The sequence below is a fragment of the Dyadobacter sandarakinus genome (assembly GCF_016894445.1).
In the GTDB taxonomy this organism is placed as follows: domain Bacteria; phylum Bacteroidota; class Bacteroidia; order Cytophagales; family Spirosomataceae; genus Dyadobacter; species Dyadobacter sandarakinus.
The window spans coordinates 2,656,905-2,714,575 of the sequence record NZ_CP056775.1 but is presented as its reverse complement, the minus strand read 5'-3'; the positions used below and the strand labels follow the sequence as shown (position 1 = coordinate 2,714,575).

Sequence of the window (57,671 nt, the reverse complement as noted above, 5' to 3'; positions counted from 1 at the left end):
AAACCGCCGGGGAAGAGGCGATACAGACTACTGGATCATCAAAGTTGATGCCAACGGAGCCCGGCAGTGGGACAAGACGATGGGAGGTCAGTCCGCTGATATTCTGTTTCATATGGAAGCAACCGCAGACGGTGGTTTTATCCTTGGTGGGGTCTCTCAGTCCGTGGGGGGTGGAGAAAAGGCAGAGGTTGGCCGTGGGTTGGATGATTACTGGGTGGTGAAGCTGGGGCCGCAAGCTGCGGACACCCGTCTTGTTTTTGCGCCTTCGAACCTGGATTTTGCGGTTGTACAGGGCGGTTCCACGCCGTCACAATCTGCCTTTCTGAGGGCATTTTCAGGAAATCCGGCGGTAACACTGACCAAGTCGCCCAATAATTCCTGGCTCGTGCTGCCGGCACCTGCCGCGGGTAATCTGTCATTCGGGATCAATGCCGCAGGATTGCTGCCGGGCACCTACCGGTCTTCTGTTATTGCTGCTGCGCCCGGTTATACCCGCGATACATTGCAGGTGAGCCTCGTTGTAAGATCCGCAGGCAGTCCGGTCACCATCCGCATTGACGCGGGCGGGCCGGGATTTACTACCTCTGACGGACGCGTGTTTGGTCCTGATCAGTATTACGGCGGTGTTGACCGGGTATACCAGATCCCTGCCGGCAACGAAATCCTTTTTACGGCTGAGGATGTACTGTATCGTACCGAGCGCAGTGCAACATCTTTCCAGTATAACATTCCGGTTAACAATGCTGATTATGTAGTCGTGCTGCATTTTGCTGAGATCTGGTTCGGTACCAGCAGACCGGGATTGGGCGGCAAGCGGTTGTTTAATGTTGATCTTGAAGGAACCAGGAAACTGACCCAGTACGACCTTTATGCAAAAGGCAATGGTCCGCGTGTGGCGATTGAAGAAGTCTTCCCGGTCACGATCACAGATGGCGCTATCAACCTTAATTTTACCAGCGGAACTGCCGACCTGCCCACGGTTGCGGCAATCGAAATTCTTCCTGCGGCTACCTATATCAAAAATACAGTTGCACTGCCCGCCATCGCTGATGCCTACGTGTACACGGATTTTCCCGATGAAAATTTCGGTACCGCCCAGGAGCTGATCGTGAAGTCAGGTGAATCCAATGTCACGCGCAACAGCTTTCTGAAATTCGGGCTGAATGGTATACAGCAGATTACCTCCGCCCGGCTCAGGATTTATGGTGTAAATGTCGAGAGTACCATGGAGGTGAATACCTCTGTTTTCAGTGTCGATAATGATAGTTGGACAGAAACGGGCATTACCTACAACAATGCGCCCAAGAACAGCTTTACGGAATTGTCGCATGCCACCACGAACGACGATCCGGGATACCGGGAAATAGATGTCACCAACTTCGTCCAGTCGCAGCTGGCAGGTGACAAAGTAGTGAGCCTGGTGGTTAAGAATCCCACATTTGTCAACAAGAAACTGGTGTTTCACAGCCGGGAAAATGTTGCCGGCTCACCGCCTCAGCTCGTAATTACTACCAACAGACCAGTTGTGAATGGTGCAAGGGAGTCCGCCGAGGTCCGCAAGCCGGAAAGGGCATTGCGAGAAAAGGATCAGGGTTCCGTCGTGTTCCCGAATCCCGTGAGAAAGCAATTTGCATTCAGGATCTCCGGCCGGCACGAAGGGCCGGTTTCCATGCGCATCATTGATCAGTCCGGCAGGTCTTTTCCCATCACCAGGTCGCCTCAGCACGCAGGTAGTGAAATTATCGATCTGTCAGGCCATGCTTTGAAGCCGGGTATTTACCTTCTGAAAGTCGAGTCGGCGACGGCTACAGAGATTGTCAAGGTAGCGGTAGCGGAGTAGGGACGTGCTGGGAGGTAAATGCTGTCGTGCATTTGCTAAGCCACAAAGTTCGTCCGGAAAGCGGACGGTGACTCGCCTGTTTTGGCCATAAACAGCCTGCTGAAATAGGCGGGATCATCGTAACCCAAGTTGTATGCAATTTCCTTGGCCGTGAGCGAAGTGTGCGCCAGCAATCGTTTTGCTTCCAGAATAATACGGTTCTTAATCACTTCATTGGGCTGGGGAAGGCGCAGGCGGTTGAATTTGTGGGTAATCGTTTTCGGGGCTGTACAGAGCAGGTCTGCGTAATCCGCGACGGTGTGTTTGGACTTGTAATGCTCTTCCACAAGCCGGGTGAATTTGCGGAAAAATTCCAGGTCACTTTGCTGGTCGGTTACTTCATGGGTCAGGTGCTGCCTTTTCCAGGAGCGCGTGGCGCGGATCAGCAGTTGTTTGAGATAAGTCCGCATCATTTCTTCCAGCGAGCTGTCCTGCAACTGAAATTCGCCGATCATTTCCTGGAAAAGATAGCTGAGAAACGCGAATTCATCTTCCCGAAGCTCTACTTTGGGCATATTACGGATGTTGTTGAAAAGCAAACCATCACACGCAACTTCCTGATCGTGAATCTGAATGCAGTAGAAATCGCGGTTATAGAAAATGAAATGTCCGCTTTCTTCTCCCGCTTTTTCAAGTTCGATATATTGATTCGGGCTAATGAAAAAAAGCGTGGGCTGCTCGGTTTCATAACACGCAAAATCTACCCGGAGCCTGTAACCGGCGGGCAGGTAAAGGATCTTGATGTATTCTTTATAGCTGGGTCCGTTGATGACATCCGTTTGCGCCTGACCAACCTGCAGCAGCCCCAGTGTTTTAGAATTATTGTTGAAAACGTTCGTACTCATGACTATATACGCAGTTCGGGATTGATGTTGTTTTATTTTCAAATGAAGGTGAAAAAGCTGTGAAGAATGAAAACCTCACAGCTTTTGTCATGTATTTACATCCTTGCAAATTTTTCGAGCTCGGAGTTAAATTTATCCATTTCTTCCAGGAACAAGCCGTGTCCGCTTTTTTCAAATTTCACGATGTACGAACCTTTGATCGCTTTTTGCAGCTGCTCCGAGTTGGTGAAAGCACACAGCTTGTCATTCACACCGTGGAATAAGGCGACGGGTATTTTGATTTGGGCCAGCTCAGGGCGCAGGTCTAGGTCACGCAACGCGCTGATCGCCTGGGTTGTAGCGTAGGGTGATGCGTTCAGGTTGATGCTTTCCAGCCAGTGAAGCGATTCCTTCGAAAGGCTGCCTTCCTGTCCGGCAAAGCCTTGTCCGAAGCCGGCTACCAGTTGCTGGCGGTTGGTTTTGGTTTGCAGGATAAGGTCAGCCGCACCCTGGTCGGTGATGCCGTAGGGATAACCTTCACGCTGTTTCCACGACGGTCCGGTTGCACCGAATAAGGCCAGCTTGCTGATGTGGGCACCTTTGTATTTGGTAACAAAATGGAGCGTCACGGCGCTTCCCAATGAAAATCCGCCCAATGTTGCGTTCTCAATTTTCAGTTTTTCCAATACCACTTTAATGTCGTCGGAGAAGGTATCAAAGTCATATTTTCCATAAGGCCTGTCCGATTTTCCGAACCCACGGAGGGAAATACCGATCACCCTGAACCCTTTATCAACCAGATATTGATATTGGTATTCGTACATCTCATTGTTCAGTGGCCACCCGTGGATGAGTACCACAGGCTGACCTTCACCAAGGTCGATCACGTGCAGTTTTACATTTTTCTCTACTTCAATGTATTCTTCTCTTCCCAGTGATGCGGGCTTGCGTGTTTGTGCAAAAGTGATTTGGCTTTGGATCAATGTGAATACAAGGGCGATGGCCAGCGTAAGCGTTTTCATGTGAGCAGTAAGTTTGAGTTTTGGAGTTAATCTGCTAACCATTAGCAGATTGTCATTTCGTTTCGACATGACAAAGGTGGTGGGTTTTGCCCCCGGGAAGAATGGATAAAAGTCCATCCGCCTTGTACATTTTTCCCGGATGGAATCCCGGAAGGCGAAATTGTCACTTGTAAAATGTCGAAAGCTGACTCAAACGGCTCCTGACCAATGCATTTTTCATCGGCTCAAAGCGTGCGACTTCTACATTGTTTCTGGTAACCACAATATAATAAGGCTGCTTCAATCGGCTGGTCATGTGATAAATGGTCGCCAGCTCGGCAATGTCCTCAGACCATGCTGCCGTGGCATATAAAGAAGGAAAAGGCGTCTTTGAAAGTCTTGCATATACTTCCGGAGCCAGAGTATTGGAAACCGGCTTGCCGCTGCGGAAACGCGTTTGTTCCAGAAGAGAATCCACGAATGGCGGCTCAGGTACATTTGACAGTCGCCAAATCTCCTTTGTAAATGGGGTAGGTGCAATAATCGAATCATTTTCGCTGTAATGCGGCGTGATCTGTATCATCGCATCCAGCACATGCGTGGATTCGTGCAAAAGCACATACAAAAATGCATCCATCGTGCCCGCTTCCACGTGCACTTTATAATGCGTATCGTCCGGTTTGAAACACGAATTTTCTTTCCAAGTAGCCCATTCCGAAATCGTCTCATTTAATATACCTGCCCGGAATGTAATGTTGAACATTTTCTTGCCGCCAACCGAATCGACCGGCGAAGTCAATGCCGTGTTCGGCATATTGTCCATGAAGCTGATGCTGAATAAATGATCTCTCAAAATGCGCTGGTGCAGCGGCGGTAATAAGGCAAATGCCTTGCTTACTCTTTCATTTTCAGCTTTTGTCAGAATGTGGTTAACCGGCTGCATTCCGGCTTCGCGGAACATTTTGAAGACGCTTTCAGGGGCGGGTTTGGTGCGCTGGGAAAGCTCGTCAGTATTTAAATGAGTCTTGTTTTGCGCCTGGGTGTACGTTGAAATAAACAGGAGAATAATAGTGGCGATTCTTATTGTGAGTCTGGAAAGCATGAACATTTATAAACGCGAATTATAAGCTTGGACTTCGGCACACGTTTGTAGCTGTATCCTGGTCTGAAATCCTATGAAAGTAGGGATGTATTGAAGCTCTGAGCTTAGCCAGTAATGTGCAAAGACCAGATTAAATCACTGATTGCCACGCGGAAGTGGATTTTTCTTTAAAAAATCGGCCATATCTTTTGCTTGGTTAACAAACAAATCAGGCATTACGAAAGTCTTAGCGGGGGAGACAAACGATTTATTTCCAATCAAGAACTCAACCGCTTTTGTCTGTCTTACTTTTTGATTTTTTGTCGTTTGAGTTGCCATGTTGATCTCTCTTGTTGATTATCAATATATCATCTTTTCAAACTTAACGAAAATGCATCATAGTTGGTACCTTTCTCAAAGGGAAACCATTCACCCTTCCATGCCGGCCAATTTCCTTCAATATCACCTTTCTTATTTTTGACAGCTTTAAAACCTTCAATGTTGTAGCGCTGCACCAGATAGTCATAATGTTGGTTGATGCCCATTTGGTATAAGCGCGTTCTCAGTCGCATTTCGAACCCGTCCGAACCTTCCTTCTTCCTGACGGAACCAGTTGCTAAAAGCTTTATTCCCGGGTGTGTGTCAATGTATTCAAGTGCCTTTTTCGCCACGGTGGCCAGGATCATATCGCGGTCACCATTATTGACCAACATTTTATCATCAATCTTATTGGTCTGACGATCCCAAACGCCAAAGCCCAGATTGTATGCATTGTCATTCTCGGGAAGCTTCACGATAGCAATCAGCATGTTGTGGTTGCCTTTACTATAAAAACGAAAGGCGTTTTCGGCATAAGCGACTGTATTGTAACTTGGAAGGTTCATGTATTAGTGAATAGATAGCAAAGCCCCGCGAACTTTATAAATAGTAGCCGCTACTGATTCCTATTCAAAACACTCACAATCAACTTCTTCACAGTCTCCATTTCCTCCGGCTTGCTGGCTGCGGCGAATAGTGTAAGACTTGCGAGTGCTTCGTTGCTGATAATCGCGTTTGCTCCCGGATTTAACAAACCATTTACTTTCAGAAAAAGCAGAAAACAAGCCGCCGCAATCCGTTTATTCCCATCGACAAAAGAGTGGTTTTTGATGATTAAGTAGAGTAAGGTAGCCGCTTTTTCCTCGATGGACGGATAGAAATCAATTTCCCCAAATCCTTTGCTGATCTGCGCCACCGAACTCCGGAAACTATCGTCCTTTTCTTTTCCAAATACGGAGGAGTTGAAATCCTGCCGCATGGTTTCAATAATGCTTTGATAAGATGATAAATCGGGGTATGTCGCTGCTCGCTGGCTGATTCCTTTCTGGTCCAATGCTTCATGATCGTAATCGTCGAGCAATTCGAGCCCCTTTGCAAAATGTGCTAGCCAGCTTGTGTCTGCGTCGTCAACTTTGTATTCAATCGCGCGGCTCAGAATCCGTATTCCGTCTTTCAAAGTTTGCACCTGCTGGTTTTTCTGCGCAAGCCGCTGTTCATTAATAGAATAGCCCTGGACGAGATAGTCTTTGAGCCGCTGGGTCGCCCAGATTCGGAATTGGGTAGCCTTGCCGGAATTGACGCGGTAGCCGATTGACAGAATCATATCCAGGTTATACGCTTCCAGTTCCCTGGAAACATGCCTTTTTCCTTCCATCGCAACTATTTCCATTTTGGAAACAGTTGCCTCTCGCACCAATTCATTACTATTAAATATGTTCCGGATATGCTTGCTGATTGCAGGTACTTCCGTGCCAAACAATGCGGCAATCTGTTTTTGACTCAGCCAAATAGATCCATCTTTTACCGACACCTCCATCTGAACTCCGCCATCAGCACTTTCATAAATCTCAATCTGCTTCTCCATATTTCCAGTTTGTTTGAACCCAATATAGAAGTACGCTCGGTAAATACTTCGGTGGATTATCCTGCGGTGAGGAAGACAGATGGAACTGGCTGAGTATATGATGTTGCCTGGAAGTTTAAAGCTGCTGTCAATTATTTCAAGGTTGCTTTTATCTCTTTGTAGACTTTGTATTGACCCAATAGAAATACACAGATGCGCTATGCCTGTGAACTTGCAGCACTTTACCATCCAAAACTTTCTCCTATATTTACCCCGCAAACTTTAATACAATTCTTATGAAACTATTTTCAAATGTCAGACCAAAATGGTCCTGGAGAGGCATACGGGTGCAAGTCCCGAGACCTGACCGATGTAGTTTCATTCGTTAAAGTTTGCGGTGACCTCTCCTTATTTTTCACTCTTTTTCATGGTCATATGCAAACTTTAACGAATGAAGAAGGAATCGACTCGAATGCAAATTCAGTCAACCCAACGCACGATGCATGTCACGCATCAAATGTCGGCGATCCGCTGACGCAGTCACAAGCCGAGTTCTGGTACCTCATTGAATGTCAGGGCTACAAGGAGCTCGCGCATTCGCTGAAAGTGATCCATGATCTGGCGATCTATCATTCGGATGTTCCGTTTGGTACGGCTGAGAAGTCGGCGCTTTTTGATGTGAACTTACTTGTGGAGGGATTTCAGAAGTTGGGAGACAAGGTTTAAAAATGAAGGGACTGCGGTGTCAGTCCCTTTTTTGATCTACAATCTGCTGTTAACCCGTAATGCGCAGCGAACGGATCAGCTCGCCATCGAACTCCATATGATAATGCATCACGCCCGGGCTGCCGGGGAAGTCGCCGCTTGCTTCTACGATCAGCGTACCTTTTGAGCCGGTTTGTTTGAAATCAATGACTTTCGATTGCATCTTATATTTCTCGATTGCCTCTTCGATCCATTGTTTGATTTCAGATCTGCCGGTGTAAGAAGAGTCCTCGTCGGAAACGATAGCCTGTTCTGTAAAGTAATTGGCGAATGCAGTGCTGTCAGCCTCGTTTTGCGCCTGAATAAAGCCCGCGATATTTTCCGGAAGTTTCATGATTGTTTAAATATTAAGTAAATCAGAACTCGATTTTGTATTGATAAAATTTGAAAGATACTTGCCTTAAATCGTACGGACCGTGCCGCCGTCAACCACATATTCTGTGCCGGTGAGGTAAGCTGCTCTTGGTGAAACCAGGAAACCGACCAGCTCCGCAACTTCTTCCGGCCACGCCGCTCTGCCGAACGGAATGCCGCCCAGCGCGTCCATGACGCTTTTTTCCGCTTCTTCCATTGTGCCCCCTGTGCTTTCGGCAATGCGCTCCATCATCCGGACGGACGAGGTAGTCATGATCCAGCCCGGCGAAACGGTAAGCACACGCACGCCTTTCGGCGTAACTTCATTAGATAAGCTTTTGCTGTAATTAACCAATCCTGCTTTGGCTGCGGCGTAGGGCAATGTGGATTCGTACAAAGGCAGTTTTGCCTGAATGGACGCAATGTGAATGATCACCCCGGCGCGGCGCGCGATCATGTCGGGCAGGAATCCGCGATCCAGTCGCACGGGCGCCAGCAGATTGGTTTGAAGTGTCTCTTCCCATTGTTCGTCGGTCAGCACTGCAAAGCCGCCACCCGGCGTTTCCGACGCACCCAGGTTGTTAATCAGGATATCCAGCCGACCGAATTGCTTGTGAATTTCTTCAACCACTTTCTGGGTGCCTTCCGGTTTGCTCAAATCGGCGGCGATAAAATGGATATTGTGGGGTTGCTCTTCCGGCTGATTTCTGGCAGTAACAATGACCGTTGCGCCTGCTTTCAGAAGCCGCTCGGCAATGGCTTTTCCGGCGCCTTTGGTACCGCCGGTTACCAGCGCAATCTTGTCTTTCAGTTCATTTTCAAAGTTGAAATCCATGTCCTTTATTGTTTTGTGTAGGACAAAATTCGGGAGTACAACCAGCGCTGACAAGTACGAACTTACGATTCAGATAGGGATAAATTTATCCCTATTGAACTGCTGGGGGCATATATTTACCTTTGTAATATGTACGAAAGAAAGACAATGCCCAACCTAAACTGCGGACTCGACCTGATCGGGGAAGTGCTCTACGGCAAGTGGAAGATCCGGCTTTTGTGGTTTATCCACCAGGGCCATCAACGCCCCAGCGAGCTGCAACGGAAAATTCCCGATGCATCCCGCCGGGTGTTGAATGTGCAATTGAAAGAGCTCGAAAATCACGAGCTGGTGGGGAAAATCATTTATCCCGTCGTGCCTCCAAAAGTCGAATACTATCTCACCGATTTTGGGAAATCACTCATTCCCGTCATCGGCGCCATCGGACAGTGGGGCGATGAGAACGATGAGCGTTTGCGCATGCTTATCGAAAAGAACATGCAGTCTTCGTGACCACGTTTTCCTCACAAGCCTTTTCCAGAATCTGCTCTATTTCCAGCAGCAAGCCGGGAATGGGTGTATCGCTCGTATTGGTCAGGCAGAGCGAACCGTTGGTCGTCAATGCGCCGATTGTCTGTTCCATTCCTTTTCCCGAGCGCACCATCGGGCCATACAAGGCTTGCAATTTCAGTGGCCCGAAATCTGTCTTGTATCTTACCCTCACCAGATTAGTAACCATAATGTGATGATTAAATGCCTGCTTCAAGGCATCCAGCATTTGCTGTACATCATTATGACCAAATACCAGGTCGCGGAAGAACGACAGATAGCCGGTTGTATATTCAGCTGAACTAGTGCCGGCGAGCCCCGCCTTCGCGAGTCTTGCCAAATCCCAGAAGGACAAGTACCGCTGGTTTTCGAAAAATACAGATTGCGTGGTAATGTTCAGCCCAAAGTTATCGTCCAGGTTCAGCGCGCCTCTCGTGCAAACGGGCGAAACCAGCTCCATTCTCGTCTCGTCCCATTCCGGACGCAACTTCCGTGAAGCCATTAACACCGCCGCACATATAGCGCCGTGAACGCTTGTGTTTTCCTGTCGGGCACGTTCGAGCAAGTTGTGCGTTACGATTTCAGAAAAGCGGTGTGAGGAAACTAATGGGTTAACGATATCCGTCTTCATTTTCAGTTCCAAAACCTGATCGACCGTCTGTGCAGGCAGGTCTTCCGGCAAGTCGAGTGTTTCGTCATTGGATACTTGCGGTTCGAGTAATGCAAGCTCGTTTCCTGTAATCGCCAGCAAAATGTCGCGTGTCAAATAGCTCAATGAGGTGCCGTCAGAAATAGTGTGGTTAGCAGCCAGAATCAAAACAGTGCTATCTGTTTTTTGAACTAGTACAACCCTTAACAGTGGACCTTCTTGCGTGTTAAACCGAACAGAAAGCTCCTTTTCAACTTCCTGTTCCCAGCGGTAATTTTGCTCCGCATGCACAACCCGGAGTGGAATGTGAAGATTGTCGACGTGCTGCAACGCGGGTCTTCCCAACTTATCCAGCACCACTTTCACAGAAAGATTTGGATGACGCTGTTGTGCCAAATCAATGGCATTCCGCCATTTTTCAACGGGCTGGGTTCCTGAAATGTCTGCGGCCAGGCAGAAGTCTTTGGAATCAATCTGGTCGAGCAGCCAGAATGTTTTTTCAAATGCACCCAGGGTGCGGTTCTGTTGTTTTTTCATTTTGCATTGCGTTAAGATGAGGGAGCGGCACTGTACCGGCTCCTTTGAACTGAATGCAAAATTGGCGGGCGGGAAGGCGGGAGAGAATGGACAAAAGTTGAACTGTCATGTACATTTCACCACCTGCGGTTTAGGCTGCATGGCACGACAGGATATCTGAAAAAACAGCTACGACCGGTTACAACCTGATACCGGATGTAGGTTTCCGGTAGTTATGCAAAAATTCCAATCCTGATCCGTTGAAGTTGCCGTGTACAAATAGGAGCTTGCCTGGCAGCATTTGGCAAGCAGCAATGAGTGCAGGCAATGCTGCCGGTTTCATCTTAAATAAATCGGTTTTTTTCTGCCGTTTTTAACTTAGGTGAAAATCGGCGACACGGCCAATGCCGAATTTTGATGTAGCAAATAACAAAAATGTTACATCATGAAGTCACCCGACACATCCGCCATGGCTTTCAGCAGCGAGGCTGCTGAAACTGCCAAATCCCTGCGAACCCTTTATTTTGTCCGTGCAGCATTCTCGGTTTTATGGGCATTGCTCGTCACCGTAGCAGCCAAAACAAACCCATCTCTTGCGATGATCCTGTTCATCATTTACCCGGCATGGGATGTGCTCGCAACCATTTTCGACATCAGGTCCAATCCGCCGGCTGCCGGTAAAGTACCACAGTATGTAAACATCGTCATTGGCATTACCACGACCATTGCAGTCCTGGTTGCGCTGCAAAGAGGCATTGCAGGTGCATTGGTCGTATTTAGTGCCTGGGCAATCCTGACCGGCCTGATACAGCTGATCCTGGGTTTGCACAGGCGCAGGCAACTGGACGGTCAGTGGCCGATGATCATCAGTGGCGGCCAGTCAATGCTGGCGGGTGTTTCTATCTTTCTCAAAGCAAATAACTCCGACGCCGGGGTGGATATTCTGGCTGGTTACGCAGCTTTTGGTGCATTTTACTTTTTGCTGGCGGCTTTTCGTTTAGGAAAAACAATCAATAATGCACCGGTTGCTGCCTGAGCTTTACGGACGTCTTTCATGGCTCATTGCAAGCAGGCAAATGCCTCGTCGGCAATGGGCCATGTTTCTTAAATTTACCCAATACTGCGGATCGAAAGAGCGCATACTTTTTATGCCGCGGCCAGCTCGCGAAGATCGGGACGTTTGTAAATTTGTTTACGGGAAAGTTGCCTGCTTTTTTTTCAGCTGCGCCGTTTTCCTGTCAGTAAACCACGTATGATGAGCGACAAAAATGAAATCCTGGCCAGTCACCTGCGGAATTTTGCTTCGCTGACAGACAAGGACATTGCCGAAGGTCAGCCTTTCTGGAAGCCGAGGACCATTAAAAAAGGCGATTTTTTTAATATGCAGAGTATGGTCTGCAATGACCTTGGATTGATCGTCAAGGGGATCTTTCGTATCTACTATCACGACCCGAAGACGCAGACGGACAAAAACCTTTTCTTTTTTTCGGAAAACCAGTTTGTCGTCTCTTTCAGGAGTTTTATTTCGCAAAAAGCCTGCTGGTACTATATCGAAGCCCTGGAAGATTCCGAAATCGTTTTTATTTCTTACAAAGACCTCAACAGGCTGTATGAGGCCAGTCCCAACTGGGCAAAGTTCGGGCGGCTGCTGGCAGAGCTGTTCTTTTCTTATGCCCAGACGCGCACCGAGGAATTTGTGCTTTTTTCGCATGAAGAGCGCTACCTGCGGCTGCTGGAAGCGCATCCGAATCTGGTGGAGCGTATCCCGGCCTATCACATTTCCTCTTTTTTGGGTATAACAAACCCATCATTAAGCCGGATCAGAAAACGACTCCGGAAATAGCGAAAATTAGTGAACATTTAACATCCGCAGATGCAGGTCTGGCCTCCGCATACCTCAGCGTGCTTCGGGCCCGGTAATCTTCAAAATTCCCTGCATCACCCGCCAGTGACCTGGAAACGAGCAAATAAAGGGATAGTCACCCGGCTGGGCAGGAGCCCTGAATTCAAGCCGGAAGTTTTTCCCGGAGTTGACCAGCGGTGTTGCAAACAGTGCATCCGGTGAAACCGGTACAAAATTTCTTTCAAATCCGTCTTTCAAACTACCCATTCCGTCGGCTGCTTCGCCTACTTTTTCAGCCGTACCCGGCCGTACAATCACCACATTGTGCGGCATCAGGTCAGGGTTGTCAAACACCAGCGATACCATCTTGCCTGCGGGCGCCGTGAGCTCCTTTTTGTCAAAAGCCATTTTTGCCTGGATTGCCACTAGTTTCAGCTCGATGGTTCCCATACTTTCAAGCATGAGCAGCACATCTTTCCTGTCATTCTCCGGCACTGCGTTCACCATTGTTTTCATGACGGAAATGGCATTTGCAAATGCCTGCGACTGCTGTACGGCCTCCGGTACGTTTTTCAATGATGCCACCAGCGCTTTCGCCGACTGCGTTTTAGCTTCATTTTCGAGGGTCATTTTCATAAGTAAAGGATAGGCTGCCGCCGGCGTTTCCGGAGCCATTCTCTGTACATTTTTGTAAAACGAAGCTTTAAGATCCGTGTTTGTCAGCATAGAGATTCCAGTAAGGTAAGCTTCGCGCTTTTCCGGCACGTATTTCTGCAAATCCTGCTCACCTTGTCCCGCCGAAATAGCTGCCGCAAAGCCTACGGCCTGCATCACCCGACTGGTATCCGTCTCAATCCATTGTGTAAATTCGGCCTGATGCTGCCTTAAATCGGATTGCCCGGAAGCAAGCAAAAGCCTGACAAGCTCTTGCTGTGCACTGCTCGGCTGGCCGGATGTCGGGCTATTTTCTTCTTCGTGAATAACATCCAGCAACACCTTCACTTTTCCGGTGTTCCGGATTCGGGCCAGCTGGTCTGCGACTTCCATTTTTTTTGTAACGTCCGTTCCGGGCCTGCTGAGGATGGCTGTGAGTACTTCGGCGTTCGGGGGCAGCGATGCCAGTTCCTGAATGCTGGCAAGTTTCAGCAGGTACCGGTGCGACTGTTCCGGGTTTTTGCCAAAGCTTTTCCCATTTTTCATACCCGCCAGCCAGATGGGTTTCAGAAACCGGAACGTTTCGTGCATTGCATAGTCCATGTAATAGTCGCGCGGATAGTTGAAAATATCCGCTGCTGCGCTCACCGCCTGCTCGGAATTATGGTGACTTAACCCAACCATTGCTTCGATTCGGACACGTGCCGATTCGTCATTCAGCCTCTCTCGCATCAGGTCCAGCGATGCAGGAATGCGGTCGCGCCAGTAGCGCAGCAATTTGGTGGCAGCGGCACGTGCCTGAGGCTCTTTTGCATGGAGCAATGTTTTCAGGATATCGGGCTCAACCACATCGAAATCCTGAAAAATCCACAATCCTTCCAGCAGGTTGTGCTCATACTGCGGGTCCGTTTTGTCCAGTGCCGCAACCCACTTTTTCAGCTCCGGCAAAACTTCCGAAGCCTGCTTCTCGCGGATCTGGGCGCGGCAGCGGTACCTGAACCGGTCTTCATAGGCTTTGAGATGATCGAGCAGCTGCGGGATTGTTTGCTGGGATAGGTCAATCACCTTCATCGCAGGTTTTCCATTATAGGTAATCCGCCAGACGCGCCCGTGCGACTTGTCCCGGGCGGGATCGCGGGGCGGGTTTTCGCCGTGGGAGATGAGCGGATTGTACCAGTCTACAATATACAGGCCGCCATCCGGACCGAATTTGATGTCGATCGGACGGAAGTTGGGATCTTCTGATTGCAGGATTGCCTCCACTTCCTTGCTGCCGATGCCCGAGCCCCGCGGAATGATCCGGTGCTGCTTTGTGCCCTGAAAGCCGATGTTGTTGTTGACCAGAAAGTTGCCCTGCACTTCGTCGGGAAATTGCCTGCTCGAAATAATCTCAATGCCGGCAGTGGGACGCACGCGTGTTTCCGTGAACATTTCTATGCGTGGATGCTTGTCGGGGTAGGTGATATTGCCGGTCATGGGCGGCGCAAAATAGTTGGAACCATCGGACGCATCGCCGATCAGGTGCGTACCCCATTTATCAAAAACGCTTCCCCAGGGATTGTAGTAGGGATAAGAAATGTAATGCGTCAGCCTGGCGGTGCGTGGCTCGTAGCGGTAGGTGGCACCCGCATAGGAACGTATCGGCCCATAAGGCGTTTCCACCTGTGTGTTCAGGAATGTTCCTTCATTAAAATACAATGCACCATCCTGCCCGAATGTGAATGCATGTGTTGCATGGTGGCTGTCCTCGGAGCCAAACCCTGTCAAGATCACTTCGCGCAGGTCGGCCTTGCCATCTCCATCGGTATCTTTCAAAAACAGGATATCCGGCTCTTGCGAAACATACACACCGCCATTCCCGAATTCAAAGCCCAGCGGCAGGTAGAGATCGTCTGCAAAAACGGTGTGCTTGTCGGCCTTTCCGTCCGCGTCGGTGTCTTCCAGGATTACAATTTTGTCGTGGACCGGGATGCCCGGGAAATATTGCGGGTAAGTCGGCATGGTCGCTACCCACAGCCTCCCGCGCGCATCGAAGTTCACGGCAACGGGTTTTTCAATCGGAAAATCCTTCTCCGAGGCAAACAGATTGATTGCATAACCTTCGGGCAGTTTAAACTTTTCGGTGGTTGCGGGCCATGTTTTTTCGTGATGTGCGTGCGCAGCAGCTTTGGCGGCTTCCTCCTGGCGGCCCGTCATCGGCACAGCGGGTATCAGCATCGGGTCGACGGGCTTTCCGCGGCGGTCCACAATTTCAAGGGCTTGCTGGTAAGCGGCAACCTGATCGGTTGCGCCCATTTTCCAGATTACCGAATCGAGGGAGACGGTCATCTGGTTGAGCTTTCGGAGCTCCGGCGGGAATGCAATCACGCCGAAAGGCTCCCGTCTGCGACCGTAGATATATTCACCATTTACAGCACGCCAGTGGTAAAAAAAATGATCATCCTTCATCCGGATGACAGCTGCCAGCTTTTTGTTGCTATCCGTATTCAGGTCAGGCATTCTTCCGAAGCCCAGCGATTGCGCCATCCAGCCGGCAGCCTGCCGGTAACCGGCATCGGTGAGGTGAATACCGTTGATCGTGAGTTTTTCCCGGCCTTTCTGCCTCATTCTTGTCAGTGAGGGCGTAAAAAGGTCGATGAAGTAAAGTCCTTTTCCGGAAGCTGCTTTTTGCATCGCCCGGGTATACAGGGCAAGGTCCTTATTGTGAGTGGCAGGATCAGGAAAATGTCCGCCCGATTCTTCATGAGCGATAGGGGATACGAGCACCAGCACCGGCGCTGAGCGATTGTTGTATTGATTCCTTTGCAGGTTTTCAATAAATATCTGAAGGTCTTTTTCAAATTGCGGCAAACCGGCTGGCCCCTTGAATGCTTCGTTCATGCCAAAACACAGGAAAATGATGTCTGCCTGCTGATCGTGAAGATCCTGGTTGAGGCCGTCAAAATTCATTGCAACAGGCATGACGATCGGCTCCCCCTCGTGCGTAAATCCCTGGAATTTTACTTCATTCTGCCCGCTGGTGAGTCTTTTGGTTTTTTCTCCAAATCCGGGAAAGTTCAGCGGCCGCGGCTGCAGTCCCACTTCATCGGCGCTCCATCCCATATTACGCATGGTAAGCTGCCTGCCGGGAAAGTTTTTCTGAAGCATCAATTCAAAATAGCCGTAGTGGCGCATCCGGTCGGCAAAGGTATTGCCGAGCAAAATGATGCGATCACCCTTCTTAGGGTTAAAGCCCGGGTTCGCTGCTTGTCCGCTGGATTTTTTTACCGTTGTAACAAACAAAAAAACGATGGCCAGCAAGGTATAATGGGCATTGGGCTTCATAGGGAATAAGCTTTTGGTGTAAATGGCGGTGTTACCACCAGGCATTACTTCTTATTTTCCAGCAATATATATTGCAGCTCAGCACAGGTATGCAGGACATTTTTATTGGAGAAAGATACACGGGCCTGTGCTCATACTTTCAGCTTCATGGCCGGGTTAAATCGCACAGCCCGGATCATTTGCAGACCAACCGTAACTGCAACAATCACAATGGAAAGGGCTGTCGCAATTAAAAAAGGAGCAAACGTAAGATCAATCCTGTAAGCGAAGGTTTCGAGCCATTGGGTAGCCGCCAGGAATGCAGCAGGCCACGCCAGTGCATTGGCGGTCAGCATGACATAAAAAAAGGGTTTTCCCAAGGTGATCATCAGCTGCCCGCTCCTGGCCCCAAACACTTTCCTGATCGCCACCTCTTTCATCCGCAAATGGATTGCCTGAGCTGCCGAAGCGAAAAAGCCCAGTGACGCAATGAAAACGGCCAAGGCTGAAAAGCAGGTGAGGACCGACTGCAGTTGTTCCTGCCGGAGAAAAAGCTTTCCATACAGCTCGTCCAGAAAATGGTAGTTGAAATTGTCCGGGTCAAGTTTGTTGATACTGCTCCAATCACGGCTCAAAGCAGCCAGTACCGGCCGCATGGCGCTGCTTTCTGCGCGGATCATGATCTGGGTTTTGGGTAAGCCGAAAGGATCGTGCAGCAGGTAAATGGCAGGCTGAACCTGGGCTTCAAATCCAGCTGTTTTTACATCGTTTACCACTCCGGTAATGGTATAGCTGCCCGCCCGTCCTCTGATCACCGTTCCAACCGGACTTGCAAGCCCCAATGCTTTGGCAGCTGCCTGGTTAATGACCGCGCTGGCAGAATCCCTATGGAATGTTGAGGAGAAGACGGCCCCTTCCTTCAAGCCGATATTTAGTGTTTCAAAATAGTTGTATCCTACCGCTATCGTCTGCATGGTATAAGCCTTGCTTTGAACCAGATATTCATAAGACGGAGGCAGGATTCCACCCGGTACACTGGAAGCAACCGTCACGTTTTTTACACCTGGAATCGCCCGGATCCGCGAGCCGACCGCCTCAAACTGGTCAGGATGATTGTAAATGCCCATGTTGTCTACATACAGGACCTGCCCTGCTTCAAAGCCCGGGTTTTCGGTTTTCATGTAGCGGATCTGCTGGTTGATGATGATCAGGGTAATGACAAAGCCGATGGCAAAGGTGAACTGAAACACAGGGATGATACCGCTTGACCATGAAAACGATCCTTTCCCGGACTGGTTGCCCCGTAAAACTTCGGCCGGCCTGAACCCTGCCATCACCAGGGCTGGATAAAGTCCCGCCAGCAAGGTGAGTGTGATCAGTGCTGCAAGAATCTGCATGGTAATTTCCATACTGATACCGGAAAGGAGCAGTTTTACACCCAGTAACCGGTTGAAGTACGGCAAGGCGGCAGTCACAATCGCCAAAGAGGCCGCCAGAGCGATCATGCATTGGAAAAAGATCTCCGCCAGAAACTGGAAAATGATCTGGCTTTTGTTCATGCCGCTGACTTTCTTGATACCTACCTCTTTTGACCGTTTGGCAGCCTGGGAAACATACAGGTTTGTAAAATTCACCCCGGTGACCACCAATATGATAATTGCCAGGATGGCAAGTCCTTTCACGATCCGGTCATTCACAGGGGAAGAGTAGTGGGGTTTGAGGTGCAGGTTTTTCAGGGGATCCAGGTAAATAGCGGGCTTGCCGGCCATCGCCAGGGCTTGCCTGGCGACCAGGCTGGTGTCCGCCAATGCCGCCTCCTTGTATATTCTGTCGATCTTTCTGGAGAGCAGCTCCATGTTGGTGCCGGGTTTGACGAGCAGGTACGTCTGGTAGATCTGGTTGGCATAGCTCTGGTCTTTGCCCTGCGTGAGGTCCTGGCTGAACCCGATGCAATCGAATTGCAGATTGGTATTGCCGGGAGCATCTTCGGCTACACCGGCGATGGTCATGGGCATCCCGCTGCGCGACATTATATTCACCGTTTTACCCGATACGGAGCTGTCGCCCGGAAACAGGACGCCGGCTGTGCGCCTGGAAAGCAAAACCATAGGAACAGCATGGTCCGGGCCGGGTTTCAGCTCAAATCCCACGGCTTGGATGCCCAGGATTCTGGCCATGGAATAATCAGCACCTACCCACTTTTTGATCAAAAACCTTCCTGATCGTGTAAAAAACGGCAGTTGAAACAGGGCTGTGTTCATGCGGCCTGTTTCCTCCACCTCAGGGCAAGTACCCTTGATGGCCGCTGCCAGGTTACCGGGCGTGTAAGGGGAAGGACCATTGGGCAGCTCGCGCTCCACCAGGAAAACACGATCTATATTTGGGTTCCACTGGTCGTAGCTGGTTTCATGGGCAACATATAAGGACACAAAAGTGAATGTCGCCAACCCCAGCGCCAGTCCCAGGATATTCAGCAGATTATACCATTTGCCTTTGAGGAAAGTGCGCAGTGCAATGTTGAAGTGGAGCCTGTTCATAACTTTCTGTCGGATTGGATGAGCAGCAAGCTTCCCGGAGTGTTCTTTGTCTACTTCTGACAGGGTTGTTTGCCGGTATTACTGATAAAAGTTTTTCGGTATCCAAATTACCCGTGCTCCCTCCAAAATATTCAAGATTCTTATATACTGCATTCTGTGTTTTGCGTGTGCGACGCTCCTGGTCATCCCGTGCTGCACAAAAAAAGGCTTGTCTGAAACAAGCCTTTACTGCAATATTTTGCCTTAAAAAGAATTTTTACACACCAAATAACCCCAGCACATCCACCTTGGGCCGCTGGTAGGGCAGGATTGCCTCCGGTACGTTCGTGTCAATTCTGGAATGAAATATATTGTCAAGCGTGCGGTAGGTAACCAGCATCTCATCGGGGTACTGAAACAGCATTAGGTTGCTCATTTCCTCCTTTGTGAGGTCCGGAGTGAGCCAAGTCCTGGCTGCATCACCGGTCAGGATCAGCGGCTGGCGCCTTCCATCATTATGTATCCGGGCAAGTTCAGGACTTGCGTCGGTCGTAACAATGCTGACGGTATTTTCACCTTTAAAGGATTGATATATGGCACCCAGCGCAAAATATGGTTTGTCTTTGGGCTTGATGTACCACGATTCGTAAGCGTCTTGTTCAAGTACCGGGTAGTGCGGCTCAAAAAAGCCCGTACACAGTACCAGGCAGCGGTTCATCCAGGAGCTTCTGTATGAATTTTTGGTAAAAAGCTCATCGTTCCGGGCATTGAGGGTATTGGCTTTAAAATCTTTTTCATCCTTTACCCACGCAGGAACAAGGCGCCAGCGGTACATATCAATCTCCCTCGGATTTTCCTTCGAAATCACCGGAAGGTACGGCTTTTCCCAGCCCACAAAATCGAAGTGCGGTTTGAATTTCTCCGAATTTGCGACAGGAAGCTTAAATGCCTTTTCCAATTCCCCGGCATCACGCTCATTCGAAACATGGTAGCACATAGTCAACGGTTTAGCTTGTAAAATGGGTGTACTTTTTAACGGGATGACGGGCTGATTAGTTCGGTTTTCCGGGCGTATGTTGGAACAATTCCGGTTAAAAACACGCCTTACTTTTACCGGCACTTTCATACCGCAGGTACTAATCCAAATAGAATCCTGCCGGAAGTTTTTAAGCCGGACCTTATTCAGCCTGATTGCCTGACGCTGAGGACGCAGCATCACGCCCGGCATTGTTCAATTCAAAAACATACTAGTTAGTATGTTTTTGAATACCTTTGCATGGTAACCGATATTCCCATGCATCAAACACTCCTTATTTTACATTCACTCAACCGGTGGTTAGTCCTGGTAAGCCTTCTTTATGCCATCTGCCGAGCATGGGAGGGACTGCGGTCATCCAGGGAATTTACTCGAACAGACGATATTGCCAGACATCTTACTGCAACCCTTGCGCACATTCAACTGCTCCTGGGACTTTCGCTTTACATGATCAGTCCTATTGTAAAGTTTGATGTTGCGGAAGCTGCGGGCAGCGGGCTGGTGAGTGAGCACCTGTTCTTTCGTCTGATCCACATTGCATTGATGGTGATTGCTGTCGTGATCATCACGATCGGCTCTGCCAAAGCGAAGCGGTCCTCGTCCCGCGAGCAAAAGTTCAGGACCATACGCACCTGGTTTGCAATTGCCTTGCTGATCATTTTAGTGGCTGTTCCCTGGCCATTTTCACCCCTGGCGGGCAGGCCCTATTTCCGGTTTTAATCATCTTCCCTTTTTGTCCCTATGTTTCAACTTCTCAAAACCCCCATTGGCCGGCTGCGGATCATCGGCTTCTTTGAAGGCATTTCACTGATCGTGCTGATGTTTATAGCAGTTCCCCTCAAATACTGGGGCGGCCAGCCGGCGCTCGTCAAAATGATCGGGCCGGTTCATGGCCTGCTGTTTGTGCTTTTTGTGCTCACAACCCTGAGCGTGGGCGTGACCTGTCGCTGGAAGTTTTCCGAAACTTCGTGGAAGGTGTTACTGGCCTGTATCATTCCATTTGGCACTTTTTATGTTGATAAGCATATTCTTGTCCGTGAGCAGGCTGCCTGGAAAAATCGTGAAAATGACGCTTAACCGGGCTCAGCTTGTACGGATCCTGTACTGGGGTGCCGCTGCCTTGCTGATGGGTGGCTGTAACCATCCTGCCGGGGAAATCAGCAATCGTATTACTTTCAAAAAGAAGCTGTCGGAATATGCATTATTTCGGGGTGAAATGCGCAACCTGGTGCCCGCTGATGGTGTCATGCCCATTCAGATCAGCTCGGCTTTATTCACGGACTATGCTGACAAGCAGCGGCTCATCAGGATCCCCGCTGCAACCAAGTTGGTGATCCGGGGAGACGGACTTCCCGTGTTTCCGGACGGATCGCTCCTTGTCAAGACGTTTTTTTATCCAAAAGCAAATCACAGCGGGCGGCAGATTATCGAAACCCGGCTGCTCCTGTACTCAGGCGGGCATTGGAATGCTGCGACTTACCGGTGGAATGCTGCCCAGACCGAAGCTGATTTGCTGACAGGCGGAGCCGTCGTACCGGTTTATTTTCAAGATTCATCAGGAAAGAGCCGGCATTTGGAATACAAAATACCCGCGCAGCGTGATTGCGGAACCTGCCACCGCTCCGGGAATGAGCTCGTGCCGCTCGGTCCGCAGGTAAAAAACCTGAACCGGAATGTGAATAGGGATGGAAAAAGCGTGAATCAGCTCGGATATTTCATGGAAAATGGACTTTTTGCACATGGGGACAGGAAAGGGATCAGCACGCTTCCGGATTACAGGGATGCTTCGTTGCCCCTGAAGTACCGGGCAAGGTCGTATCTTGAAATAAACTATGCACACTGTCACCGTGAAAACGGATCGGCCGCGGGTACATCACTTAGCCTGAGCTATACGACGCCATTTGACCAGACAGGCATTGCCTACAACCGGGAAAATATCGTCATCCGCATGCAGACCATGGGCGAATACCACATGCCGAAGATCGGCACTACAATTCCGGATGCCGAAGGTGTACAGCTGATCCGGGATTACATAAAAAGCCTTGCCCGGGAAGATCAGTAGCTGTTCCGGATTTGATCCGTATAAAAACAATGGATAAAAAGATGAAAAAGGCAGAGGCGACCAGGCTGACAATTCTGGAAAAAGCATTTGAACTGATCTATGCAAACGGGTACCAGACTACCAGCATTGACGATATCATAGCAACCACTCATGTGACGAAAGGCGCATTTTTTTACCATTTCAAAAATAAGGATGAAATGGGCATATCTATCATTGAAGAACTTTTGAAGCCCACACTTTCCAGCAGTTTCATCACTCCCCTGCAAACCGGCGATGATCCTTTGACCGCCATCTACCAGCTGATGCATTACCTGTTGCTGGAAGACGAATTTTTGAAAGTCGAGTATGGTTGCCCGGCCGCAAACCTCACGCAGGAGATGACATCCTGGAACGCCGGTTTCAACACAGCCCTCAATGATTTGATACAACAATGGGTACAAACGATGATGGATGCACTGGAACGTGGGAAGCTGAGCGGAAGGGTAGGGAAGCACACCGATGCCAGGCAGGTAACCCTGTTTGTCATGTCCGGCTACTGGGGCATCCGCAACTTTGGCAAGCTTGAAAAAAGTAAGGCGGTTTACACCACTTACCTGAATGAGCTTAAGAATTATCTGGAAACCCTGCGCTAGCTGGGCACCGTGAAAACAGCATGCAGCTGATCCTGGCAGTTTTGCTGCGGCAGTGGCTTATACTTTTAACTTTTGCCTGGTTTTCATTTTTGTTTTAAGCCATTCCGGATAGGCTGAGGTGTCGTCTGCCTGATACACATTGAGCTTCCCGGGAGCGTCAGTTTTCAGCAGCATGGCTTGTGTACTGCCCAGGATCCGGGCCGCCGTCTGCACACCTGAGTAGCTTGCTCCCGCCACACCATTGGCCAGGATGCTTGCGCCGCACAGGTAAAGGTTCTCAATCTCACTCTCTGCCTTATAACCGAAAGCACCGATTTGCCAGAAGCTTTTTTCGGTGCCATAAATACATCCGTTGGTTGAGCCGATGTACCGCATATTGGTTAGGGGTGTGCCCAGCTCCTTCTGAACAATGCTTTTGCTGATGCCCGGCAGCACGCGCTCCAGCCCGGTGATCATCTTTTCGCACAGTTCCTCTTTATACTGCAGGTATGCCGGGGAATGTTCGTTTTTTTCGTCCTTAAAACGGCTGAACGACTGATGGTCAATCAACGTGATGACTTCCAGGGTATGATGGGTGCCATCATAGCTGGTAGGATCCTTTAAAGTACTGCAGCTGACAAACAGGCCGGGAAATTCCTGCTCGGCGGTAGCTTGCACGTTTGAGGCCTGCTCGTACATTTCTCTTCCCTGCATGTCGGGCATGACCCAGATGTTGCCCGAGTCGAGGCCGGCCTTGCGAACATCCATGTCCACCGTCAGAAAAAGGATCAGGGATGTGCATGAATACCGGGTCTTTTTGATTTGTTTGAGGAGGCGCGCGCTCAGGTATTCCTGCCCGACCAGGTGCAGGTAGGTTGTCTCAGGATCTGCATTGGAGATCACCCTTTTTGCATAAATGCATTCCCCGCTGGTGAGTTCTACACCTTCTGCGCGTTTTGTTTTTTCACCGCCGATCAATATACGCCTCACCTTTTGCCGGGTGCGTATGTGCCCGCCGTGCTTTTTGATCACGTTGGTCATGGCTTTTACAATAGCCGCGCCGCCGCCCATCGGGTAAAATCCGCCATTGGAATAATGGTCCATCACAGCTGCATGATAGGGGAAGCTCGCCTGCGCGGGCGGCAGGCCATGATTTCCCCACTGGATATTCAGTATCCGCTTCAATAACGGGCTTCTGATGTGCCAGTCTACCACCTTTTTCAGACTGAACAAACCATATTTTCCCAGGTGCCTTGTGCGCCAGGGAATGGTCAGGTGATCCAGGAAACCGTCCATTTCCGAGATTAGTCCCAGCTGGCGGCTTACCTGCTGTACCGTTGTCAGATACTGCTTCAAACCTTTTTGTTCCTCGGGAAAATGCTGGGAAAGGATGTTGTAAAGTGCATCGTAACTGGCAGGAAGGTCAATCTTCTGATCACCGATCCAGCAATGCTCGTAGGCAGCAGGATTCATTTCAAAAAAGGTAAGCTCGCCGGCAATCCCAAGCCCTTCATACAGCATCCGGGTAGACTGCCCTTCACCAAGCTGTCCTATATAATGGCAGCCGGGAGAAAACCGGTGCCCATCGATATAAAAACTATGACACCAGCCACCGGGTACATCATGCTGTTCGAGAATGAGTACGCTTTGTCCTGCGCGCGCCAGACAAATGGCGGCTGAAAGCGCACCCATTCCCGAACCAATGATGATGTTATCGAAGTCGTATGTTGGATCCTGATTGTCAGACACAGTGGCTTTGCTATTTTAAGACGCAGACCGTCAGGCACGTCCGGACGGATTCTTCTTACAATACTACCACTAATACCGCATTTTTTCTGATCCTGCGGGCAGAAGTTCTGATCAGGCCCTGGTGGTTACTTTCCGGTAAATGAAAAGGAGAATTACAGCACCTAATACAGCGATAAACAAGCTTCCGATATTGAAGCCGTCTACGGTTCCGTAACCAAGCATGGAGGAAATCCATCCGCCGATAATAGCTCCTACGATACCGATGATAATGGTGACGATAAATCCGCCGGGATCTTTTCCGGGGTGAATAGCTTTTGCAATGGCTCCTGCAACGAGGCCGACGATGATCCAGGTAATTATGCCCATGAGTGAGTTATGGTTTGGTTGTTGGTGTGGATACAATAAAACCATGCCCTCCTGAAAATCCCGCTTTCCCACAGCCCGCAAACTTGGCAGGTCAGTGTCCGGAAATAAGGCTAAGTAAGTGAAATATAAATATTTCCTTAAAAAATTTTTCTATTTGTGCTAAATCGATTTACTTAGTGTGCTAAATCGTTTAACTATTTCTAAACCCGCTTTATTATTCTGTTTCTATGAGAAACTTTCTACCTTTTTGCCTGTTTTTTGCTCTGTTTTGGGCAAAATCGGCAGCACAGCAGCAGGTAACCGGAACGGTTACCGACTCCCGGGGTGAGCCTCTCCCTGGTGTAAACATTATCGTAAAAAATACCTCAGCCGGTACCGTCACCAATGTGGATGGTACTTATTCGCTCAGCATTGCGGGTGATAATGGTGTGCTGCTGTTTTCATTCATCGGCTATGCGGCGGCCGAAGTGCCTGTAAACGGACGCACAAAAATCGACGTGTCGATGAAGGAAGACCTGCAGAACCTGGATGAACTGGTGGTGGTAGGTTATGGCACCGTCAAGAAATCGGACCTGACGGGCTCTGTGGCAACCATTACCTCGGCAGAGCTGAAAGCCGTACCCGTCGCTACATTCGACCAGGCACTGCAGGGCCGGGCGGCGGGGGTGCAGGTAGTACAATCCAATGGGGTTCCCGGCGGCGGGACCAACATCCGTATCCGCGGTACCACCTCGGTAAGCGCCAGCAGCGAGCCTTTGTATGTTATCGACGGCATGCTGATCAACAACAATACCAGCGAAATGTCTGCTGGCGGCCGCGGCCCTTCCCTGAATCCGTTGTCGACGATCAACCCCAGTGATATCGAGTCGATTGAAGTGTTAAAAGATGCTTCCGCCACGGCTATTTACGGCTCGCGCGCTGCGAATGGCGTGATCCTGATTACCACCCGCAAAGGCAAGGCAGGCAGGGCTTCTATCAATATTGAAACGTATTACGGAAGTCAGCAGGTAACCAAAACGCTGGACATGCTCAATGCGACCCAGTTTGCGGAGCTGGTGAATGAGGCCAGCGTAAATGCCAAGCAGGCGCCCGTATATCCCAATCCGGCGGGTTTCGGGGAAGGTACCAACTGGCAGGACGAGCTTTTTCGCAAGGCTTCCATTTCCAATTACCAGGTATCCATTGCCGGTGGCAATGAGAAAACCCGCTATGCACTGGGTGGAGGTTATTTTAAGCAGAATGGTATTGTCACAGGTTCCGATTTCGGCCGCTACTCCTTTAAGCTCAACCTGGACTCGGATGTAAGCAAAAGGCTGAAAGTAGGTGCCAATGTATCCTACAACCGCATGTCTACCAATGGTGTGCTGACCGGCCCGGGCAATGTGGTGCAGGGTGTGGTAACCAATGCATTGATGTTCAACCCGATCCTGCCGGTTTACGATGCATCAAGACCGGGCGGCTATACTTTTCAGCACGACAGAAGGGACGCCATCGCCAACCCCATCGCTGAGGCAAAGGAATACGAAGCGGTTACCAACACCTCCCGGATGCTGGGATCTGTTTTCGCCGAGTATAAAATTGCAGAAGGGCTGTCCTTCCGGTCCAGCTTTGGGATAGATGCATTGAATACCAAGTCCAATACATTCGGTCCCAACTTTTTGAAAAGAACCGAAAACAGCAAAGGCGAGGCATCCGTAACCACTTTGCAGGCTTTGACCTGGCTGAATACCAATACCTTCAACTACACCAAACAGATTAACAAAGACAATAGCTTCAATGTGTTGCTGGGTCTGGAAACGCAGAAGTTCAGGAATGAATCCGTGAATGCCTACGCATTCGGCTTCCCCGATTCGCGCACCGGCTGGCACGATATCGGCTCAGCCGAAAACCCGCAGACCACCTCCAACGGAGAGCTGCAATGGAGCATGCTGTCGTACTTCGGGAGGGTCAATTATTCCTTGAAAAACAAGTACCTGTTCACATTGACGGGCCGCAGCGATGGTTCTTCCAAATTTTCCGAAGGCCGCAAGTTCGGTTTCTTCCCGTCTGCGGCATTTGCCTGGAAAGTATCGGAAGAGGATTTCTTGAAGCAGGTCAACTTTATCCAGGATCTGAAATTTCGCGCCAGCTATGGCCGCACGGGTAACCAGTCCATTCAGCCCTACCGCTCGCTGGCGCTGATTGGCGCAATCGGACAAGGTGTTTTCTCAACTACCGGACAGGAAGTAATCCGCGGTCGCGAGCCCGTCTCTTATCCCAACCGCGATCTGAAATGGGAAACCACAGACCAGCTCAATGCAGCCATAGACCTTTCGGTGCTGAAAGGCAGGCTCGATTTTACGATTGAAGCATATAACAAAAACACAATCGACCTGCTCCTGGATACACCCATTCCGTACACGTCGGGTTTTGACAATACCCTGCTGAACATCGGGAATGTGCGTAACCGCGGGATTGATGTGGCGATCAGCTCGGTGAACCTCGACGGGAAAGTGCAGTGGAATACGTCGCTTAACATTTCGGTCAACCGCAATAAAATCACCAACCTGGCGCGCAAGGAAGACGTGAACTTGGGCGTGGGCGGAAATATTCTCCGCGAAGGCGAGCCCATCGGAACGTTCTTCGGCTATGTTTTCGATGGCATTTACCAGTCGGACGAAGAAGCTAAAAACAGCCCTGCCATTGCCGGCCAGACCCCTGCTGCGGGTGATCGCAGATACAAGGATATCAGCGGCCCGGCGGGAACGCCCGACGGCATCATCAACGATTTTGACCGCACGATCATCGGCTCCGCCCAGCCTGATTTTACCTGGGGTTTGAACAACACCGTCACATTTAAAGGCATTGCCTTGTCCCTCTTTTTCCAGGGCTCGCAGGGCAACCAGATGGTAAACCAGAACCTGGGCGACCTGGCCAATGTGAACGGTAAGCAGAACGTGCTCGCAGAGGCTGGCCTGGGCAGGTGGACGCCCGAGAACCGGAGCAACAAATATGCGCGTGCACTCACTACGGCCAACGACAATGTATTTTCCTCGCGCTTCATTGAAGATGCTTCCTACGTGCGCCTGAAAAACATTACGCTGGGCTACAATCTTCCGGCGGTGGCCCTCAAAAAAATAGGGCTGGCCAATCTGCGGCTCTATGTGAGTGCCACGAACCTGTGGACGCTCACCAATTACAGCGGTTATGATCCTGAAGGCAATGCCTACGGCGGCACTACCAATATCGTAGGCGTGGATTTCGGCGGATATCCGCAGGCCAGGACGTACACGGTCGGTCTCAATTTCGGATTTTAGTTTCAATCAGATTTTAACCAATGCAATGAAAAAATATAACCTCATCAAAACATCCGGACTGATCCTGGCAACTGCATTGCTCTGGCTCAGCTCCTGCGAGGACTTTCTTAAAGAAGATCCGCAAGACCGCATTGCGCAGGACCGTTTTTACCAGACTGCGGAAGATGCTACTGCGGCCGTCAATTCGGTGTATTCCAATCTGGGCTCCACCTCATCCGGGCCAGAAGGCATTTACCATAGTACCACCTGGATTGCAGCAGGGCTGGCCTCCGACGAGCTGATCAACAAGCAGGAGGGGGCTATTGCAAACGATCAGCTGGCTACGTTTTCGTGGAATGCGGAAAACGGTAATGTGAGTACGATCTGGCGCATTCACTACAAAACCATCACCCTGGCCAACATTGCCATCGAGCGCATTCCGCCGATTGATATGGACGAAACCCTGAAAAGCAGGCTCGTCAATGAAGCCAGATTCCTGCGGGCGCTGGCCTATTTCAACCTGGTCAGGATGTTTGGCAATGTACCTTTGCTGGTAAAGGAAGAAGAGCCGCTGAACCCGGAAGTATCGGATACCGATGCGGTATATGCACAGATCATCAGTGACTTGCAGGCTGCTGAGGATTTACCGCTTGACGGCGCCATCCAGGAAGGCCGCGCCACGAGCGGGGCTGCAAAAGCATTGCTGGCAAAAGTGTATCTCACACGGAAAGATTTTCAGAATGCATCGGTAAAAGCACTGGAGGTAATCCAGTCTAATAAGTATGCGCTCTGGGAAAATTTTGCAGACGTATTCAGGCATACCAACCGAAACGGTAAAGAAGCACTTTTCTCGGTCAGCTTTGGCGACGGGGGCGGAAGTATTTCTTTCTGGGAATTTGGCCAGTTTAACGTGCGTCTGCTGCCGCCGGAGCTTTCGAGGGAAATTTCGGGAATCCGCAATACGCAGGGCTGGCAGGCTGCTACTAAAGATCTGTACAATGCATTTACAGACGAGGATGAGCGCAAAAAAGTGACTTTCCTGACAGAGTTTGTAAATGACAAAGGCGCGACCATCAAGCTGAATGATATTTACATTCAAAAATACTGGGACCGTACCGCCGAGCCCGTTGCCGGCGACTCGCAGCAGGATTTTCCGGTGATCCGCTACCCGGATGTGCTGCTGACCTATGCCGAGGCACAGGCAGAACTTGGAAACACTGCCGTAGCCAACCAGTATGTGAATATGGTACGTAAAAGAGCAAAGCTCACCGAAGTCAATCTGACCGGTGCTGCTTTGAAAGAAGAAATCCTTGACCAGCGCAGGAAAGAATTTGTCGCAGAAGGACACCGCTGGTATGATCTCGTGCGGACGGGCATGCTGGAAGGCAAAGTGCAAAAAGCGAAGTCCATCACCGTCAAACCGATTTACTACCTCTTCCCGCTGCCGCAGCGCGAGCGCGACGTGAATCCGCAACTTCCGCAGAATCCTGGTTATTGAGCAATTACATGGGCCGGGACGCTGCATGAGTGTCCCGGTTTTTTTTCCTAAGATAAAACAGCAAATGAAATACAGGATCATCGCCTGTGCGGCCGTACTCGGCCTGTTGTCTGCCTGCGGCTCCCGGCACGAACCGGACAAAGCGGCAGGCCGGCAGGAACCTGCCCCGGCCGAATACGTCAACCCACTGATCGGCGCAAGTACCAGCACAGGCAAAGCCGGGGTTTACCATGGGTTGGGAAAAACGTTTCCGGGCGCGACTACACCATACGGTCTCGTGCAGGTAAGTCCCAATACCATCACCGGAGGCGACAATGGTTCGGGTTACAGCTTTGAGCATACTTCCATTGAAGGCTTCGCATTTACCCAGATGAGCGGCGTAGGGTGGTATGGTGACCTGGGCAACCTGCTCGTGATGCCTGCTGCCGGACCTCTGCGCACCGCGCGTGGGCAGGAAGGTGTTGCAGGAAGCGGTTACCGCTCCGGGTACTCCAAAAAAGATGAGAAAGCATCTGCCGGATATTATGCCGCCACGCTCACCGATTACGGCATCCGTGCTGAAATGACCGCCGCTCCGCATAGCGGCATGCTGCGTTTCACGTTCCCGCAAAACGAAAAGTCATGCGTGCAGATCGACCTGGCGCGACGGGTAGGAGGTACGTCCACGCGTCAGTACGTGCAGGTGGTAAATGATCACACGATCAGAGGCTGGATGCAATGTACGCCTGAGGGCGGCGGCTGGGGCAATGGCGATGGTCATGCCGAGTACACGGTTTACTTCTACGCGCAGTTCAGCAAGCCTTTCAAAAAACTGGGCGCCTGGAAAGCCGACATTCCCAAAAACTGGAAACGCAAGCGTGAAGACGTTGAAAGCAGGCGCTACCAGGAGCAGGTTGCCAAGGCAGCGGTGCTCGACTCGGTGACTGAGCTGGAAGGTGATCATATAGGTGTGTTTGCAGAATATAATACTGAGAAAAATGATCAGATCCTGTTCAAATCGGGCATATCGTTTGTGAGCATGGACGGTGCCCGGAAAAACCTGGAAAAGGAGATCAGCAGCTGGGATTTTGACGGGCTCCACCGGCAGGCCGTCGCTCTTTGGAACCAGGCACTCAGCGCCATGACCATTGCTGGCGGCAGTGACGAGGAAAAACGCATTTTCTACACGGCGCTCTACCACACGATGATCGATCCGCGCATGTTTGCCGATGCCGACGGCAGCTTCACGGGTGGCGATGGCAAGGTGCACACCTCTGCTGATTATACCCGCCGTACGATTTTCAGCGGCTGGGATGTGTTCCGAAGCCAGTTTCCGTTACAATCGATTATCCATCCCCGGCTCGTGAATGATGTGGTGAGCTCATTGCTTTCCCTGGCCGACGAGCGGAAGAAAACTTACCTCGAACGCTGGGAAATGCTCAATGCATACAGCGGCTGCATGATCGGTAATCCGGCCCTTTCGGTCATTGCAGATGCCAATGCAAAGGGCATCGCGCGTTTTGATAAGGAAAAAGCATTGCAGTATGCCGTACAAACCAGCAATCAGTTTGGTAATGGGGAACGCGGCTATACCGTAGAGCCTTTCGGAATTTCAAATACCCTCGAATACGCCTATACAGAGTGGTGCACGGCAACCCTGGCCAGATCACTGGGCAAAACGGACGTAGCCGCCGTCTTTGAAAAACGCGGACAGAGCTACCGGAACATCTTTGATCCGGAAAAAGGCTGGTTCAGGCCGAAAGATAAAAGCGGCAACTGGCAGTCCTGGCCCGACGGGGGCCGGCTGAAACAATGGTACGGCAGTATCGAGGCCAACGCCTACCAGCAGGGTTGGTTTGTGCCGCAGGACATCCCGGGTATGGTCGCACTGATGGGCGGGCCTGAAAAAGTCGCCTCCGACCTGACCACGTTTTTTGAAAAAGTACCTGAAAATATGATGTGGAACGACTACTACAACCACGCCAATGAGCCGGTACACCATGTTCCCTTCCTTTTCAACCACGTAGGAAAACCCTGGCTCACGCAGAAATGGACGCGTGCTATATGCCGGCGGGCTTACCATAATTCTGTGGAAGGGTTGGTGGGGAATGAGGACGTAGGACAAATGTCGGCCTGGTATGTGCTGGCAGCCAGCGGGCTTTACCAGGTTTGTCCGGGCAACAGCCGCTTTGAGATCACCAGTCCGGTGTTTGAAGAAGTAACGGTTCGTCTGGATCCTGATTTTGCCACAGGAAAACAGTTTACCATCATCGCTCACGGCAACTCACCTGCGAACCTGTACATCCAGCGTGCCAAACTGAATGGTAAAGCTTATGATAAATGCTATCTCGACTACAAGGACATTTCTGCCGGAGGTACACTGGAACTGACCATGGGACCTGAACCCAACCAGCAATTCGGCGACTGATTCCTACCCTTAACCTTAATCCTGAACCTTGAAAAAGTCCCTTTTACTATTCCTGAACCCTTTAATTGTTATCGTTCCGATGGTATTTCTGGCCATCGGAGCGCATGCTCAGAAGGCATACTTTATCGATGGCTATCATGGCGGCGTGTACGGGCATTATCCGGTGGGTTATACGCAGTTTGTGGTAGACCAGCTGAACCAGAACCCATTCTGGAAAATCAACCTTGAAATTGAGCCTGAAACGTGGGATTCGGTGAAGGTACGGGAACCTGAGGCACTGGCGGCGTTTCAGAAGCTTTTTGCGGATCAATCCCTTACCGGCCGCATTGAATACGTGAGCCCGGCTTACGGCCAGAGCTACTTCTATAATGTGTCCGGGGAAAGCATTATCCGGCATTTTCACTATGGCATGAAAAAGGTACGCCAGTATTTTCCGGGTGCTGTATTTACCACCTATTCCTCGGAAGAACCCTGCTTTACCAGCGCCCTGCCGCAGATCCTGAACTCGTTCGGGTACCGTTATGCCTCACTGAAAAATCCGAATACCTGCTGGGGCGGCTACACGCGCGCATTTGGCGGCGAGCTGGTCAACTGGGTAGGGCCCGACAGCTCGCGCATTACGACCGTTCCGCGCTATGCCAGCGAAGGTCTTGAACCCAATTCTACCTGGCAGACCGAAGGATGGACCAATTCACCGGCATACATCAGCAATGCACTGAAATCGGGCATTAAGAACCCCGTGGCCATGACCCTGCAGGATGCCGGCTGGAAAAACGGTCCGTGGATCGGAAACGGCGACCGGGGCTACCAGCCAACCGAGTACAAAACCTGGCGCGACTATTTCGCTAACACATCAGTCGGGCAAGCCGGCCAGGACTGGCACTTCACGCAGGAAGATATGCAGGTGAGCCTGGTCTGGGGCTCGCAGGTTTTGCAAAAGATCGCCCAGCAGGTCCGCGTCTCGGAAAACAAGATCATCATGGCCGAGAAAATGGCGGCTTTCAACAAAATTTACAACCATACACCCTGGCCGCAGGCGCGCATCGACGAAGCCTGGCGCACGCTCATGCTCTCGCAGCACCACGACTGCTGGATCGTGCCTTATAATGGTAAAAAGGGAAATACCTGGGCTGACAAGGTAGTGGTATGGACAGACACCACAGACCAGATCAGCGACCGCATCATCACAGCGGGCGCTCAAAAGAACCCGAATGCGGGAGGGCAGGAATATGTGAGTGTTTACAATACGACCGGAAATCCAAAAACCGGGAATGTAGCCCTCCAACTGCCCGGCGGCATGGACGCAAATGCATTTACGCTGACAGATCACAAAAACAGGGAAGTACCCGTGCAGCCTGGTGCCGCCAGGCAGCTTTATTTCAGGGCTTCGGTTCCGGCAATGGGTTTGAGCCAATACAGGTTGATAAAGAAAAAACCTTCGAAAACAGCAGGTGCAAAAGCTTCGGTAGCGGCTTCGGGCGATGTGATTCTGGAAAATGATCATTACAAGCTGATTCTGGACAAAACAAAAGGCGGCACGATCAAAAGTCTGGTCGTGAAAACGATGGGTAACCGGGAGTTTGTCGATCCGAACAGTGAACGCGCATTCCATGAGCTGCGGGGTAATTTCTTTGATCAGGGCGGGTATCACTCGACGGCAGAAAATCCGGTCACGATCACCCTGATAGAAAACGGTCCGCTTGTTGTGACGGCACAGATCAAAGGCGCGCTGCTATCCAATCCTTTTATACAGACCATTACGCTTAAACAGGGTGACCGCAAGATTGCATGCACCCTGGAACTGGACTGGAAAGTCAATACCGGTATCGGGAGCAGCTACAAACAGCACGAAAAGCTGGATCCGAAAGAGTACCAGAAGCCTTTTTACGACGATAGTCAGAAGCTTCTCGCCTTGTTTCCTGTCAATTTTAAATCAGGAAAAATTTACAAGGATGCACCATTTGACGTAACCGAAAGTAAGCTGGAAAATACATTTTTCAGCCGCTGGGACAGTATCAAGCACAACCTGATGGTCAGCTGGGTGGATCTGTACGATGCTGATAAAAACATGGGCCTTGCCCTGCTTTCAGACCAAACCACAACTTATACGCACGGCGAAGATTTTCCACTGGGACTGAATGTACAATACTCAGGTGCAGGCCTCTGGGGCCGAAACCACACCCTGACCGGCCCGACCCACATGCGCTATGCCCTTGTGCCGCACGCAGGCAAGTGGGATACAGCAGGCATTGCAGCAGAAGTAACAGACTGGCATGAACCCGCATTTGCATTCCTTGCCGGTGCGGACAAAGCTGCTGAAAAGTCGCTCGTAGACGTAAGCGGGACGGGTTACCAGGTCACATCAACCTTGTTTGAGGGTGACGATCTGCTCGTCAGGCTGTACAATGCAGCTGGTGATGCACGTACAAAAAAAGTAAAGCTGGGCGGTAGTGCCGGCGCGGCAGCATTGGTGGAGCTCAATGGGAAGGTCAGGGAAGATCTGTCTTTGCAAAATGAAAATAAAAGTACCATACTCAACGTGGCCATGCCGCGGTTCGGGATCCGTACCCTTCGTTTAAAAAACTTTGTAGCTGACTGATATGCTTACTTTTGCAGCAATGACCATGCGCTGTTTCAAAATCATCTGCCTGCTGCTTTGCTTTTCCACGGCTTTATTTGCCCGGGAAGGTGAAAAGCTTAAACTAAGCCCCGTGTTGCAAAGCAACATGGTGGTTCAGCAGAATCAGCCTTTTAAAGTCTGGGGCCATGCGCCTGCGGGAACAACCATCGCTATCCAGGCCGACTGGATGTCTTCGCCGGTACGTGTTACAGCGGATGCAGATAGCAGGTTTATCGGGATCATTCCTGTCCCTGTGGCGAAAAAAGGGGATTTTACCAGACACCGGATTACCATTTCCAGTGACGATGAAAAACGGTTGCTGGATAACGTGCTGATTGGTGAAACCTGGATATGCAGCGGGCAGTCGAATATGCAGTTCAAAATGCACGAAACGCTCGACTCAGCGCGGGAGGTTCCTGCCGCTGATTACCCGCAGGTCCGTTTGTTCAGCGCCGGCCTCAATTTCAGCAATGAACCGTTGGACAGCATCGGGGGCACCTGGCAGGAATGCACGCCAGCGAGTGTGCGAACGTTCAGTGCGGTAGGCTATCATTTCGGGCGCGAGCTGTTTGCCAGGCTAAATGTGCCGGTTGGCCTCGTGTTTACAGGCATAGGCGCATCCGCGGCGCAGGCTTATGTACCGCAGGAGGTACTGGCCGCGGATACGTTGCTGAGCCGGGTGTATCTGCAACCTTATCTTGACAGTCCTAAGTCACAGGAAAAAATCGATGGCGGGTTTACCTTTGAGAAAGTCACGCGCCCGTTTTTGCTGTACAATGCGATCATCCATCCATTTGTTAATCTGTCGGTCAAAGGATTTATCTGGTACCAGGGTGAGTCCAACCGCGCTGAGCGCGGAAGCTATACGCACCTCACGCAAACCATGATCCAAAGCTGGCGGGCCGGGTTCGGCCAGGGCAATCTGCCGTTTTATTACGTACAGGTAGCTCCGTTCTGGTATGATATGGCCGACGCCACGTTGGCTGACTATGCGTTTTTCCGGGAAGCGCAGGAGCAGGTCAGTAAGCTGGCAAATACGGAAATGGTCGTAACCATGGACGTAGGAGAGTCCCGGGATCTGCATCCCAAAAACAAAAAGCCGATTGGCGTGCGCCTTGCAAAAACGGCATTGAACCGGACTTACGGCTTCATGGAAGTTGCGTTTCAGGGGCCAAAGTTCGACTATGCGACATTTGAAAATCAGCAGGTGCAGGTACACTTCCGGCCGGAGACTGTCCGGGGTGGTCTTGAAACCAACGACGGAAAAGCACCCGCCCACTTTTTCGTAGCCGGTGCCGACAGGCAATTTTACCCGGCGGCAGCAAAAATCGAAGGAGGCCGAATTATTTTAACAAGTTTGAAAGTCAGGCGACCGGTGGCTGTCAGGTATGCTTTCACCAATTTTCCGGTAACTAATTTACAAAACAAAGACGGCCTGCCCGCACTGCCCTTCCGCAGCGACGACTGGCCCGAGATCACTCCTAAAAAGTAATGACAGATCCGAAACCATCCATGAGCGACCTCGCCAGGAAGCTCAACGTTTCAAAAACAACCATATCATTCATTCTGAATGGCAAGGCGAAGGAAAAGCGGATCAGTGAGTCGCTGGTGGAAAAAGTACTTGCAGAAGCGGCTAACCTGGGCTACCGTCCCAACCAGTTTGCACAAAGCCTGCGTACAGGGCGTACAAACATCATCGGTCTGATGGTGGAAGATATTTCCAATCCGTTTTATGCCAGCATTGCCAAGCTCATCGAAGAAAAGGTATACCGGAACGGGTACAAAATCGTGTATTGCAGCACGGAAAATGATGTGATGCGCGGAAAGGAATTCCTGACGATGTTCTCGACCCTGAGTGTCGACGGCTGTATTATCGCGCCTACCCTGGGCATGGAGCAGGAGATACGCGACATGCTGGAAAAAGGCAAAAGTGTGGTCTTATTTGACAGGTACTTCGGCAACGACGGCATCGATGCGGTGATGGTCGACAACCAGGGCGGCATGTATCAGGCAGTGGAACACCTGGCCAGCCGGGGCGCTAAAAACATCGGGCTTATTGCACTGGCACTGAATGATCCCGAAAAGGAGGACCGCATTATCGGCTTCAAAAAAGCAATCGCTGACCACGGGCTCCCCACGCATGTATTTCCGGTGCCTTTTAAATGGGGACATGAGGAGTACCTGGAAGATATCAGCCGGATACTTACAGAAAACCAGCTTGATGCGGTGGTGTTTGGTACCAATTACCTCGGCATTGCAGGTCTGGAAGTTATCAACCAGTCGGGACTGAGGATTCCGGAGGACATTGCAATGGTTTCCTTCGACGACCACGACCTGTTCCGGATACACCGCCCGGGCATTACGGTTGTCGCGCAGCCCATTGAGGCGATTGCCCAGAAAGTGATCGATACGCTGATGCAGAAGCTGCAAAAACCTGTGATGGTTCAGAAGCCGGGAGAAGTGATTACATTACCTACCACACTGATTGTCAGAGCATCATCATAATTGTTTATGGCAAAAGGAGATCGGGTTTTTCGCTGCGTGATGATCGTGTCGCTGACCGGCTTTCTCTCCGGTTTTGACTCCATTGTTATATCGGGTATCAACCTCTCCGTGCGGCAACTCTGGAATACTTCCGACTGGTTTCACGGTGCATTCATTGTTTCCATTGCGCTCTGGGGATCTATCGCAGGCGCGCTGGCAGGAGGGTACCCCACCGAGCGCTGGGGCAGGAAAGCGGCCTTGCTGCTGGCCGGCGGGCTGTTTATTGTCGCTTCTGCCGGGAGTGCGCTGTCGGTTTCGCCATATATGTTTTCGGCTTTTCGCTTTCTGGGCGGTATGGCTTCGGGCATCGGCTCCATTGCGGCGCCCACTTACATTGCTGAGGTCAGCGATGCCAGGGACCGCGGCAAGCTCGGTATGCTTTTCCAGACCCAGCTGGTTGCGGGCATTCTGCTGGCCTATATTTCCAATTACCTTCTTGCGGGTGCAGGCGGTCCGGGCAACTGGCGCCTGATGGCCGGTGCCACAGGCGTGATAGCACTGCTCTATCTGCTGCTTGCTTTCAGCATTCCCGAAAGTCCCCGCTGGCAAATGCGCACGCAGGTCGTTTCAGCACAAAGCAGCAGGTCGGGCGATGCGGGTTTGTTTTCGGGTAAATATTCTAAAATACTGCTGGTCACGCTCCTGATGGTTTTTTTTAACCAATTTTCGGGCATCAGCTTTGTTTTGTTCTATGGTCCGCAGGTTCTGAAGCAGGCCGGGCTGGACATGTCTCAATCCCTGCTCGGCGGCGTGTCCATCGGGGTAGTGAACTTGCTGGCTACCTTCGCGGGCATGTATTTTATTGACCGGGTGGGGCGCAGGCGGCTCATGTTTGTGGGATCGGCCGGGTATATTCTGAGCTTATCGATGATCGCGCTCGGTATGTTCGCAAACTGGCCGGCGGGGTTTGTGCTGTTGTTTATGCTGGGCTTTATTTTCTCGCATGCCATCGGGCAGGGGGCTGTGATCTGGGTGTTTATTGCCGAAATCTTCCCGGCCAGGGTACGTGCATTCGGGCAGGCCTGGGGTTCGGGAATGCTCAATGTATTTGCGGGTATGATCACGCTGCTGGGAACCGTGCTCATCCATCAATTTCCCGGTTGGGCTATTTTTGGCGGATTTGCATTCCTGATGGTGTTACAGCTCCTTTTTGTAGCCTGGCTGATGCCCGAAACCAAAGGTGTTCCGCTGGAAGAAATGGAAGAGCAGCTTTCCTGATTTTTATAAAATACCTGACCATTGAGTACTCCTATGCAAAGCGTTTCCCTGAGGTTCGTGTGGCTGTTGGTCATTTTGTGCGGCTGTAAAAAGAAGGCGCCCGAGGCACTCTTTACCTTGTTGCCAGCGCAGGAAACAGGCATTGCATTTTCCAATGAAATCCGTCAGACCGACTCGCTCAATATTCTGAAATATATGTATTTCTATAACGGCGGCGGCGTGGGACTGGGGGACATTAACAACGACGGGCTGACGGATATTTTCTTTTCAGGGAATATGGTTTCTTCCAGACTGTACCTCAACAAGGGAAATATGCAGTTTGAAGATATTACCGCGCAGGCGGGGCTTACTACCACCGGCTGGTGCACGGGTGTGTCGATGGTTGACCTGAATGCCGACGGGTGGCTCGATATCTACGTCAGCAAGGCAGGCAGCCCGAATCCGTCCCAACGTGCAAACCTGCTTTTTATCAACAAGGGAAATAATACATTTAAAGAATCAGCGGAGGCTTACGGGCTGGCCGATACGGGCTATACCACCCAGGCCGCTTTCCTGGATTATGATCAGGATGGGGATTTGGACGTGTACCTGCTCTCCCACGATCATTCACCCCGGGCAGTGAACAACCTCATGCCTGTACGGACGCACGGAGAGGCTGCCAATACCGACAAGCTGTTCCTGAATGAAGGTACCGGAGTGGACGGTCACCCGGTTTTCAAAAATGTTTCGGCACAGGCGGGCATTCTGTTCGAAGGTTATGGGCTGGGCGTAGCGGTCAATGATCTGAACGGGGACAACTGGCCCGATATCTACGTGGCCAATGATTTCCTGAGCAATGATCTTTTATACATCAACAACCACGACGGTACTTTCACTAACCGCATCGGCGAATACATGAAACACCAGAGCTACAATGCCATGGGCGTGGACGTGGCCGATTATAACAACGATGGTTTTCAGGATGTGGTGGTACTCGATATGCTGCCCGAAGACAACTACCGCCAGAAGATCATGGCTGCCGGTATGTCCAATGAAAAGTTTGATTTCATGCTGCAAATGGGCTATCAGCCGCAGTATATGCGCAATACCCTTCAACTGAACAACGGCAGCGGGCATTTCAGTGAAATTGGCCAGCTGGCCGGTATCGACAAAACCGATTGGAGCTGGGGCCCTCTGTTTGCGGATTTCGACAATGACGGGTACCGCGACCTTTTTATCAGCAACGGGCATCTGAAAGACATGACCGACAAGGATTTTATCAAATACAGCCAGCAGACGACCATGTTCGAAGAAAAGAACGAGGCCAATGCAAAGCTGCTGCGCATGATGCAGGAGCTTAAAGGTGTGAAAGTGCCCAACTATGTTTTCCGCAATAACGGCGATCTTACGTTTACGCACGCAAAAGATTGGGGGATCAGCCAGCTTTCCTTTTCCAATGGTGCATCCTATGCCGACCTGGACAATGACGGTGACCTGGATCTGGTGGTAAACAATGTCAATGAAAAAGCATTTATCTATAAAAACGAATCGCAGAAAGTTGGCAAAAACAACTGGCTGCAACTTTCACTGAATGGCGACAAGCCCAACCGCCTCGGGCTTGGTACAAAGGTGACGCTCCGCTACCACGGGCAAATACAGGTTTATGAGCATACCCTGTATCGCGGGTTTCAGTCTACCGTCGGCAATACGATCCACTTTGGCCTGGGCCGTGCCGGCAGGGTCGACACCCTGGAAGTCCGGTGGCCCGATGGTCAAATCCAGCAGCTGACAGGTGTTGCTGCCAATCAGAGGCTGGTTCTGGATTACAAGAATGCCCATACAAAGCGGCCGGTTTTAAAACAAGATAACCCTGTTTTCACAGAGGTCTCCCACGCATACGGCCTGGATTATACACATGCAGAAAACAAATACGCCGATGTAGCCACGCAGCTGCTGATGCCGCAAACCTATTCAACGATCGGGCCTTCGATGGCAGTGGGCGATATCGATGGCAACGGTTTGGACGACCTTTTCATGGGAGGAGCAGCGGGTTTGCCGGCAACGTACTTTTTGCAGCAGGCAAACGGACGGTTTGTCCGGCAGGTGTTTGGGGCTGATAAAGAACATGAGGATGCCGGTATCCTGCTTTTTGATGCGGATGGTGATGGTGATAACGACCTGTACATGGCGAGCGGCGGTGATGAATTCGAAGCGGGCACAGCGCTTTACCAGGACAGGCTTTATATCAATGATGGTACAGGACGGTTTACCAGAGACACCCTTGCCCTGCCGCTCATGCGCGCAAGCAAATCCTGCGTTACTGCTGCTGACTTTGATCAGGATGGTGATCCCGACCTTTTTGTAGGTGGCCGGATCGTGCCGGGACAATACCCCTCGGCACCCGAAAGCTACGTGCTCCGGAATGATAGTGGAAAGTTTACGGACGTCACTGCACAGGTCTGCGGCGAACTTCGGCACATCGGTATGGTTACCTCCGCCCTGTGGACGGATTTTGATGATGACGGTCGCACAGACCTGCTGGTGGCAGGCGAGTGGGTGCCTGTGACTTTTTTTAAAAACAAAGGCGGAAAGCTCGTGAATGTAACCCGATCGGCCGGTCTCGGAGAAACTTCCGGCTGGTGGAACAGCATGGCAGGGGCAGATATGGACAATGATGGCGATACCGACTACATACTTGGTAACCTGGGCACCAATACGCCCTTCCAGGCTTCGGCTCAGGAACCACTGACCATGCACAGCGGCAACCTGGATGGGAGCGGCCTGCATCAGTCGCTGCTGTCGTGGTACATACAGGGTAAAAATTATCCCTGGCCCTCGCGGGATGCATTGTTACGCCAGATGCCGAGGATCGGGAAAAAGTTTTTTTTGTACGACGACTATGCAAAAGCTACCGTGCAGGACGTCGTTTCGCCGGAATTACTGCACAAGGCAGCCGTGCTGAAAAGCAGCTGTTTCCAGTCTTCGTACCTGGAAAATCTCGGTAAAGGCAAGTTCAGGCTGCGGCCTTTGCCCGTGCAGGCACAGTTTGCCCCGGTACACGGCATTGTTGTCCGGGACATCGACGACGACGGTAATCTGGATTTGATCCTTTCCGGAAATTCCTACGCGCCGGATGCATCCATCGGGCGGTATGATGCCATGCAGGGGTTGTGTTTAAAAGGGGATGGCAGGGGAAACTTTGCTCCCGTACCATCCGCTTCCAGTGGCCTGGCACTACGTGGCGACGGGCGGTCACTGGCCGAACTCCTCGGGCCAAAAGGCAATGTGTTCCTCATAGGTGCAGCCAATGGGGGAAAGCTGGAAGTATATGTCCGCCAGGGGGGCCGGAAACCTGAATTGGTAAAAACAGGAAGAATGGAGAACAAAGTAATGCTCGTCGGAAAAGGAAGGCGGCGGAAAGTAGAGCTGTATGATGGTTCGGGCTACCTTTCGCAGTCATCCAGGTTCTATGAGGTTCCGGAGGGGTTCCGGGTGCAACCGGCAGGTAAATTTCAGGAGCGCATTACCGGACATTGATCGTCCGTATTCGCACAGCCGCCAGCGCAAAATGCCGTGTTGTTGCCGGAATAACGCGTTTTCAGGTCATGGTATGGTAATTAAATAAACAGGGCAGGAAAAGTTTCACCGGGCCTGGTCCGCTATACCACGATTCAGCATTATGCTTTTTAACTACTTCAAGATCGCCTGGCGGAACCTGCGCAAAAACCAGGCGTATGCATTCATCAATATCAGCGGGTTGTCACTGGGTATCGGCTGTGCGCTGCTCATTTTCGCACTGGTCCGGTTCCACTACCAGGCGGATCGTCACCACCGCAATTACGACCGCATTTATCAGTTCACGTCCTTGTTTAAATCCCCGGCTAACGAGTTCAGGATGCAGGGTATTCCCTACGCATTCGGGCAGGCGGTCAGGAATGACAACCCTGAACTGGAAAGTGTGGCAATGCTGGATGAGTGGTATTCGCCGATGATTTCAGTACCTGACGGGAAAAGAGCTGCCCGGAAAATCAAGAATAAAAACAGTAAGGGTGCATTTGTGGAACCTGCCTATTTCCGCATTTTCGACTACACATGGCTCGCCGGGGGACCGGATGCGCTCAGTCAGCCGGGTACCGTAGTGATGAGTGCTGAAATGGCGCGCAAATGTTTTGGCACCACAACCAACGTCATTAACCGGGTGGTACGGCTGGATGCCCGCATCACGGCCCGCGTGGTGGGTGTATTTGCAGATTACCGGGAGAACACCGATTTAGCTTATCCCATCATGGTTTCCTGGGGATCGCTCAGGGAGCAGCTCAATGTTCGCCCGGAAGACGAACCTTTTGATAATACCAATGGCAGTACGCATTGCTTCGCCTTGTTCAGCGACCGCTTTACTGCTCTCGACTGGCAGCGGCAGCTACCTTCATTTGTCAAAAAATACAATCCTAAAAAGGTCGGGGTGACCTCTTATCCGGCTGTTTCTTTTGGTAAAATGCATTTATCGCCCGAGTATGGAGGGGTAAGCCCGAGTTTGTTGCTTTCACTGGGTTTAATCGGTATTTTACTGATCAGCACGGCATGTATCAATTTCGTAAACCTTGCCACTGCACAGGCACTTACCCGGGCACGGGAAGTTGGCGTCCGCAAAGTATTGGGAAGTACGAAGGCGCAGCTTTTCTGGCAGTTCATGGGCGAAACCGCACTCATTGTACTGGTGGCTGTGGTCCTGGCCATGGGCGTGTTCCAATATGGGCAGGCGATGGCGCAGACCTACCTGCACGGACCTTTCCGCTTTTCCTTTTACTTCTCGCCCTCGGTGGCAGGATGGCTGGTACTGCTTACCATATCGGTGATTTTGCTGGCAGGATTATACCCGGCACTGATTGTAGCTGGTTTTCGCCCGGTAGTGGCACTGGCGGGGCGGCTTACTACCCGGCAGGCGGGCGGTTTTTCACTCCGGCGCGGGCTGGTGGTCATGCAATTTGCAATTTCACAAATGCTCGTTATCGGATTGATCGTGGTAGCCAATCAGCTCAGCTACGTTCAATCCAAAGATCTGGGTTTCCGTAAAGAAGCCATTGTAACCGTGAGCCTGCCGAACCTGCCTGCTCAGGATATTGGTAAAATGGCGACATTTCGTAATCTGGCGATGGCGCTGCCGGATGTAGGCCAGCTCAGTTACTCCATGGGCGGTCCGCCCCAGTCAGGCTGGACGAGCCAAACGGTTGTGCGGTTTGATACGCGTTTACAGGAAGAACCCTATACCCCGCAGCAAACCTGGATCGATGCGGATTACATCGGATTGTATAACCTGAAACTACTGGCGGGGCGCAATGTGCAGCCATCCGATACGGCGAGGGAAGTACTTATTAATGAAACATTTATGAAAAGGCTGGGCTTTACCCAACCTTCGGGCATATTGGGTAAGCTGCTGTATAAAGGAGGTTTTGCTCCGCTGGAGATTGTCGGTGTTCTGAAAGATTATAACCAGTCGGATCTCAAAAAACAGATCAGCCCCATATTCCTTACCACATTTGCGAGCGGATACTATTCTGCCAACATTCAACTGCGCTCCACCCATTACAGCCGGGCACTCAAACAGCTCGAAAAAGCGTACAACCAGGTTTATGCGGACAGTTTTTTTGAACCTGCATTTGTAGACGACCAGATCAGGGAAGCTTACCAGGCTGAACAGACCATGGGCAGTCTGATCAACTTTTATGCAGGTGTCGCACTGCTGATCGGGTGCATGGGTTTGTACGGACTTGTTCTGTTCATGGTGGTGCAGCGGACCAGGGAGGTAGGAGTGCGCAAGGTACTCGGCGTAAGCGTTCGCAGCATTTTATGGCTTTTCAATAAAGAGTTCATGCAGTTGATCGGCATTGCATTCCTGTTGGCGGCTCCGGTTGCATGGTGGGTTTTGAAAGGCTGGCTGATGAATTTTGAATATAAAATTGAACTTAGTCCTGTCTTTTTCCTGCTGGCGCTGCTGGTGACCGTCATGGTTGCCTTGCTTACAGTGAGTTTCCAGAGCGTGAAAGCGGCCCTGACCAATCCCGTAAAATCCCTGCGGAGCGAGTAGGGGCTGATCTGCCGGCGGGCATTTTCCGGCCGGTTATTGTGCGGAGGGCGGCGGCGTTTTTGTACCCCAATTTATATTGGGTTGTGCACCCATCACAAACGTAAGTTTGCCGCCCCGCATCAGCTCGTCGCGGTACAGCCAGCAGTTATCAAGCGGAGCTCCGTTGAAGCTGGCAGACTGGACATACACATGGTCCTTCGCGTTATTTTTGGTTTCAATAACCAGCGTTTTTCCATTACCCAATGTGATGGTGACCTGTTTAAATAAAGGACTGCCCAATTCAACAACCGGCCGGAGATCCGTAAAGCCTTTTACATCAAACAAGCCGAGCGAATTCAGCACATACCCGGACCCAAGCTGTCCCTGGTCTTCGTCCTGGCCGTAACCATATCCGTGAATGGGTTCGGTACCATAAAAATCGTTGCCGATCATGCGCGTCCATTTCTGCGTGAGCCAGGGCTTCCCCGAAAAGTTGAACAGCCAGCTTGTGTGCAGGTTGGGCTGGTTGCCATGATTGTAAATGGAGTTGATGCCTGCAAATGCGTCGATCGTTTTGCCTCCGCCGAAACCAAGTTTTTCCGATACCGTGAAAATACTGTCCAGCCTGCTGTTGAAACTGTCCCTGCCGATCGCTCCGATGAGTCCGGCCGGGTTGTGCGGTACATAAAAAGTATATTGCACTGCATTCCCTTCCTGAAAACCCCGCCAGGGCTGGTACGGATCAAATTTTGGTATAAAAATGCCGGCAGCGGTCTTCGGGTGCATCAGCTTGCTTTCCGGGTTGAAGATCTCCCGCCAGCCGTTCGACAATTTGATAAACTGATTATAATCTTCCGTTTTGCCCAATGCGCTCGCCATTTGTGCAGCAGCAAATGCACTGTAACTGTATTCCAGTGTATGGGAGCCTGCGAAGGTGGAGCCAAGGGAATCAGTTATGAAATCCTGCCCGGCGTTTTCCGGAAAAGGCACAAAGCCATGCTTAAGAAATGCTTTGATGTCCAGCTTGCCCGAGCCGGCAGGACGGTTCCGGTAGTTTAGTTCGTTGGCTTTTACGGCTTGGTACGCCAGAGCTGTATCATAGTTGCGGATGCCTGCCTGGTAGGCTCCCGCAATGGCAAGACCCACAAAATTGGTCCCCACGCCGGATACAAATTCACTATTGGCAATGCCGTCGCCGAACCAGCCTTTGTCCCTGAATATCTGTAAATGTGTGTTTACGAAGCTGCCGTACCATTCCGGGTACGATAGCGACCATAGCTGCGTAATGTTCCAGAAAGCCCCCCAGATAGCATCTGTATTGATGAATTCAAAGGGCATTTGCCTGCCGTTCTGCTTTGGCAGCTGCCCCACCTGGCCACCGTGCTTCGGGTAGGCACCGTTCACATCGCTGGCGATGCCCCGGCCCAGTAGGGCATGGTATAACCCGGTATAAAATTTGATTTTATTGGGTTCATCCGGGTCGTCCACAGCAAATTTGCCCAGCTGCTGCTGCCAGGTTTTTTGCGCCTCTGTTTTTGCTTTGTCAAACGACAGCCCTTTTGCTTCGGCCATAAAGTTTTGCCTGGCATTGGCACAGGAGGTGTACGATAAGCCGGTTTTCACCTCAATCGTTTCCTGGTTTTTTGTCTGGAAATGGAGCGCAAGCCCGGCACCTTTGCCGGTGGCGCTTTTCTGATGTCCCTGGATCTGATCAGCAGTAAATGCACTTACATCGGCCGGTTTTTTGCTGATTTCACCATAAAAATACATGGCGACCTTTCCCTCGGGATCGTAAGTTTTTACATACCTGGGATAGGTGATCACAAAACCTTCAAAGTGCGTATCGTCGAGCATTTTGATACCGGCATCCGTTACCATGTCGCTTTCGCCCTGCTTGTTGCCGATATCCAGGATGATATGCGCCTGCTTACTTTCGGGAAAGGTATAGCGCTGAAAGCCCACCCTTTTGGTGGCGGTAAGCTCCGCGGTGATCTGGTAATCGTCCAGCAGTACCTTGTAGTAGCCAGGCTGTGCCACCTGATTTTTCCTGTCGAACCGGGACCGGTAACCCGTATTGGTACCTTCCAGATCGCCGGGCCTGGTTTTGAGAGTGCCGGTAGCGGGCATATAGCTCACCCCGCCGATCTGCCATTCATGAAAATGCACAAATCCCTCAATGGAATTTTGCCGCGTATCATACCCGACAGCTTCCCAGCCGGAAGGGTTGCCGTAATGCGCGTTGGTCGACGGGGCAAGTTTGGCCATGCCGTAAGGGACTGCCGCCGGCGTGTAAAAAAACCAGCGGCTGTGCGCTGTACCGATATCAGGATCAACATACTTTAACACATCCTGTGCTGCTGTGCGCGCACCTGCCAAATGCATGACCAATAATGCCACTGCTACGCTGAACCTGGCTTTCATATAGATGGATCCGGATTTAAAACTGCTCATTGTATGATATAAACCCGGGTACCTGATCTGGTATTGATCAGGGTCCGCCAGGCTGATTTTTAGTTCAGGGCAAAATTTACCTAAACAATTTTTGTTTCCTGCTATTTTACATACATTTAAATGTTCATACATTCGAACATAGTAAAGCTCCTGACCCTTATAATTACTGAAAATGAGATCTTTAAAAAGTTGCAGCATGCTGTTTTGCGTGGCGGTACTGCTTTCCTGCGGCGGTAAGCAGTCCGGGGAGCGCGGCGACGCAGCACAGCAGGAAATCGATGAAAAGCATTTCACGGCAGAGCCCGCACCGGACTGGACGAACCTGTTTGTGAGAAAGTCGGGCTGGTTCGGGGGAGACGGGATTTTTGCCATACCCCTCTCAGGGAAGGACGACGGGAAGAGCGACAGCCTGCTGTTCCTGTTCAGTGATACCATGGTAGGTGAAATCCGTAATGATACCTTGCAGCCGGGTTTTGTGATGGTTAACAATTCCGTTGCGTTGCTGAAAGGTAAAGCCCCTGTGTCATCAAACCTTGCATTCAGGATTGCGGGCGAAAAGAATGCTTACAAAGCCATTTTTACACCAGATACAAACAAGCCCGACAAGGATACCTACCTCTGGCTCGGGGACGGTTTCGCAAATCCCGATGCCGGTAAAGACGTTTTTATTTTTGCCTATCAGATTACCAATACCCACGATAAGTCACCTTTTCCTTTTAAAGAAACAGGCAATGTGCTGATCCGGATACCTGCCGGCAGTCCTTTTCCCTATGCCGGTCAGCAGCAGAAATCCCTGCCCTTCAACAATTACAGGAGCGGCGAAGAGACGATTTCCTTCGGTGCCGGTGTGTTCAACAACACGGAGGGTGCCGGGGAGCCTGATGCAGATGGGTTTGTATATGTGTATGGCATCAAAGGCAAAAACAAGCAGCTGGTTACGGCCAGGGTAAAGCCTGGCGCGATCGATTCATTCGATCAGTGGGAGTTCCGGAACAGCAGTGGGTGGTCCAGGGATGTGAAATCTGCCGGAGCAATCAGCGATTCGGTGTCCAATGAAATGAGCGTAAGCAGACTCGGAAAAGGAAAATATGCCCTGGTGTATCAGCTGGGTGGTATCCTTCCGGAAATATGCATGCAGGTAGGACCTACGCCCGCCGGTCCGTTTGGAAAGCGGATCATTCTTTACAAAACCACCAGCGACATCCGGGATACGGACCTGTTTACGTACAATGCCAAGGCACATCCCGCATTGTCAGCGCCCGGGGAGCTGCTGATTTCCTATAATGTGAACAGCTTTCAGTTTTTCGACGTGTTACCCAAAAAGCCTGACCTGTATCGCCCGCGCTTTGTACGGGTGAAATTCGGGCAGCCCACCACTCACGCAAGCCACTAGTATTATGACGGAAAAAGCAGATGTAGCACCCGCCGGGAGCAGATTGCCCTATATCATTTTGATCACGAGCGTCGCCGCATTTGGAGGCTTTCTTTTTGGCTATGATACGGCGGTAATCGCCGGGGCCATCGGATATCTTCAGGTGAGGTTCAACCTTTCTCCCCTGATGGTTGGCTGGGCTGCCAGCGCCGCCATCTGGGGGTGCGTGCTCGGCGCTATGTCGGCCGGGTACCTCAGCGACCGCTATGGCCGGAAGGCGGTACTGATTGGTACCGCGGTGCTTTTCGCACTGCCTGCCTATGGTTCGGCCGTAGTCGACGATCTTACCAGCTTCATTATCATGCGGCTGCTGGGCGGGGTCGGTGTAGGCGCAGCTTCCATGCTTTGCCCGATGTACATTTCAGAAATAGCGCCTCCGCACATACGGGGTCGCCTGGTTACCCTGTACCAGCTGGCGATTGTGCTGGGGATCAATATCATTTACGTAATTAATCTTAAAATCAGTCAGGCTGGCGACCAAGCCTGGAATGTGGCCAATGGCTGGCGCTACATGCTGGGCTCGGAAGTGATCCCCGCGGTCGTATTTTTTGTGTTGTTGTTTTTTGTCCCGGAAAGTCCGCGGTGGCTTGCAGCGCAGTCGAAGGGGGATGCAGCCAAAAAAATCCTCGAAAAAATCAATGGAAGTGCAGTGTCGCTGAAAGTTTACGCCGAGATATCGGAAAGTCTGCACGACGAAAAAGGCGGCTGGCGTGACCTGATGGACCAAAAGCTTCGTAAACCATTGCTGATCGGGGTTGTGCTGGCGCTGTTTTCACAGATTACCGGTATCAATGCAGTCATTTACTACGCGCCGGAAATCTTCAAAAGCATTGGTTTCGGCGCTGAGTCAGCATTTACCCAAACGATCATCATCGGGCTGGTGAACCTGCTTTTTACCTGCCTGGCGATTTGGCTGATAGACAGGGCAGGCAGGAGGAGCTTGCTGATCTGGGGGGTTGCCGTGATGGTGATCTGCCTTTTTGCCACCGGTATCTGTTTCCATTTTCATGTGGATCAGGGACCCTGGCTGCTGATTTTCATACTGGGTTACATTGCCGGTTTTGCCGTGTCACTCGGCCCGATTCCCTGGGTGCTGATGTCGGAGATATTCCCGACCAGGATCAGGGGCATTGCCATGTCGCTCGCTACACTGGTACTATGGGTTGGGGTAGTGGTGATTACCCAGCTTACGCCCTATTTTCTGGAGACATTCGGAGGCGCATCCACATTCTGGATTTTTATGGTCAACGCTGTGATCATCTGGATATTCACTTTTAAAAAGATACCGGAAACAAAAAACCGGACGCTGGAAGAAATCGAAAGAAGCTGGTGACCGAACCAGGGGAAATTCGATGATCGACCATCAACCGCAGGCAGCAATGAAAGATGTATTTATAGGAATTGATTTTGGCGGTACCAGGATCAAAATCGGGCTTATTGCCGGCGGGCAGCTGATTGCAGACGCAAACCTGGAAGCAGATGCAGCGCTGACGTTTGAGCAAAGGCTGACGGACATTGGATTGGAAATGAGCCGGCTGGTTTTTGCAGGTTCATACAGGCTGACGGGCATCGGCTTTGCATTTCCCGGAATCGTGAATTTTCATACAGGACGGATTTTGTCAAAATATGTAAAATATCCCGGTGCCGAAAATGTTGATCTTAACCGGTGGGCGCAAGCCAATTTCGGGGTACCCGTCGCGGTGGAAAATGATGCCCGTGCTGCGCTGGTGGGTGAGTGGAAGCATGGCGCGGGAAGAGGAAGCAGCGATCTCGTACTGGTAACCCTGGGTACCGGAGTGGGAACAGGAGTGCTGGTAAATGGAGCGCCATTGCGGGGCAAAAACTTTATAGGCGGCAACCTGGGAGGGCATTCAACCATCAATGCAGACGGAGTGATATGCAACTGCGGCAATATCGGCTGCGTGGAAAGCGAGAGCTCCACCTGGGCATTGGCGCGGATCGCCGCAGCGTCTCCGGGCTTTTCCGAAAGCAGGCTTGCAGCACTGGATCTCATCGATTTTAAGAACCTTTTCGAGCTTGCGGAGCAAGAAGACGCACTCGCGGTAAGTTTGCTGGATCGCTGCCTCAGAGTATGGTCGCTGTGCGTGATCAACCTGGTTCATGCATATGATCCGGAAAAAGTGATCTTCGGCGGAGGCATTATGAAAAGCAGCCAGGTCATTCTGCCCTACATCAGACAAATGCTCGATAAACATGCCTGGGTCAGCGCTGCCGATGTGGAGCTGGTGGTGGCTGCACAGCCCGAGCATGCCGGAATCTGGGGTATTTATGAGTTATTCAAACAAAAGAACCATTGACATGCAATCGACCTACGACAAGTTTCCCTATATAGAAATAAGCAAATCATCCGCATTGTGTTTCACGGGCTGGAAGCTCATTTTTTCTGAAATAAGCCGGTTTGTGCGGTTAAAAAGTAAAACCAGGACTGTTGTTTGCATCGACCTTTATCATGGGGTGGATGTTGCAGACATGCTGGATGCCATCAGGAATCATCTCCGGCCTGACGCATTGTTTGAAACAAGATCCTGTTTGAAAAGTGAGGCCGATATTCAGGAAATGATTCACCCTTTTGTCACAGACGATCAGATTTTTGGTAAAATCAATAACCTTGAATTAAGTGACTACCTAGATACAGCCGCGCTCGACCGGATAAAACAGCAGATCAGCGCCATTGAATCGGGGATCGTCGTTGTTTTTGGCGAGGGCGCCGCCGTTTTTGCACCGGCCGATGTATTGATTTATACCGACCTTGCACGCTGGGAAATACAGAAGAGGATGAGACGCAATGAAGTGGGCAACTTTGGCGTGGACAACCTTAATGCAGGTTTTGCACTTAAATATAAACAGGGATATTTCCTGGATTGGCGCATGCTGGACCGGCACAAGCTGGCGCATTTTGACCGTATCGACTATTTCATTGATGCCAATAAGGCCGATGAGCCCAAAATGCTACATGCAGAAACATACCGGCAAGGGTTGGAGCTGGCCGTGTCGCGTCCTTTCAGAGTGGTACCTTTTTTTGATCCCGGACCGTGGGGTGGCCAGTGGCTCAAAGAAGTGGTGGACCTGGACCGCGATGCCATGAACTATGCATGGGGATTTGATTGCGTGCCCGAAGAAAACAGTCTGCTTTTCAAAGTAGGCGATCACCTTTTTGAGCTTCCGTCCATGAACCTCGTCCTGACTCGCCCGGAGCAGCTGCTTGGAAAAGCCATCGTCCGGGAGTTCGGGGCAGAGTTCCCGATCCGGTTTGATTTTCTGGATACCATGGAAGGCGGTAATCTGAGCCTGCAGGTGCATCCTACGCGCGCGTACATTCAGGAGCACTTCGGGATGAGCTATACGCAGGATGAAAGTTATTATTTTCTGGAAGCAAAGGGAGATGCATGCGTATACCTGGGTACCCGTAAAGGTGTGGATGCCGCAGCGATGATTGACGATCTGAAAAAAGCACAAAGCGAAATGAGCGACTTTGATGCTGAAAAATATGTGAATAAGCTGCCGGTCAAAAAACACGATCATATCCTGATCCCTGCGGGAACGATCCATTGTTCGGGCAAAAATGCCGTAGTACTCGAAATATCAGCAACCCCCTACATCTTTACATTCAAGCTGTGGGATTGGGGCCGGCTGGGGCTGGACGGCAAGCCCAGGCCGATCAACATCGAACATGGCAGCAAGGTAATCGATTATACGCGGGATGAGGATTGGGTAAAAAAGCATCTTGTCAATCACGTTACCACTATTTCAGCCGGCGAGCACGTGACCGAGGAGTCAACAGGCCTGCATACCACGCAGTTTATCGAAACCAGGAGGCACTGGTTTGACACAGAGGTGCTCCATGTTACGAATGGAAATCTGCATGTGGTCAACCTGGTAGCAGGGGATGAAGTACTGGTCGAAAGCCCTGACAGGCTGTTTGAACCCTATACAATTCACTATGCCGAAACCTTCATCGTACCCGCCAATGTAACGGCTTATACGATCACGCCGGCCGGAAAATCAGCCGGAAAGCAGTGCGCGACGTTAAAAGCTTACGTCAGAACCTGAAAATGCGGGTGACTGAAAGGTATCCGGAATTACTATTTTTGTGATTCTTCCCAATTTCCTGAACATGAAACTCAGCATTGATCATAAAAGTCCGGTCCCTTTGCACATTCAGGCAGAAAACCTGCTGCGTGCCATGATCAATGATCCCGAGCATCTGAACGGAAAGTTTCTGCCCAATGAAATGGATCTGGCCCGGCAGCTGGCCATATCCAGGTCCACATTGCGCCAGGCTTTGAATAAGCTCGTATATGAAGGATTGCTGGTCAGGAAAAAGGGGATAGGAACCAGGGTAGCGGAACCGGTGATTACCTCCAAGTCGAAGAACTGGCTGAGCTTCACGCAGGAAATGAATGCGCGGGGTATCCATGTCAAAAACTTCGAGCTGCACATCACCTGGGTTACGCCGGACGAAAAGACCGCTAATTTTTTTGCCATTGATCCCGGTAAGAAAATCCTGAAACTCGAACGTCTGAGGGGCAAGGTGGAAGGGCCATTCGTTTACTTCATTTCCTATTTCCACCCGAGGGTAGGGCTCACGGGCGAGGAAGATTTTAAACGACCGCTTTATGATATTCTTGAAAAAGACCACATGGTCGTGGCGACGCTTTCGAAGGAAGAGGTAGGGGCTATTGCCGCCGACAAGTTCATTGCTGCCAAGCTGGAAGTGGACGTGGGAAGCCCGATATTGTTCCGGAAGCGTTTTGTCTTTGACCAGGGCGACAGGCCTATCGAATACAACCTCGGCTACTACCGGGCTGACAGTTTTGTATACACCATTGAAAGTGTCAGGGAATAGTTAATCTTCCCGCTTGTTTTTTGACGTTTACTGTCCTGCGTTAGGGTTGGAATGTGGCTGCTATGTTCTGAAGCGCACAATCTGACGGTGACGCCGCCTTCCCGATGTACGATTGAGCATATCCAAAATGGGCAGATAGCTCACCGACCGGTATGGATAGTGCCGGGGCGTCGCAAAGGAACTTTTAGCGTAAAATAACCTTTTTACTCTAACCTGACTCTGAAAGACGAATTATGAAAAAAATAGGGTTTTTATCATTTGGCCACTGGGCCAGCCATCCGGCTTACAGGGCCCGGACAGCGAGCGATACATTGCTTCAGTCCATTGACCTGGCCGTTGCCGCCGAAGAAATCGGTTTGGATGGCGCTTACTTTCGTGTACATCATTTTGCAGCCCAGCTGGCGTCGCCTTTTCCTTTGCTGTCGGCGGTTGGTGCCAAAACAAGCAAGATTGAAATTGGTACGGGTGTGATCGACATGCGTTATGAAAATCCGCTGTACATGGTGGAAGACGCCGGCGCTGCCGACCTGATTTCGGGCGGACGATTACAACTGGGTGTCAGCAGAGGATCGCCGGAGCAGGTGATCGACGGCTGGCGCTATTTCGGATACGAACCCGAGGAGGGGGAGACGGACGCTGATATGGGCCGCCGCAAAACATTGGAATTCCTGGAAAAGCTGGAAGGAAAAGGATTTGCACGGCCAAACCCAAACCCGATGTTCCCGAATCCCCCGGGTCTGCTCCGGCTAGAACCTTATTCCGAGGGATTAAGGGAGCGCATCTGGTGGGGGGCAGCATCCAATGCGACGGCTGTGTGGGCTGCCGAAAACGGGATGCACCTGCAAAGTTCCACGCTGAAATACGATGAGAGCGGCAAGCCTTTTCATATGCAGCAGGCGGAGCAGATCAGGTTATACAAAGAAGCCTGGAAAAAAGCGGGACATCCCCGCGAGCCCAGGGTTTCAGTGAGCCGGTCTATTTTCGCACTTGTCAATGATGAGGACCGTTACCTGTTTGGGCAGGAGTCCAACCGCCGGGATAAGATCGGGATGATTGAGCAGGATAAACGCGCGATTTTTGGCAGAAGCTACGCTGCCGAACCCGATAAGCTGATCCAGGAACTGGCGCAGGATGAGGCTATACAGGAGGCTGATACATTGCTGCTGACCATCCCCAACACATTGGGGGTTGACTACAATGTGCATGTGCTCTCGGCGATTCTGGAACATGTGGCGCCCGGCTTGGGCTGGCGGTAAGTTAGGCTGATTCAAAGACGTTTTTAAAACAGAAATCCTGCAAGTCAAGCACTTGCAGGATTTTGTGTCTTTACAGCAGGGGAAATGTTTAATGCTTCCCCTTATTTTTAATAACCGTCATTCTGTTTAATGGCAGGCGAGCTGGTAATGACAGCGAGTGCCGGTATCGGGTACAAAAGCTGGTACTCCTTGATCGGCGTCGAAATGCCTACTGTACTCTTACCAGGTCCGGATACTTTCGCATTCATCACTTCCATGGCACGTCCGGTACGCAGCAGATCAAACCAGCGGTGGCCTTCAAAAGGAGATTCCAGTCGCTCTTCATTGTAAACCGCCGCCTTGAATGTATCATAGGTCAGTCCGGCCAGCTCTTTCAAACCAGCACGCTTGCGTACCAGGTTGATCGCTGCATAAGCATCGGTATCGGGGCCTTTCTTTGATTCATTCAGTGCTTCTGCATAATACAGCAGGATATCAGCGTACCGGATCACGTACCAGTCCGCACCCGAATCGCCGAAGCCGCCTCCTGTTTCGCGCTCTACATAACCGCGGACATACTTGGCAGCAACAAATGCGCCATTCTGCGTGTAACCGTCAGCAATGTTGTTGCGGCGCACATCGCCCGTCGTGTAGGCAGCAGCGATGTCGTCTGTGGGCTGGTTGAACCCGTAGGCGCCGCCGGATGCAATGGTAATCCCTTCTGAGCCGGTAGGCGCAAAGTGATTGGGAAGGTTGGAACCCAGTCCATTTGCAGCACCTTTATATTGTGCCTGCCAGATGGCCTCAGGATTGCCCTGCTGCCCGGCCTTATACAGGTCGGCATACACAGGCAGCAGGCTGTAAGTGCCCGATGTCACTACTTTCTTGAACTCAGCAGCAGCCTCAGCGTATTTTTTTTGAGTTAAATAAACCTGGCCCAGCAAGCTTTGTGCAGCTCCTTTGGTGGCCCGGCCGACACCGGCCTCGCCATAGGAAACCGGTACCAAACCTTCCGCTTTTGTAAGGTCGGCCTCGATCTGCGCGTAAACTTCCTGCACGCTCGCACGACCTACTTTATAGCTTGCATCAATATCCGTTACCGGCTCGGTTACCAGCGGAACGCCGCCGAATAAGCGTACGAGGTTGAAATAAGCCAGGGCCCGCAACGTGAGTGATTCGCCTGTGTATTGTTTTTTCAATTCATCACCGACCGTCGAACCATCGATTTTGGCAAGAATACTGTTGGTTCTCGCAATCAATGTGTAGCTGTTCTGCCAGAATGCAGTAAGGTGCTCATTATCGGTTGTCTCACGGAACTCGTCGATGTTTCTTTTGGCATCATTGCCCGACGCACCCGCGACAAGCTCGCTGCTATTGTCAGAGCGAAGGTCCACCAGCAAGTGATAGTAACCATTTCCCGAATACACCTGTGAAAAAGCGGAGTAGGCACCCACGACGGCCTGGCCGAAATCAGATTCAGTTTTGAAGAAATCCGTTTCACCGATCTGCGAGATGGGTTTTGATTCGAGGAACTCTTCGCAGGAAGTGCCTGAAAAAGCCAGGACAACCAGCGCGACAGCTATTTTTATATTTTTTGAGATCATGTCAGTCAATGTTAAAGGTTGGGCTGGGTTTAAAAACCAAGGTTAAGTCCAAATACAATCGTGCGTGCCATCGGGTAGGTACCGTAGTCGATACCCGGCGTAAGCGCAGACGAGATCCACGGATCACCCTCGGTGGTGTTCACTTCCGGATTGTAGCCCGAGTATTTGGTGAAAGTGTGCAGGTTTTGGATGTTCATGTACACCCGCGCATTTTTCAGGATGGTTCCGTTCAGCACTTTGCCAAGCCGGTAGCCGATGGTCACGTTCCGGATGCGCAGGAAAGAGGCATCGTCTACGAGGTACGAAGAGATCGTACGGTTATTGGCCGAGCTTCCTGCACCAAACGTTCTGCCATCACCCGGTTCTTCCGGCGACCGCCAGTAGTTCACCGAAATCGTTCCGTTGTTGCGGTAGGCACTGCGTTTGGTGAGGTTCATCACTTCCACATCCTGAACACCCTGCAACGAGAACCCGAAGTCGAAGTTGCCCAGTGTGAAGCTGTTCGTCATACCGTAAGTGAATTTCGGAAGGTTGTTGCCAATGATCGTTTTGTCAGAATCGTTGATCTGTCCGTCACCGTTCAGATCCCTGAATTTGGCATCCCCGGCGTAGGTATTTGGTAAGTGTGCCGATGCATTCACTTCCTCAATGGTATTATAAACGCCGTCAAAAATGTAGCCGTAATAGCTTCCCAGCGGTTGACCGATCTGCGTAATGTGGGTCAAAGAGTTTTCCTGGGCACGGTTTGCGACAATAATGGGTGTGCCTCCTGCGCCGAGTGATTCCACTTTGTTTCTGTTAAAGGAAATATTGGCATTGGTTGTCCAGGTGAAATTCGCGTTTTTGAAATTCCGTGTTTCCAGGGCAAGTTCAAGTCCTTTGTTACGCAGACTTCCCAGGTTACGCAAAGCAGTTTCATAACCTGTTGAAAGCGGCACCGGAACGTTCAAAAGCAAATCCGATGTCAGCTTGTTGTAGTAATCTACATTCAGGAAAATGCGGTTTTGAAAAAGACCCAAATCCAATCCCAGATCCACTTCTTTGGCTTTTTCCCATCCTAAGTTTGCATTGCCCAGAGATCCCTGCGCCAAACCGCTGGCGATGGAGCCGTCGCCTGAGCCCAGGATGTAATTGCTGCCGTAAATCAATCCCACCGAAGCATAGTCAGGGATCTGGTTGTTTCCGATCAGACCATAGCTCGCGCGCACCTTCAACTCGCTGAGTGCAGCTACATCAGCCAAAAACTTTTCCTGCCCGATTCTCCATCCCACAGAAGCCGAAGGGAAGTTACCCCACTTGTTGTCCGAACCAAAGCGGGACGAACCGTCGCGGCGGAATGTGGCGGTCAGGAAATACTTTTCATCCAGATTGTAAGTAGCGCGGCTCAAAAGCGACAGCAATGTCCACTGCGAGCGGATGGAGCTACCGCCGGTCACGATACCTGCATTCAGGGTCGGTACCAGGTCGTTAGGAAAATTGTTGGCATTAACGGCTGTGGAGTTGAAGGATGACTTTTGTTCGGTCAAACCCACGAGCACATTCAAATGATGGCGCTCTGCAAAACTGTTGTCGTAAGTCAGCGTATTTTCATTGATCCAGCTGATATTGGTCGCTGCGTACGACCGGCCGAACGATGGGTTTACACTGATAAATGAAGGTGAAAACTTGTTGTTGCTGAACGTATTCACATCCGCATTGATACTCGTTTTGAATTGCAGGTTTTTTACAATGTCAATCGTGGTAAACAAGCTACCCACCGTGCTGAACTGGTTCATGGTGTTCTTGATGCCTTCCCCGAAAGCCAGTGCATTGTTGTAAGTGATGTTCTGCGTGGTACCGTCGTCGTAATGCAGCGTGTAAGAAGTAGCATAGCTGCCATCCGCATTTCTGGAAGGGTATATGCCCGGAACCGACATGACCGTGGTAGCTACTGCACCATAATCCTGGATCCCGCCGGTGGTGGCGATGCGGTTATTGGTATAAGACGGAGCCACACGGAAGCCGACTTTTACTTTGTCGGTTA

General features: G+C 50.9%; 41 protein-coding genes (2 of these 41 cut by a window edge). 24 read left to right on the top strand and 17 right to left on the bottom strand.

The features are described 5' to 3' along the window. A protein-coding gene (locus HWI92_RS10825) for a CBM96 family carbohydrate-binding protein (RefSeq protein WP_204663589.1) crosses the window boundary here: on the top strand, positions 1 to 1,840 show its 3' portion. The gene continues 1,103 nt to the left of window position 1, outside the view; the window shows 1,840 of its 2,943 coding nt (coding positions 1,104-2,943); the start codon falls outside the window, past its left edge; it ends in the stop codon at positions 1,838 to 1,840. A 35-nt stretch (positions 1,841 to 1,875) separates the two neighbouring features. On the opposite strand, the gene HWI92_RS10820 is transcribed toward HWI92_RS10825, so the two are convergent. The 6 genes from HWI92_RS10820 to HWI92_RS10795 form a co-directional block, all read right to left on the bottom strand. After that, positions 1,876 to 2,724: a helix-turn-helix domain-containing protein gene (locus tag HWI92_RS10820; protein ID WP_204663587.1), complete on the bottom strand. Its 849-nt coding sequence runs from the start codon at positions 2,722 to 2,724 to the stop codon at positions 1,876 to 1,878. 95 nt (positions 2,725 to 2,819) lie between these two features. Then, positions 2,820 to 3,725, bottom strand: coding sequence for an alpha/beta fold hydrolase (locus HWI92_RS10815; RefSeq protein ID WP_204663585.1), 906 nt, complete (start codon positions 3,723 to 3,725; stop codon positions 2,820 to 2,822). 163 nt (positions 3,726 to 3,888) lie between these two features. Further along, entirely contained in the window at positions 3,889 to 4,806 is a 918-nt protein-coding gene (locus HWI92_RS10810) for a hypothetical protein (RefSeq protein WP_229249309.1), read from the bottom strand. Positions 4,807 to 4,941: 135 nt separating this feature from the next. Continuing rightward, positions 4,942 to 5,124 carry a hypothetical protein gene (locus HWI92_RS10805; RefSeq protein ID WP_204663583.1) on the bottom strand — a complete coding sequence of 61 codons (183 nt, stop codon included), beginning with the start codon at positions 5,122 to 5,124 and terminating at the stop codon, positions 4,942 to 4,944. 29 nt (positions 5,125 to 5,153) lie between these two features. Continuing rightward, positions 5,154 to 5,669, bottom strand: coding sequence for a DUF6934 family protein (locus tag HWI92_RS10800; RefSeq protein WP_204663581.1), 516 nt, complete (start codon positions 5,667 to 5,669; stop codon positions 5,154 to 5,156). A 50-nt stretch (positions 5,670 to 5,719) separates the two neighbouring features. Further along, positions 5,720 to 6,688, bottom strand: coding sequence for a virulence RhuM family protein/type II toxin-antitoxin system death-on-curing family toxin (locus tag HWI92_RS10795; RefSeq protein WP_204663579.1), 969 nt, complete (start codon positions 6,686 to 6,688; stop codon positions 5,720 to 5,722). Between the two features lie 414 nt (positions 6,689 to 7,102). Between HWI92_RS10795 and HWI92_RS10790 the strand changes: the two genes are divergently transcribed. After that, complete coding sequence (locus tag HWI92_RS10790) at positions 7,103 to 7,393, top strand: hypothetical protein (RefSeq protein ID WP_204663577.1); 291 nt, start codon at positions 7,103 to 7,105, stop codon at positions 7,391 to 7,393. A 49-nt stretch (positions 7,394 to 7,442) separates the two neighbouring features. Here the strand turns inward: HWI92_RS10790 and HWI92_RS10785 are convergent, their stop codons facing one another. After that, complete coding sequence (locus tag HWI92_RS10785; RefSeq protein WP_204663576.1) at positions 7,443 to 7,766, bottom strand: nuclear transport factor 2 family protein; 324 nt, start codon at positions 7,764 to 7,766, stop codon at positions 7,443 to 7,445. Between the two features lie 66 nt (positions 7,767 to 7,832). Further along, entirely contained in the window at positions 7,833 to 8,621 is a 789-nt protein-coding gene (locus HWI92_RS10780; RefSeq protein WP_204663574.1) for an SDR family oxidoreductase, read from the bottom strand. A gap of 129 nt (positions 8,622 to 8,750) precedes the next feature. On the opposite strand from HWI92_RS10780, the gene HWI92_RS10775 reads away from it, so the two are divergent. Beyond that, positions 8,751 to 9,113, top strand: a complete 363-nt coding sequence (locus HWI92_RS10775; protein ID WP_204663572.1) for a winged helix-turn-helix transcriptional regulator — start codon at positions 8,751 to 8,753, stop codon at positions 9,111 to 9,113. Here HWI92_RS10775 and HWI92_RS10770 read toward each other — a convergent pair. Then, positions 9,085 to 10,335, bottom strand: coding sequence for a phthiocerol/phthiodiolone dimycocerosyl transferase family protein (locus HWI92_RS10770; protein ID WP_204663570.1), 1,251 nt, complete (start codon positions 10,333 to 10,335; stop codon positions 9,085 to 9,087). The two genes, HWI92_RS10775 and HWI92_RS10770, sit on opposite strands and share 29 nt — an antisense overlap. A 424-nt stretch (positions 10,336 to 10,759) precedes the next feature. Here HWI92_RS10770 and HWI92_RS10765 point away from each other — a divergent pair, with 424 nt between their 5' ends. Both HWI92_RS10765 and HWI92_RS10760 read left to right on the top strand, forming a co-directional pair. Beyond that, positions 10,760 to 11,350, top strand: a complete 591-nt coding sequence (locus HWI92_RS10765; protein WP_229249307.1) for a hypothetical protein — start codon at positions 10,760 to 10,762, stop codon at positions 11,348 to 11,350. Between the two features lie 216 nt (positions 11,351 to 11,566). Next, positions 11,567 to 12,157 carry a Crp/Fnr family transcriptional regulator gene (locus HWI92_RS10760; RefSeq protein WP_229249305.1) on the top strand — a complete coding sequence of 197 codons (591 nt, stop codon included), beginning with the start codon at positions 11,567 to 11,569 and terminating at the stop codon, positions 12,155 to 12,157. A gap of 54 nt (positions 12,158 to 12,211) precedes the next feature. Here the strand turns inward: HWI92_RS10760 and HWI92_RS10755 are convergent, their stop codons facing one another. The 3 genes from HWI92_RS10755 to HWI92_RS10745 form a co-directional block, all read right to left on the bottom strand. Further along, a complete protein-coding gene (locus HWI92_RS10755; protein ID WP_204663568.1) occupies positions 12,212 to 16,135 on the bottom strand; it encodes a PVC-type heme-binding CxxCH protein in 3,924 nt (1,307 codons plus the stop codon). Positions 16,136 to 16,266: 131 nt separating this feature from the next. Beyond that, on the bottom strand, positions 16,267 to 18,651 hold the full coding sequence (locus tag HWI92_RS10750; protein WP_204663566.1) for an ABC transporter permease: 2,385 nt from the start codon (positions 18,649 to 18,651) through the stop codon (positions 16,267 to 16,269). 256 nt (positions 18,652 to 18,907) lie between these two features. Continuing rightward, positions 18,908 to 19,627 carry an SOS response-associated peptidase gene (locus HWI92_RS10745; RefSeq protein ID WP_204663564.1) on the bottom strand — a complete coding sequence of 240 codons (720 nt, stop codon included), beginning with the start codon at positions 19,625 to 19,627 and terminating at the stop codon, positions 18,908 to 18,910. Between the two features lie 297 nt (positions 19,628 to 19,924). Here HWI92_RS10745 and HWI92_RS10740 point away from each other — a divergent pair, with 297 nt between their 5' ends. The 4 genes from HWI92_RS10740 to HWI92_RS10725 are packed head-to-tail and all read left to right on the top strand — an operon-like array spanning position 19,925 to position 22,360. Further along, complete coding sequence (locus HWI92_RS10740) at positions 19,925 to 20,386, top strand: hypothetical protein (RefSeq protein WP_204663562.1); 462 nt, start codon at positions 19,925 to 19,927, stop codon at positions 20,384 to 20,386. Positions 20,387 to 20,407: 21 nt separating this feature from the next. Then, the gene (locus HWI92_RS10735; protein ID WP_204663560.1) at positions 20,408 to 20,743 is read left to right on the top strand and encodes a DUF3817 domain-containing protein; all 336 of its coding nucleotides are present in this window, start codon (positions 20,408 to 20,410) and stop codon (positions 20,741 to 20,743) included. Next, positions 20,733 to 21,728 (top strand): hypothetical protein, encoded by a 996-nt coding sequence (locus HWI92_RS10730; RefSeq protein WP_204663558.1) that lies wholly within the window; start codon positions 20,733 to 20,735, stop codon positions 21,726 to 21,728. Before HWI92_RS10735 ends, HWI92_RS10730 begins: the two co-directional genes overlap by 11 nt. Positions 21,729 to 21,769: 41 nt before the next feature. Next, complete coding sequence (locus HWI92_RS10725) at positions 21,770 to 22,360, top strand: TetR family transcriptional regulator (protein WP_204663555.1); 591 nt, start codon at positions 21,770 to 21,772, stop codon at positions 22,358 to 22,360. Between the two features lie 57 nt (positions 22,361 to 22,417). Here HWI92_RS10725 and HWI92_RS10720 read toward each other — a convergent pair whose 3' ends face one another. Next, positions 22,418 to 24,088, bottom strand: a complete 1,671-nt coding sequence (locus HWI92_RS10720; RefSeq protein ID WP_204663553.1) for a phytoene desaturase family protein — start codon at positions 24,086 to 24,088, stop codon at positions 22,418 to 22,420. A 111-nt stretch (positions 24,089 to 24,199) separates the two neighbouring features. After that, positions 24,200 to 24,454, bottom strand: coding sequence for a GlsB/YeaQ/YmgE family stress response membrane protein (locus HWI92_RS10715; RefSeq protein ID WP_204663551.1), 255 nt, complete (start codon positions 24,452 to 24,454; stop codon positions 24,200 to 24,202). 227 nt (positions 24,455 to 24,681) lie between these two features. Between HWI92_RS10715 and HWI92_RS10710 the strand changes: the two genes are divergently transcribed. From HWI92_RS10710 to HWI92_RS10670, 9 genes are all read left to right on the top strand, one after another. After that, the gene (locus HWI92_RS10710; RefSeq protein WP_204663549.1) at positions 24,682 to 27,750 is read left to right on the top strand and encodes a SusC/RagA family TonB-linked outer membrane protein; all 3,069 of its coding nucleotides are present in this window, start codon (positions 24,682 to 24,684) and stop codon (positions 27,748 to 27,750) included. 25 nt (positions 27,751 to 27,775) lie between these two features. Next, a complete protein-coding gene (locus HWI92_RS10705) occupies positions 27,776 to 29,227 on the top strand; it encodes a RagB/SusD family nutrient uptake outer membrane protein (protein ID WP_204663547.1) in 1,452 nt (483 codons plus the stop codon). A gap of 64 nt (positions 29,228 to 29,291) precedes the next feature. Further along, entirely contained in the window at positions 29,292 to 31,634 is a 2,343-nt protein-coding gene (locus tag HWI92_RS10700) for a GH92 family glycosyl hydrolase (RefSeq protein WP_204663545.1), read from the top strand. A 28-nt stretch (positions 31,635 to 31,662) separates the two neighbouring features. Further along, positions 31,663 to 34,233, top strand: a complete 2,571-nt coding sequence (locus HWI92_RS10695) for a glycoside hydrolase family 38 C-terminal domain-containing protein (RefSeq protein WP_204663543.1) — start codon at positions 31,663 to 31,665, stop codon at positions 34,231 to 34,233. A gap of 25 nt (positions 34,234 to 34,258) precedes the next feature. Then, positions 34,259 to 35,746 carry a sialate O-acetylesterase gene (locus tag HWI92_RS10690; protein ID WP_204663541.1) on the top strand — a complete coding sequence of 496 codons (1,488 nt, stop codon included), beginning with the start codon at positions 34,259 to 34,261 and terminating at the stop codon, positions 35,744 to 35,746. Next, entirely contained in the window at positions 35,746 to 36,759 is a 1,014-nt protein-coding gene (locus tag HWI92_RS10685) for a LacI family DNA-binding transcriptional regulator (protein WP_204663539.1), read from the top strand. The genes HWI92_RS10690 and HWI92_RS10685 overlap by 1 nt, the downstream gene beginning before the upstream one ends. 6 nt (positions 36,760 to 36,765) lie before the next feature. Then, the gene (locus HWI92_RS10680) at positions 36,766 to 38,016 is read left to right on the top strand and encodes an MFS transporter (RefSeq protein WP_204663537.1); all 1,251 of its coding nucleotides are present in this window, start codon (positions 36,766 to 36,768) and stop codon (positions 38,014 to 38,016) included. Positions 38,017 to 38,049: 33 nt separating this feature from the next. Beyond that, the gene (locus HWI92_RS10675) at positions 38,050 to 41,532 is read left to right on the top strand and encodes a VCBS repeat-containing protein (protein ID WP_204663535.1); all 3,483 of its coding nucleotides are present in this window, start codon (positions 38,050 to 38,052) and stop codon (positions 41,530 to 41,532) included. Positions 41,533 to 41,674: 142 nt separating this feature from the next. Next, on the top strand, positions 41,675 to 44,080 hold the full coding sequence (locus tag HWI92_RS10670; protein ID WP_204663533.1) for an FtsX-like permease family protein: 2,406 nt from the start codon (positions 41,675 to 41,677) through the stop codon (positions 44,078 to 44,080). Positions 44,081 to 44,113: 33 nt separating this feature from the next. On the opposite strand, the gene HWI92_RS10665 is transcribed toward HWI92_RS10670, so the two are convergent. Further along, complete coding sequence (locus tag HWI92_RS10665) at positions 44,114 to 46,510, bottom strand: GH92 family glycosyl hydrolase (protein WP_229249304.1); 2,397 nt, start codon at positions 46,508 to 46,510, stop codon at positions 44,114 to 44,116. 196 nt (positions 46,511 to 46,706) lie between these two features. Here HWI92_RS10665 and HWI92_RS10660 point away from each other — a divergent pair, with 196 nt between their 5' ends. From HWI92_RS10660 to HWI92_RS10635, 6 genes are all read left to right on the top strand, one after another. Then, complete coding sequence (locus HWI92_RS10660) at positions 46,707 to 47,903, top strand: DUF5005 domain-containing protein (RefSeq protein ID WP_204663531.1); 1,197 nt, start codon at positions 46,707 to 46,709, stop codon at positions 47,901 to 47,903. Between the two features lie 4 nt (positions 47,904 to 47,907). Beyond that, positions 47,908 to 49,275: a sugar porter family MFS transporter gene (locus HWI92_RS10655; RefSeq protein WP_204663529.1), complete on the top strand. Its 1,368-nt coding sequence runs from the start codon at positions 47,908 to 47,910 to the stop codon at positions 49,273 to 49,275. Positions 49,276 to 49,294: 19 nt separating this feature from the next. Further along, positions 49,295 to 50,260 (top strand): ROK family protein, encoded by a 966-nt coding sequence (locus HWI92_RS10650; RefSeq protein ID WP_204663527.1) that lies wholly within the window; start codon positions 49,295 to 49,297, stop codon positions 50,258 to 50,260. Between the two features lies 1 nt (position 50,261). Next, positions 50,262 to 52,013: a class I mannose-6-phosphate isomerase gene (locus HWI92_RS10645; RefSeq protein ID WP_204663525.1), complete on the top strand. Its 1,752-nt coding sequence runs from the start codon at positions 50,262 to 50,264 to the stop codon at positions 52,011 to 52,013. Positions 52,014 to 52,077: 64 nt separating this feature from the next. Next, positions 52,078 to 52,809, top strand: a complete 732-nt coding sequence (locus HWI92_RS10640) for a GntR family transcriptional regulator (protein ID WP_204663523.1) — start codon at positions 52,078 to 52,080, stop codon at positions 52,807 to 52,809. 233 nt (positions 52,810 to 53,042) lie between these two features. Further along, positions 53,043 to 54,065: an LLM class flavin-dependent oxidoreductase gene (locus HWI92_RS10635; RefSeq protein WP_204663521.1), complete on the top strand. Its 1,023-nt coding sequence runs from the start codon at positions 53,043 to 53,045 to the stop codon at positions 54,063 to 54,065. 107 nt (positions 54,066 to 54,172) lie between these two features. Here HWI92_RS10635 and HWI92_RS10630 read toward each other — a convergent pair whose 3' ends face one another. Together HWI92_RS10630 and HWI92_RS10625 are read right to left on the bottom strand one after the other, a co-directional pair. Further along, positions 54,173 to 55,648, bottom strand: coding sequence for a RagB/SusD family nutrient uptake outer membrane protein (locus tag HWI92_RS10630; RefSeq protein WP_204663519.1), 1,476 nt, complete (start codon positions 55,646 to 55,648; stop codon positions 54,173 to 54,175). Positions 55,649 to 55,677: 29 nt separating this feature from the next. Beyond that, positions 55,678 to 57,671, bottom strand: the 3' portion of a protein-coding gene (locus HWI92_RS10625; protein WP_229249302.1) for a SusC/RagA family TonB-linked outer membrane protein. It continues 1,210 nt past the right edge of the window; 1,994 of the gene's 3,204 nt are visible here — the last part of the coding sequence; its start codon lies beyond the right edge, outside the window; it ends in the stop codon at positions 55,678 to 55,680.

Coding starts and splice junctions, on each gene's coding strand:
- HWI92_RS10795 (WP_204663579.1), bottom strand. CDS start 6,688: ATGGAGAAGCAGATTGAGATTTATGAAAGTGCTGATGGCGGAGTTCAG.
- HWI92_RS10805 (WP_204663583.1), bottom strand. CDS start 5,124: ATGGCAACTCAAACGACAAAAAATCAAAAAGTAAGACAGACAAAAGCG.
- HWI92_RS10685 (WP_204663539.1), top strand. CDS start 35,746: ATGACAGATCCGAAACCATCCATGAGCGACCTCGCCAGGAAGCTCAAC.
- HWI92_RS10690 (WP_204663541.1), top strand. CDS start 34,259: ATGCGCTGTTTCAAAATCATCTGCCTGCTGCTTTGCTTTTCCACGGCT.
- HWI92_RS10750 (WP_204663566.1), bottom strand. CDS start 18,651: ATGAACAGGCTCCACTTCAACATTGCACTGCGCACTTTCCTCAAAGGC.
- HWI92_RS10630 (WP_204663519.1), bottom strand. CDS start 55,648: ATGATCTCAAAAAATATAAAAATAGCTGTCGCGCTGGTTGTCCTGGCT.
- HWI92_RS10820 (WP_204663587.1), bottom strand. CDS start 2,724: ATGAGTACGAACGTTTTCAACAATAATTCTAAAACACTGGGGCTGCTG.
- HWI92_RS10735 (WP_204663560.1), top strand. CDS start 20,408: ATGTTTCAACTTCTCAAAACCCCCATTGGCCGGCTGCGGATCATCGGC.
- HWI92_RS10655 (WP_204663529.1), top strand. CDS start 47,908: ATGACGGAAAAAGCAGATGTAGCACCCGCCGGGAGCAGATTGCCCTAT.
- HWI92_RS10760 (WP_229249305.1), top strand. CDS start 11,567: ATGATGAGCGACAAAAATGAAATCCTGGCCAGTCACCTGCGGAATTTT.
- HWI92_RS10705 (WP_204663547.1), top strand. CDS start 27,776: ATGAAAAAATATAACCTCATCAAAACATCCGGACTGATCCTGGCAACT.
- HWI92_RS10790 (WP_204663577.1), top strand. CDS start 7,103: ATGCAAACTTTAACGAATGAAGAAGGAATCGACTCGAATGCAAATTCA.
- HWI92_RS10680 (WP_204663537.1), top strand. CDS start 36,766: ATGGCAAAAGGAGATCGGGTTTTTCGCTGCGTGATGATCGTGTCGCTG.
- HWI92_RS10815 (WP_204663585.1), bottom strand. CDS start 3,725: ATGAAAACGCTTACGCTGGCCATCGCCCTTGTATTCACATTGATCCAA.
- HWI92_RS10645 (WP_204663525.1), top strand. CDS start 50,262: ATGCAATCGACCTACGACAAGTTTCCCTATATAGAAATAAGCAAATCA.
- HWI92_RS10765 (WP_229249307.1), top strand. CDS start 10,760: ATGAAGTCACCCGACACATCCGCCATGGCTTTCAGCAGCGAGGCTGCT.
- HWI92_RS10670 (WP_204663533.1), top strand. CDS start 41,675: ATGCTTTTTAACTACTTCAAGATCGCCTGGCGGAACCTGCGCAAAAAC.
- HWI92_RS10730 (WP_204663558.1), top strand. CDS start 20,733: ATGACGCTTAACCGGGCTCAGCTTGTACGGATCCTGTACTGGGGTGCC.
- HWI92_RS10660 (WP_204663531.1), top strand. CDS start 46,707: ATGCTGTTTTGCGTGGCGGTACTGCTTTCCTGCGGCGGTAAGCAGTCC.
- HWI92_RS10715 (WP_204663551.1), bottom strand. CDS start 24,454: ATGGGCATAATTACCTGGATCATCGTCGGCCTCGTTGCAGGAGCCATT.
- HWI92_RS10755 (WP_204663568.1), bottom strand. CDS start 16,135: ATGAAGCCCAATGCCCATTATACCTTGCTGGCCATCGTTTTTTTGTTT.
- HWI92_RS10800 (WP_204663581.1), bottom strand. CDS start 5,669: ATGAACCTTCCAAGTTACAATACAGTCGCTTATGCCGAAAACGCCTTT.
- HWI92_RS10810 (WP_229249309.1), bottom strand. CDS start 4,806: ATGCTTTCCAGACTCACAATAAGAATCGCCACTATTATTCTCCTGTTT.
- HWI92_RS10640 (WP_204663523.1), top strand. CDS start 52,078: ATGAAACTCAGCATTGATCATAAAAGTCCGGTCCCTTTGCACATTCAG.
- HWI92_RS10785 (WP_204663576.1), bottom strand. CDS start 7,766: ATGAAACTTCCGGAAAATATCGCGGGCTTTATTCAGGCGCAAAACGAG.
- HWI92_RS10745 (WP_204663564.1), bottom strand. CDS start 19,627: ATGTGCTACCATGTTTCGAATGAGCGTGATGCCGGGGAATTGGAAAAG.
- HWI92_RS10665 (WP_229249304.1), bottom strand. CDS start 46,510: ATGAGCAGTTTTAAATCCGGATCCATCTATATGAAAGCCAGGTTCAGC.
- HWI92_RS10725 (WP_204663555.1), top strand. CDS start 21,770: ATGAAAAAGGCAGAGGCGACCAGGCTGACAATTCTGGAAAAAGCATTT.
- HWI92_RS10740 (WP_204663562.1), top strand. CDS start 19,925: ATGCATCAAACACTCCTTATTTTACATTCACTCAACCGGTGGTTAGTC.
- HWI92_RS10710 (WP_204663549.1), top strand. CDS start 24,682: ATGAGAAACTTTCTACCTTTTTGCCTGTTTTTTGCTCTGTTTTGGGCA.
- HWI92_RS10635 (WP_204663521.1), top strand. CDS start 53,043: ATGAAAAAAATAGGGTTTTTATCATTTGGCCACTGGGCCAGCCATCCG.
- HWI92_RS10700 (WP_204663545.1), top strand. CDS start 29,292: ATGAAATACAGGATCATCGCCTGTGCGGCCGTACTCGGCCTGTTGTCT.
- HWI92_RS10675 (WP_204663535.1), top strand. CDS start 38,050: ATGCAAAGCGTTTCCCTGAGGTTCGTGTGGCTGTTGGTCATTTTGTGC.
- HWI92_RS10780 (WP_204663574.1), bottom strand. CDS start 8,621: ATGGATTTCAACTTTGAAAATGAACTGAAAGACAAGATTGCGCTGGTA.
- HWI92_RS10770 (WP_204663570.1), bottom strand. CDS start 10,335: ATGAAAAAACAACAGAACCGCACCCTGGGTGCATTTGAAAAAACATTC.
- HWI92_RS10650 (WP_204663527.1), top strand. CDS start 49,295: ATGATCGACCATCAACCGCAGGCAGCAATGAAAGATGTATTTATAGGA.
- HWI92_RS10775 (WP_204663572.1), top strand. CDS start 8,751: ATGTACGAAAGAAAGACAATGCCCAACCTAAACTGCGGACTCGACCTG.